61 protein-coding genes, 1 tRNA gene and 1 pseudogene (1 of these 63 running past the window's edge) are annotated in these 55,502 nt (G+C 63.1%); 42 read left to right on the top strand and 21 right to left on the bottom strand.

Annotated features, from left to right (window positions below):
• From V8324_RS10160 to V8324_RS10130, 7 genes are all read right to left on the bottom strand, one after another.
• On the bottom strand, positions 1–423 hold the beginning of the coding sequence (locus V8324_RS10160) for a Y-family DNA polymerase (protein WP_336419821.1). The gene continues 846 nt to the left of window position 1, outside the view; only the first 423 of its 1,269 coding nucleotides appear in the window; its start codon is at positions 421–423; its stop codon lies off the left edge, out of view.
• Positions 420–854: a LexA family protein gene (locus V8324_RS10155; RefSeq protein ID WP_336419820.1), complete on the bottom strand. Its 435-nt coding sequence runs from the start codon at positions 852–854 to the stop codon at positions 420–422. Before V8324_RS10155 ends, V8324_RS10160 begins: the two co-directional genes overlap by 4 nt.
• Before the next feature lie 88 nt (positions 855–942).
• Positions 943–1,635 carry an SOS response-associated peptidase gene (locus tag V8324_RS10150; RefSeq protein ID WP_336419819.1) on the bottom strand — a complete coding sequence of 231 codons (693 nt, stop codon included), beginning with the start codon at positions 1,633–1,635 and terminating at the stop codon, positions 943–945.
• Positions 1,636–1,926: 291 nt separating this feature from the next.
• On the bottom strand, positions 1,927–2,556 hold the full coding sequence (locus V8324_RS10145; protein ID WP_336419818.1) for a hypothetical protein: 630 nt from the start codon (positions 2,554–2,556) through the stop codon (positions 1,927–1,929).
• A gap of 1 nt (position 2,557) precedes the next feature.
• Positions 2,558–3,607 (bottom strand): hypothetical protein, encoded by a 1,050-nt coding sequence (locus V8324_RS10140; protein ID WP_336419817.1) that lies wholly within the window; start codon positions 3,605–3,607, stop codon positions 2,558–2,560.
• 16 nt (positions 3,608–3,623) lie between these two features.
• Positions 3,624–4,133 (bottom strand): hypothetical protein, encoded by a 510-nt coding sequence (locus V8324_RS10135; RefSeq protein ID WP_336419816.1) that lies wholly within the window; start codon positions 4,131–4,133, stop codon positions 3,624–3,626.
• 129 nt (positions 4,134–4,262) lie between these two features.
• A complete protein-coding gene (locus V8324_RS10130; protein ID WP_336419815.1) occupies positions 4,263–4,616 on the bottom strand; it encodes a hypothetical protein in 354 nt (117 codons plus the stop codon).
• A 999-nt stretch (positions 4,617–5,615) separates the two neighbouring features.
• Between V8324_RS10130 and V8324_RS10125 the strand changes: the two genes are divergently transcribed.
• The 4 genes from V8324_RS10125 to V8324_RS10110 are packed head-to-tail and all read left to right on the top strand — an operon-like array spanning position 5,616 to position 8,915.
• Positions 5,616–6,878: a site-specific DNA-methyltransferase gene (locus V8324_RS10125; protein ID WP_336419814.1), complete on the top strand. Its 1,263-nt coding sequence runs from the start codon at positions 5,616–5,618 to the stop codon at positions 6,876–6,878.
• Positions 6,875–8,245: a site-specific DNA-methyltransferase gene (locus V8324_RS10120; RefSeq protein WP_336419813.1), complete on the top strand. Its 1,371-nt coding sequence runs from the start codon at positions 6,875–6,877 to the stop codon at positions 8,243–8,245. The genes V8324_RS10125 and V8324_RS10120 overlap by 4 nt, the downstream gene beginning before the upstream one ends.
• A gap of 2 nt (positions 8,246–8,247) precedes the next feature.
• On the top strand, positions 8,248–8,694 hold the full coding sequence (locus V8324_RS10115; RefSeq protein ID WP_336419812.1) for a hypothetical protein: 447 nt from the start codon (positions 8,248–8,250) through the stop codon (positions 8,692–8,694).
• A gap of 5 nt (positions 8,695–8,699) precedes the next feature.
• Positions 8,700–8,915 (top strand): DUF7220 family protein, encoded by a 216-nt coding sequence (locus V8324_RS10110; protein ID WP_336419811.1) that lies wholly within the window; start codon positions 8,700–8,702, stop codon positions 8,913–8,915.
• A gap of 266 nt (positions 8,916–9,181) precedes the next feature.
• Here the strand turns inward: V8324_RS10110 and V8324_RS10105 are convergent, their stop codons facing one another.
• Positions 9,182–10,378, bottom strand: a complete 1,197-nt coding sequence (locus V8324_RS10105; protein ID WP_336419840.1) for an IS256 family transposase — start codon at positions 10,376–10,378, stop codon at positions 9,182–9,184.
• 381 nt (positions 10,379–10,759) lie between these two features.
• Between V8324_RS10105 and V8324_RS10100 the strand changes: the two genes are divergently transcribed.
• Positions 10,760–11,101: a hypothetical protein gene (locus V8324_RS10100; RefSeq protein ID WP_336419810.1), complete on the top strand. Its 342-nt coding sequence runs from the start codon at positions 10,760–10,762 to the stop codon at positions 11,099–11,101.
• 271 nt (positions 11,102–11,372) lie between these two features.
• Here the strand turns inward: V8324_RS10100 and V8324_RS10095 are convergent, their stop codons facing one another.
• From V8324_RS10095 to V8324_RS10080, 4 genes are all read right to left on the bottom strand, one after another.
• Positions 11,373–11,927, bottom strand: a complete 555-nt coding sequence (locus tag V8324_RS10095) for a DUF3489 domain-containing protein (RefSeq protein WP_336419809.1) — start codon at positions 11,925–11,927, stop codon at positions 11,373–11,375.
• A 103-nt stretch (positions 11,928–12,030) separates the two neighbouring features.
• The gene (locus V8324_RS10090; RefSeq protein ID WP_336419808.1) at positions 12,031–12,300 is read right to left on the bottom strand and encodes a hypothetical protein; all 270 of its coding nucleotides are present in this window, start codon (positions 12,298–12,300) and stop codon (positions 12,031–12,033) included.
• 113 nt (positions 12,301–12,413) lie between these two features.
• Positions 12,414–12,632 carry a hypothetical protein gene (locus V8324_RS10085; protein WP_336419807.1) on the bottom strand — a complete coding sequence of 73 codons (219 nt, stop codon included), beginning with the start codon at positions 12,630–12,632 and terminating at the stop codon, positions 12,414–12,416.
• Positions 12,629–12,823, bottom strand: coding sequence for a hypothetical protein (locus V8324_RS10080; RefSeq protein WP_336419806.1), 195 nt, complete (start codon positions 12,821–12,823; stop codon positions 12,629–12,631). The genes V8324_RS10085 and V8324_RS10080 overlap by 4 nt, the downstream gene beginning before the upstream one ends.
• Positions 12,824–12,946: 123 nt before the next feature.
• Between V8324_RS10080 and V8324_RS10075 the strand changes: the two genes are divergently transcribed.
• From V8324_RS10075 to V8324_RS09935, 29 genes are all read left to right on the top strand, one after another.
• Positions 12,947–13,501, top strand: coding sequence for a hypothetical protein (locus V8324_RS10075; protein WP_336419805.1), 555 nt, complete (start codon positions 12,947–12,949; stop codon positions 13,499–13,501).
• The gene (locus tag V8324_RS10070; protein WP_336419804.1) at positions 13,449–15,503 is read left to right on the top strand and encodes a phage terminase large subunit family protein; all 2,055 of its coding nucleotides are present in this window, start codon (positions 13,449–13,451) and stop codon (positions 15,501–15,503) included. Before V8324_RS10075 ends, V8324_RS10070 begins: the two co-directional genes overlap by 53 nt.
• 2 nt (positions 15,504–15,505) lie before the next feature.
• On the top strand, positions 15,506–15,715 hold the full coding sequence (locus V8324_RS10065) for a phage head-tail joining protein (RefSeq protein WP_336419803.1): 210 nt from the start codon (positions 15,506–15,508) through the stop codon (positions 15,713–15,715).
• A gap of 8 nt (positions 15,716–15,723) precedes the next feature.
• Positions 15,724–17,235 carry a phage portal protein gene (locus V8324_RS10060; RefSeq protein WP_336419839.1) on the top strand — a complete coding sequence of 504 codons (1,512 nt, stop codon included), beginning with the start codon at positions 15,724–15,726 and terminating at the stop codon, positions 17,233–17,235.
• Positions 17,235–18,758 carry a S49 family peptidase gene (locus V8324_RS10055; protein WP_336419802.1) on the top strand — a complete coding sequence of 508 codons (1,524 nt, stop codon included), beginning with the start codon at positions 17,235–17,237 and terminating at the stop codon, positions 18,756–18,758. Before V8324_RS10060 ends, V8324_RS10055 begins: the two co-directional genes overlap by 1 nt.
• A gap of 92 nt (positions 18,759–18,850) precedes the next feature.
• Positions 18,851–19,231, top strand: coding sequence for a head decoration protein (locus tag V8324_RS10050; protein ID WP_336419801.1), 381 nt, complete (start codon positions 18,851–18,853; stop codon positions 19,229–19,231).
• A 72-nt stretch (positions 19,232–19,303) separates the two neighbouring features.
• Positions 19,304–20,326, top strand: coding sequence for a major capsid protein (locus V8324_RS10045; RefSeq protein ID WP_336419800.1), 1,023 nt, complete (start codon positions 19,304–19,306; stop codon positions 20,324–20,326).
• Between the two features lie 11 nt (positions 20,327–20,337).
• Positions 20,338–20,649, top strand: coding sequence for a head-tail joining protein (locus tag V8324_RS10040; protein WP_336419799.1), 312 nt, complete (start codon positions 20,338–20,340; stop codon positions 20,647–20,649).
• A 5-nt stretch (positions 20,650–20,654) separates the two neighbouring features.
• Positions 20,655–21,287: a DUF6441 family protein gene (locus V8324_RS10035; protein ID WP_336419798.1), complete on the top strand. Its 633-nt coding sequence runs from the start codon at positions 20,655–20,657 to the stop codon at positions 21,285–21,287.
• A 129-nt stretch (positions 21,288–21,416) separates the two neighbouring features.
• Positions 21,417–22,010: a hypothetical protein gene (locus V8324_RS10030; protein ID WP_336419797.1), complete on the top strand. Its 594-nt coding sequence runs from the start codon at positions 21,417–21,419 to the stop codon at positions 22,008–22,010.
• Positions 22,011–22,088: 78 nt separating this feature from the next.
• Positions 22,089–22,514: an acyl-CoA transferase gene (locus tag V8324_RS10025; protein ID WP_336419796.1), complete on the top strand. Its 426-nt coding sequence runs from the start codon at positions 22,089–22,091 to the stop codon at positions 22,512–22,514.
• 66 nt (positions 22,515–22,580) lie between these two features.
• Entirely contained in the window at positions 22,581–23,852 is a 1,272-nt protein-coding gene (locus V8324_RS10020) for a phage tail tube protein (protein WP_336419795.1), read from the top strand.
• Entirely contained in the window at positions 23,852–24,301 is a 450-nt protein-coding gene (locus V8324_RS10015; protein ID WP_336419794.1) for a hypothetical protein, read from the top strand. Before V8324_RS10020 ends, V8324_RS10015 begins: the two co-directional genes overlap by 1 nt.
• Positions 24,302–24,312: 11 nt before the next feature.
• Entirely contained in the window at positions 24,313–24,519 is a 207-nt protein-coding gene (locus V8324_RS10010) for a DUF7697 family protein (RefSeq protein WP_336419793.1), read from the top strand.
• Positions 24,520–24,562: 43 nt separating this feature from the next.
• Positions 24,563–27,088, top strand: a complete 2,526-nt coding sequence (locus V8324_RS10005; RefSeq protein WP_336419792.1) for a phage tail tape measure C-terminal domain-containing protein — start codon at positions 24,563–24,565, stop codon at positions 27,086–27,088.
• 8 nt (positions 27,089–27,096) lie between these two features.
• Positions 27,097–27,699, top strand: a complete 603-nt coding sequence (locus V8324_RS10000; protein ID WP_336419791.1) for a DUF2460 domain-containing protein — start codon at positions 27,097–27,099, stop codon at positions 27,697–27,699.
• Positions 27,700–27,709: 10 nt separating this feature from the next.
• Entirely contained in the window at positions 27,710–28,573 is an 864-nt protein-coding gene (locus V8324_RS09995; RefSeq protein ID WP_336419790.1) for a DUF2163 domain-containing protein, read from the top strand.
• A gap of 19 nt (positions 28,574–28,592) precedes the next feature.
• Positions 28,593–29,024 carry a C40 family peptidase gene (locus V8324_RS09990; protein ID WP_336419789.1) on the top strand — a complete coding sequence of 144 codons (432 nt, stop codon included), beginning with the start codon at positions 28,593–28,595 and terminating at the stop codon, positions 29,022–29,024.
• A complete protein-coding gene (locus tag V8324_RS09985) occupies positions 29,024–32,524 on the top strand; it encodes a phage tail protein (RefSeq protein ID WP_336419788.1) in 3,501 nt (1,166 codons plus the stop codon). The genes V8324_RS09990 and V8324_RS09985 overlap by 1 nt, the downstream gene beginning before the upstream one ends.
• A complete protein-coding gene (locus tag V8324_RS09980; RefSeq protein WP_336419787.1) occupies positions 32,525–33,247 on the top strand; it encodes a hypothetical protein in 723 nt (240 codons plus the stop codon).
• Positions 33,247–33,438, top strand: coding sequence for a hypothetical protein (locus V8324_RS09975; RefSeq protein WP_336419786.1), 192 nt, complete (start codon positions 33,247–33,249; stop codon positions 33,436–33,438). Before V8324_RS09980 ends, V8324_RS09975 begins: the two co-directional genes overlap by 1 nt.
• Positions 33,435–34,418, top strand: a complete 984-nt coding sequence (locus V8324_RS09970) for a hypothetical protein (protein ID WP_336419785.1) — start codon at positions 33,435–33,437, stop codon at positions 34,416–34,418. The genes V8324_RS09975 and V8324_RS09970 overlap by 4 nt, the downstream gene beginning before the upstream one ends.
• Positions 34,415–34,960: a hypothetical protein gene (locus tag V8324_RS09965; RefSeq protein ID WP_336419784.1), complete on the top strand. Its 546-nt coding sequence runs from the start codon at positions 34,415–34,417 to the stop codon at positions 34,958–34,960. The genes V8324_RS09970 and V8324_RS09965 overlap by 4 nt, the downstream gene beginning before the upstream one ends.
• A gap of 86 nt (positions 34,961–35,046) precedes the next feature.
• A complete protein-coding gene (locus tag V8324_RS09960; protein ID WP_336419783.1) occupies positions 35,047–35,355 on the top strand; it encodes a hypothetical protein in 309 nt (102 codons plus the stop codon).
• A 179-nt stretch (positions 35,356–35,534) separates the two neighbouring features.
• Positions 35,535–36,215 (top strand): YcbK family protein, encoded by a 681-nt coding sequence (locus V8324_RS09955; protein ID WP_336419782.1) that lies wholly within the window; start codon positions 35,535–35,537, stop codon positions 36,213–36,215.
• Complete coding sequence (locus tag V8324_RS09950; RefSeq protein ID WP_336419781.1) at positions 36,215–36,472, top strand: hypothetical protein; 258 nt, start codon at positions 36,215–36,217, stop codon at positions 36,470–36,472. Before V8324_RS09955 ends, V8324_RS09950 begins: the two co-directional genes overlap by 1 nt.
• Positions 36,473–36,500: 28 nt before the next feature.
• Positions 36,501–36,635, top strand: coding sequence for a hypothetical protein (locus V8324_RS09945; protein ID WP_336419780.1), 135 nt, complete (start codon positions 36,501–36,503; stop codon positions 36,633–36,635).
• Positions 36,636–36,657: 22 nt separating this feature from the next.
• Positions 36,658–37,059: a hypothetical protein gene (locus V8324_RS09940; protein ID WP_336419779.1), complete on the top strand. Its 402-nt coding sequence runs from the start codon at positions 36,658–36,660 to the stop codon at positions 37,057–37,059.
• 148 nt (positions 37,060–37,207) lie between these two features.
• Positions 37,208–37,408, top strand: a complete 201-nt coding sequence (locus V8324_RS09935; RefSeq protein ID WP_336419778.1) for a hypothetical protein — start codon at positions 37,208–37,210, stop codon at positions 37,406–37,408.
• A gap of 54 nt (positions 37,409–37,462) precedes the next feature.
• Here V8324_RS09935 and V8324_RS09930 read toward each other — a convergent pair whose 3' ends face one another.
• The 3 genes from V8324_RS09930 to V8324_RS09920 all read right to left on the bottom strand — a co-directional run bounded on the left by V8324_RS09930 (position 37,463) and on the right by V8324_RS09920 (position 40,441).
• Positions 37,463–38,488 carry a DUF4236 domain-containing protein gene (locus tag V8324_RS09930; protein ID WP_336419777.1) on the bottom strand — a complete coding sequence of 342 codons (1,026 nt, stop codon included), beginning with the start codon at positions 38,486–38,488 and terminating at the stop codon, positions 37,463–37,465.
• A 3-nt stretch (positions 38,489–38,491) separates the two neighbouring features.
• Positions 38,492–38,752 (bottom strand): hypothetical protein, encoded by a 261-nt coding sequence (locus tag V8324_RS09925; protein ID WP_336419776.1) that lies wholly within the window; start codon positions 38,750–38,752, stop codon positions 38,492–38,494.
• Between the two features lie 270 nt (positions 38,753–39,022).
• The gene (locus V8324_RS09920; RefSeq protein WP_336419775.1) at positions 39,023–40,441 is read right to left on the bottom strand and encodes an exonuclease domain-containing protein; all 1,419 of its coding nucleotides are present in this window, start codon (positions 40,439–40,441) and stop codon (positions 39,023–39,025) included.
• 363 nt (positions 40,442–40,804) lie between these two features.
• Between V8324_RS09920 and recD2 the strand changes: the two genes are divergently transcribed.
• Positions 40,805–43,012: an SF1B family DNA helicase RecD2 gene (gene recD2 / locus V8324_RS09915; protein WP_336419774.1), complete on the top strand. Its 2,208-nt coding sequence runs from the start codon at positions 40,805–40,807 to the stop codon at positions 43,010–43,012.
• Between the two features lie 916 nt (positions 43,013–43,928).
• Here the strand turns inward: recD2 and V8324_RS09910 are convergent.
• Together V8324_RS09910 and ftrA are read right to left on the bottom strand one after the other, a co-directional pair.
• Positions 43,929–46,721, bottom strand: coding sequence for an Ig-like domain-containing protein (locus V8324_RS09910; protein ID WP_336419773.1), 2,793 nt, complete (start codon positions 46,719–46,721; stop codon positions 43,929–43,931).
• 345 nt (positions 46,722–47,066) lie between these two features.
• The gene (gene ftrA, locus V8324_RS09905; RefSeq protein WP_336419772.1) at positions 47,067–48,149 is read right to left on the bottom strand and encodes a transcriptional regulator FtrA; all 1,083 of its coding nucleotides are present in this window, start codon (positions 48,147–48,149) and stop codon (positions 47,067–47,069) included.
• Here ftrA and V8324_RS09900 point away from each other — a divergent pair.
• The 5 genes from V8324_RS09900 to V8324_RS22370 all read left to right on the top strand — a co-directional run bounded on the left by V8324_RS09900 (position 48,148) and on the right by V8324_RS22370 (position 52,095).
• Positions 48,148–48,543, top strand: a complete 396-nt coding sequence (locus V8324_RS09900; RefSeq protein WP_336419771.1) for a rhodanese-like domain-containing protein — start codon at positions 48,148–48,150, stop codon at positions 48,541–48,543. The two genes, ftrA and V8324_RS09900, sit on opposite strands and share 2 nt — an antisense overlap.
• A 239-nt stretch (positions 48,544–48,782) precedes the next feature.
• The gene (locus V8324_RS09895; RefSeq protein ID WP_336419770.1) at positions 48,783–49,682 is read left to right on the top strand and encodes a PhzF family phenazine biosynthesis protein; all 900 of its coding nucleotides are present in this window, start codon (positions 48,783–48,785) and stop codon (positions 49,680–49,682) included.
• 715 nt (positions 49,683–50,397) lie between these two features.
• On the top strand, positions 50,398–50,742 hold the full coding sequence (locus V8324_RS09890) for an SHOCT domain-containing protein (RefSeq protein WP_336419769.1): 345 nt from the start codon (positions 50,398–50,400) through the stop codon (positions 50,740–50,742).
• Positions 50,742–51,143, top strand: coding sequence for a Cu(I)-responsive transcriptional regulator (gene cueR / locus V8324_RS09885; RefSeq protein ID WP_336419768.1), 402 nt, complete (start codon positions 50,742–50,744; stop codon positions 51,141–51,143). Before V8324_RS09890 ends, cueR begins: the two co-directional genes overlap by 1 nt.
• Before the next feature lie 394 nt (positions 51,144–51,537).
• Positions 51,538–52,095, top strand: coding sequence for a c-type cytochrome (locus V8324_RS22370; RefSeq protein WP_442970510.1), 558 nt, complete (start codon positions 51,538–51,540; stop codon positions 52,093–52,095).
• Positions 52,096–52,119: 24 nt separating this feature from the next.
• Here the strand turns inward: V8324_RS22370 and V8324_RS09880 are convergent, their stop codons facing one another.
• Both V8324_RS09880 and V8324_RS09875 read right to left on the bottom strand, forming a co-directional pair.
• Positions 52,120–52,506, bottom strand: a complete 387-nt coding sequence (locus tag V8324_RS09880; RefSeq protein ID WP_336419767.1) for a DUF302 domain-containing protein — start codon at positions 52,504–52,506, stop codon at positions 52,120–52,122.
• Between the two features lie 69 nt (positions 52,507–52,575).
• The gene (locus V8324_RS09875) at positions 52,576–53,175 is read right to left on the bottom strand and encodes an EF-hand domain-containing protein (protein WP_336419766.1); all 600 of its coding nucleotides are present in this window, start codon (positions 53,173–53,175) and stop codon (positions 52,576–52,578) included.
• A 29-nt stretch (positions 53,176–53,204) separates the two neighbouring features.
• Here V8324_RS09875 and V8324_RS09870 point away from each other — a divergent pair, with 29 nt between their 5' ends.
• Both V8324_RS09870 and V8324_RS09865 read left to right on the top strand, forming a co-directional pair.
• On the top strand, positions 53,205–53,507 hold the full coding sequence (locus V8324_RS09870) for a hypothetical protein (protein ID WP_336419765.1): 303 nt from the start codon (positions 53,205–53,207) through the stop codon (positions 53,505–53,507).
• Positions 53,508–53,876: 369 nt separating this feature from the next.
• Complete coding sequence (locus V8324_RS09865; RefSeq protein WP_336419764.1) at positions 53,877–54,779, top strand: EamA family transporter; 903 nt, start codon at positions 53,877–53,879, stop codon at positions 54,777–54,779.
• A 152-nt stretch (positions 54,780–54,931) separates the two neighbouring features.
• Here the strand turns inward: V8324_RS09865 and V8324_RS09860 are convergent.
• Both V8324_RS09860 and V8324_RS09855 read right to left on the bottom strand, forming a co-directional pair.
• Positions 54,932–55,008: transfer RNA gene (locus tag V8324_RS09860), tRNA-Met, on the bottom strand.
• A 219-nt stretch (positions 55,009–55,227) separates the two neighbouring features.
• Positions 55,228–55,409: pseudogene (locus V8324_RS09855) on the bottom strand (IS3 family transposase); the annotation flags it as partial.
• Positions 55,410–55,502 lie beyond the last annotated feature (93 nt).

Below are 55,502 nucleotides of genomic sequence, written 5' to 3'. Positions count from 1 at the left end.
CGGCGCGATCCCAACCCGAACGGGCACACCGACGCGGCGCAGCACGTCGCGGCGCATGGCGCGGGCATGCGCCACCCGGTCCCTGAACCCGCCGAAATCGAGAAAACACTCGTCGATCGAGTAGATCTCGACGTTGGGCGTGTAGTCCTCATAGACCGCCACCACCCGCCGGCTGATATCGCCGTAGAGCGTATAGTTCGAGGAGAAGACCCGGATCCCGTGCGCCTCGACCTTGTCGCGGATCAGGTGCAGCGGCTCGCCCATCCTGATGCCGAGCGCTTTCGCCTCGTCGCTGCGCGCCACGGCGCAGCCGTCATTGTTCGACAGCACGATCACCGGCACGCCCTTCAGGCTGGGGTCAAAGATCCGCTCCGCGCTGACATAGAAGTTCGCGCTGTCGCTGATGGCGATCGGGTTTGTCACGCGAGATCGTAGCGCCGCACCACGCCGGCAATGACGCCCCAGATCTCGCTGTCCTCGGTCAGCTCGATATCGGGGAAGCTCTCGCGGCTGTTAGCCGTTGCGAGGTAGAACTTGCCGTCCCGCTTGCGCAGGATCTTCGCATTGACCGCGCCGTCGACGACCGCGAGGACGGCGCGCCCGAGGCGCCGCTTGCCGGCCCTGTCCACGGCGATGATGTCGCCGTCCCGAATGCCGACGTCCCAGAGACAGTCGCCCTCCACGCGCCACCAGAAGGTCGAGGACGGGTGGCGCACGACCCAGGCGATCGGATCGATCTCATCCTCGAGATCATCGCCGGCCGGCGACGGGAAGCCCGCACTGGCGCGCGGCAGGCGCAGCGGGACGGGCTGCCCTTCCGCGAGGACAGGGGCGTCTATCGGATAGACCGGCATCCGCGAATCCTTCGGTGTTCATGATGTGTTCTCGCATACATCAAGCACCGGGTCCCCGGCTGTCAAGCGGTGACCCGAAGGCCCGCGGTTATCCGGAAGCGCCCAGACCGCCCCGATCGGACTTGAGCCCCTCGCCGCTCTGGTGAATCACCATGCGCTCGGCCGGAAGTGATCGGATCAGCGCGAAAGCCTCATCGGGGGTGCCGGTCAGCCATTGCTCGTAATCTCGAGTATCAAGGATCGTCGGCGAGCGATCCGGATGCGTCTGCCGCGTCAGCGCGTTCGGCGTCGTCGTGATCATCGAGGAGTTGATCATCTCACGCTCTTCGCCGCCGCCGTAATTGCCCTTGTAGAGGCGCCAGATCCCCGCGAGGGCGAAGGGTGGTCGTTCCTCGTCGCCGACCATGCCGAACCAGACATAGGTGGCCGGGTTGCGCCCCTTGGGCTCGCAGTAGCTTGTGGCCGGGATCAAGCATCGCCGGTCCTCGAAGCTCTTCGTCCAGAACCGGGAGTTGCGCAGCTTGTCGTCCCGCGCGTTATTGATCGCCTTGGGCTGGATCGGATTGCCGGTCTTCTTCGAGACCTGGGGCATCACGAACCCCCAGTGCGCGTGCTCCAGCCAGCGGGAGCCGTCCGGATCGACCCCGACGATCGGCGACATGGTCTTCGGGAAAATGGCCGGCAAGGGCTCTGCGTTGCCCAGCCGGTCATTCGCGGGTTCCACCGCAAACAGGCTGCGCATGGCCTCGGGCGGCATGGTGTTGGAATAGAGATTGCACATGGCTGCGATGATAGCTCACCGATCAGCATGAAGCATTCTGAAAAATCACCTGAATTCAATGCGAGACCAGACGACGCGCTGGGCAAGCTCATCCGAGGGTGCTCGGCGAAACCGGCGCATGGCCCTTGTCATCGACGCCGAGCACCGATGCCGATGCGGTCAGCGGCCCGCTCAAGTAGCAAACCGGTCATCCGCTCTGCTGATGTCGAACGGCGGCACAGCGCAGTGAACTGCCGGTGCAAAGTTGCGAACATCCGGCCGCTACCGTGGCCGAGTTTTGCACCTTCGTTCTCAACCTCGGACCGCGATGATGTTTGCCATATCGGGTTCCGGGCTTTTCCAAGCCACTTCAAATAAATCAAACTTAATAGGGATGTTTAATCCCCCCCCAGGTCCGGGATCGTGACAAAAAATATTTTCCCCGGACAATGCTTCTACAATCAATATGTGACCCTCACGGCCTGGCTTTCCATCCAAAATACGTCGATTGACATTTACCATTAACAACCAATTCTCTTCGAGATACTTAAGAATATCTTGGCGTGCGGGTACCTTCTCAAGAAATTGCACAGACTGCAACTCAAGGCACTTGCGCACCGCCGTTTTTTCAGCTTCTAAATCGGTTTCTTGAATAATTGCAGCGACGGTATCGGGATCACCAACTTGTCTTCTTATAGCCTCTTCAGGATCACTCAAGAAGAGCTCGATATCAAAATTTTCTTGGTCAACGACTTGCAACCCAAACGAAGCTAGACCGAGTAGCATTCTGAATTGCCATGTCCCTCTGCCTTCAACATAACCAGTAATTTTGTCAGCCTTCTCACAACCAATATCTTTACCTGTCTTGGCATGTACAAACATTCGGAAAGCTGCTTGTACGCATCGCGTCTTGCCGCCGTATATATATTCTGTAATTTTCATTCTATAGCTCCTTCGTGTCTTCGAACCATGTGACAACAATACCGTCACCAGGCACGGACCATAAATCAAGCGGTATAACACACACACCATTGTGGAATTGTGTTTCTGCTCTCCATCGAGACGAGGCCATGAATCGATGGACTTTGACGGCATTTTGTTGTTTAGGCGCAAGAGCCTTAACGTCAATTTTTACCTGCCTCACGAGTGAAATCCGATCATTCATCCAATAGGCGAATGGACATCCTTTTGACTGTGAAATTCGGTAGTTGATAACGAAGCGAGCCAGTTGCTTATTTGGTATTTCTGAAATAGAGTTTACTTCTTCGAAAAGCTCGAAGTCATCGATAAGAGTCCCCGGCAGGCCAATTCTTCTAGCTATCTTTCGTTTCTGTTTTGCCGGTAATTTTTCCATATTTAAGAGTTCTACATCCTTTGAGTTCGAATCATAGAATTTTGGTATTCTTTTTATCGTCGCGGGAATGCCAAGATTTGGATCATTTGAATAGAATGCCTCGTTTACCTCACCTGTGGCCAGCAAACTTTCTATCAAACCTGTGCTACGGGAAACGGCAACTAGAAACCGGTTGTCGGGAGTTTCATAGGATAGTTCTACGTCGATCAAAAATGCATTTTTTGTTTCCTGTAAAGCAAGTGATACATCTAATGCTTTTAGCACATCGGATTCAATAAATAAGTTTTCGACCATTTGTGTAGCGGCTTCTTCACCATATAATTTGGCGAAACCTAACTGTGCAAGTGCCTTGCCTTCACTTGTAACGATAGCGCTTTTAAGAAGATTGTATGAGGTCGTCCCAATCTCATGTTTCGCAATATAATCATGTGAACTTTTGCAACCGTCTTTGAACTCGAAGAACAATCCAATAAGAAGCAATAAAATCAAACCCTGTGTGTTTTCTTGAAGAAAGCTCACTATCCGCCCTGACCATTGGATACCTCCAAGTATTCCATCAAGTAAATCAGACAAACCATCCCATTGGAGAACTGCAATAAATGCAATTAATATAATGAAAAAGATGTAAGATCGACGCATGAGTAGCTCACCGCCGCTACAACAAAAAATCTTCTGGCGGTGTAATGAACGAATAACATGTTGTGGCGATTGCACCGTGATGCGATTGGGCGGTGCGTGCATGGGCAATTGCGCGACCAGGCAGTGCGAGCGTTACACCAAACGTTACAGGAACTTGGATGGACAATCCGCGGTCTCCAAACACCTCCATCATAATTCGACAAAATCCGTCGAGAGGTTCATTCGGAATTTGGTTTAGCTCGTCGATATCGGCCTGCGATGCGCGACCGAAATTGGGGAACAAAAGTAATGGTGATAGCTTTTCAGAAAGGCCTGTGATCAGCGTAATATGCGCGCTAGCGGCATCGTGATGTAGAAAAGAATAATGATTTCTTTCGTAGTATAGATAAGCTGCACGCGTCGGCAATACATCGGAACCGCAATTTGCGAACAGTTTCGCGTGCTCTCTACCCAAGCCCCTGTGATAAGTGGTCAGTGCGGAACCTGGACCAGACACATAACATCTACCGCGGTTATTGACCGCCATGTCAAACTCTAATGAGCAAGTTTCACAACCAACAAGATCTGCTCGATCTCTTTGGTTAAATGACTCCTTTTGTAGAGCTCTGACGCTAGTGCTTTGTAACTCGAATTGACGATAAAGTACCACGGATTTTCACATAAGTTTTGAATATGAAACCCAAGCTGTTGCTGGCTGAGTCGCGGCTGCTGCTGATTGTCCGAATATTTTATCTACTGACGTAGTCCAGCAATAATCCGGCGGCGTGCCAAAATGTGTTTCGTATTTGTCCAGATCATTGCCATAAGGTGCGTCAATGTCGTTACCGGCCAACTTGATTAGGATTGCCAAGAGCGTCCCATCAATCGGCATCGCTTTGACGCCCTTAGACCAAAGCAATGATGCTCGTTCATATTCCACAATCGTTTCGTTTACCCACATTTCGAGGTTGTGCGAGACAGGCAAGCTAAATCGAAACTGCTGAATAAGTTGGTCGTTAAGCGGATTCATCAAGTGTCCCCTTCCGTTGTCGCCCGTCTTACCACGTCAACCGGCATTTCTCAAGCGGGCTGGCAGGTGGTCATGGCGATTTAATCCAAGCTGGAAAACTGTTGCACTGCGGTGATTTGGCTGACGAAATCAAGTTGGGTAGCCTGATCGGAGGTGACAGGCATGTTTTCGGTTCGAACACTATTGCGCGAGGTTCCTGATCTGTGGGGTCGGAAAGGACGGCAAAATCCCTTGAGGCGCTGCTGGGCCTGATACTCTTGTCGATGCTTAGCGGTCGGCAGGGGATGGCGGCGGTGTTTCGGCTCGCCCCAGCCGACGCTGCACCTGCAGTGAAGGATCACTTCATCCAGCAGTTTCCCAGTTCGCGACGCACGCGGTGAAGGTCAGCTTTCGAAGACTCGAGCCAAAGGGCCGTGAGTCCGCTTCGGGCTGACACTGGTCCTTCGCCACATCAAGCCCGAGCGGCCGCTTCGGTGACTAGCGCACCTCGGCCCTACGGGTCGCTTGCACCCCCCTCCCATGGTTCCTCCAGGGCGCTGATCGTATACGGGGGGGCTGAGCGCGCGATTTCGCTAGCGACTGGATTCCTCACCGGGGAATCCACCTGGAATCCACCCCGACCGGTCGACTCGGATTTCTGACTCGTTATCAGGCACTTGCTCGATCGCTGGTCTGGCCAGGTGGATTCCTCGAAGGAATCCAGAGAAGCCACCTGCTCGGAATCCACCCGAGCCTGAAGCCACCCGAGGAAGCCACCCCGAGATGCCCCTTGCAGGCCTATCACGGCGCTTTTCGCGGAAAGTGTTGATTCAAATGCAAAAAACCCTTTGACATTCCTAGCCCCCTTGACGTACCCCTTAATAATCGAAGAATTGCGCGCGGAGGATACTCCTCGCGGGCGTGTTGCTTTTTCCCGACATCGCAGATTTTGATGCTGTCGCCGACCGGTCTGGTCGCGCGTCTGTGTCTGTCCGCCTTTCACCACAGCAGAGAACACCCATGGATCTTGTCTTCGCGCCAAGCGAGATCGAGGCGTGGCCGATCGACCGGCTGCGCCCCTATGCCCGCAATGCCAAGATGCACGGCGACGACCAGGTGGCGAAGATCGCCGCCAGCATGGCGCAGTTCGGCTGGACCGTGCCCTGCATGGTGGCCGACGATGGCGAGCTGATCGCCGGGCATGGCCGGGTGCTGGCCGCCACCATGCTGGGGCTGACCGAGGTGCCGGTGATCCGGCTGAGCCATCTGGACGAGGCCGAGCGCCGGGCCTACCGGATCGCCGACAACAAGCTCACGGAACTCGGTGACTGGGACGAAGCCATGCTGCGCGACGAGATCGCCGGGCTGCTGGCCGACGACTTCGACCTCTCGCTGCTGGGGATCGGTGAGGCCGAGCTCGACGCCCTCCTGCAAGACCCCGAGGCGCAGGACGGCGACGGCCCGGTCGAAGGCGAGGATGACACTCCCGAAGCCCCGGCCACGCCGGTCTCCGTGTCGGGGGACCTCTGGCAGCTTGGGGATCACCGGCTGATCTGTGGCGACAGCACGTCGGCCGATGTGGTCGGGGCGCTGCTTGGTGACGTGAAGCCGCTGCTGATGGTCACAGACCCACCCTATGGCGTGGCCTATGACCCTGCGTGGCGTAACCAGGCGGGCGCCGCGAAGACCAAACGCACCGGCAAGGTGCTCAACGATGACCGTGCCGACTGGCGCGAGGCATGGGCGCTGTTTCCCGGCGATGTCGCCTATGTCTGGCACGGAGCCCTGCATGCGGCCGAGGTGGCGGAGTCGCTGACCGCCTCGGGTTTCGGCATCCGGTCGCAAATCATCTGGGCCAAGGATCGGCTGGTGCTCAGCCGCGGCGACTACCACTGGCAGCACGAGCCCTGCTGGTATGCCGTGCGAACCAAGGCCAGGGGCCACTGGGCCGGTGATCGCAAGCAGACGACCCTGTGGCAGATCCCAAGCAAGGATCAGGACAGCGAGACGGTGCACGGAACGCAAAAGCCCGTGGAGTGCATGCGCCGCCCAATCCGGAACAATTCCAACCCCGACCAGGCGGTCTATGAGCCCTTCATGGGATCCGGCACCACGCTGATCGCGGCCGAGACCACGGGCCGCGTCTGCTACGGCGCGGAGCTGAACCCGGCCTATGTCGATGTGGCAATCGAGCGTTGGCAATCCTTTACCGGCGAGGACGCGGTTCTGGCCGAGACCGGCGAGACATTCGCGGCGCTCAAAGCCAAGAGGCTGGGGGCATGACCGCGCCCCTTCTGCCGCGCCAGATCGCGCACTGGCCGCTGTCGAGGCTCAAACCTTACGCGCGTAATGCCAAGACGCACGACGCCGACCAGGTGGCGCGGATCACCGCCAGCATGGCCGAGTTCGGCTGGACGGTGCCCTGCCTTGTGGCCACGGACGGCGAGTTGATCGCAGGCCATGGCCGCGTCCTAGCCGCCGCACGGCTTGGGCTCACCGAGGCGCCGGTGATCGTGCTCGAGCATCTGACCGAGGCGCAGCGTCGAGCATACCGGATCGCCGACAACAAGCTCACCGAACTCGGCGGTTGGGACGACGCGCTGCTGCTGGAAGAACTGCGCGGGCTGATGGCCGAGGACTTCGATCTCGGGCTGATCGGGATCCCCGAGGACGAGCTGGACGCCCTGCTGCATGATGCAAATGACGGTGACCGCACGCCCATCGACGATGACACCGCGGATACGATCCCTGAACCCCCGGCAGAGCCGATCACGCGCCCGGGGGATATCTGGGCGCTGGGCGACCACCGGCTGATCTGCGGCGATGCCACCGAACCGGCGGTGGTGGCGCGGCTGATGCAGGACGAGGCGGCCACGCTGGTGTTCACCTCACCGCCCTACGCGCAGCAGCGCGACTATGGCGCAGCAAAGGAGCAGGTCGGCGATTGGGATGCGCTGATGCAGGGTGTTTTTGCCGCTGCCCCGGTCACGGAGGCCGCGCAGCTACTGGTCAATCTCGGCCTGGTCCACCGCGATGGCGAGTGGATCCCGTACTGGGAGGGCTGGGTCGCCTGGATGCGCACGCAAGGGTGGAGACGGTTCGGCTGGTATGTATGGGATCAGGGGCCCGGCCTTCCCGGTGACTGGAACGGGCGGCTCGCGCCCTCGCACGAGTTCATTTTCCACTTCAATCGCGCGCCGCGCAAACCGCACAAGACCGTACCCTCCAAGCACGCGGGCGAAACCCTCGGCGGCGGTGGCCTGCGCACCATGCAGGGTCAGGTCAGGCCCAAGACCGGCATCGGCAACGCGATCCAGAGCCATCGGATCCCGGACAGCGTCTTCCGCATCATGCGCCACAAGGGCGGGCTGGGGACGGCTGGATCGCATCCGGCGGTGTTCCCGGTGGTGCTGGTCGAGGCGGTGCTCACGGCCTTCACGGATCCCGGCGACCTGGTCTACGAGCCGTTCTGCGGCTCGGGCAGCCAGCTGGTCGCGGCCGAGCGCACCGGGCGGCGCTGCTACGCGGTAGAACTGGACCCGGCCTATTGCGATGTGGCCGTGCGGCGGTGGGAGATGGCAACCGGCAAAGTAGCACGGCGAGACGCGACCAGAGCGAAAACTGATGATCTGGAAACAACGGAGGAATGAACATGCACTGGAGAGTGGGCGATCTCGTACAGGCAATTCCGATCCCGCGCGATGATCTGAACCAGGCCATATCGCGCAACGGATTTCGCCCGGAGCATACACCGTCGCCGGGAAAGGAGCGCTTGTATGGCTGGCGCGACGTGGTGGCGATTGCCGCGTCACAGGAATTGCGCAACATCGGCTATGGGCCTTCGATCGCATTTCAACTGTTGCAGGAGCATCTGTCGCCATTCCTGCGCACCACGGTAGGCCATCCGCGCCACTGCATGGGACTCCTGTGGTTGATCGACAAGGTTGAGGACACGCCCGGCCAAAAGCACCGATGCAGGTTTCTTCAAGGTGCCGACGCTGCTCATCTCGTGATCGAGGCCAGCAAGAACGGGGGCATCGTCGTCAACGTGGGCCGGATCGCAGACCGTATCCTTGATGACCTGCCCGCGACGGGATGAACTGAATGACCCAGTCCCGCCGCATGTCGCTTGTCGAAGCTGCCACAAATGTCGTTGTGGGATATGCGCTCGCGGTCGCCACGCAGATCGTGGTGTTTCCGTTGTTCGGTCTGCAGGCGAGCCTCGGCGAGAACCTGGCGCTGGGCGGGGTATTCACCGGCATGTCGCTCCTGCGCGGTTACGCGCTGCGCAGGCTGTTCGATGCCGCGCAAAGACGATAGCATGCGTCAGCTGTGCGGGACCGTCCGGCCGTTCCCTGCACGTGCGAGATGGCCGTTGCGCTTCTGCCGGATGCCCGACGGAGAGATCGACAGACGAGCTGTCGCTAATGTCATGGGCTGATAAATCGAACCTTTCCAAACCCGACATCCTCGAAAGCAGACCGACCCGAAAGTGTCGCGGTTGGGGGTCTTCCTTGAGCCGGATGCTGGATAGTGCCCCGTGGCGTGGTGTAAGAACGCCGACCTTCGGAAAGGTCCAGATCTGATCAGGTCGCCACGGCGGGCAACCTGATGTTGGGATTGTCGTTCACGCGCGCGAGGGTTTCAAGACTCATGTATCGGCGCGCGACCGTCCATTCGTCATTGGTCTCGAGCATGATCGCCCCGACGAGCCGGATAATGGCGTCGTCGTTCGGGAAGATGCCCACGACGTCAGTGCGCCGCTTGATCTCGCGGTTCACCCTCTCCAGCGGGTTCGTCGACGCAATCTGGGTCCAATGCTCGCGTGGGAAGTCCATGTAGGCGAGGACGTCGTCGCGCGAGGCGTCCATGAAGGTGCCGAGCTTGTCCTGCTTTTCTCGCAGCGCGTCGGCGACGGTGTCCCACTGGGCTTCCGCGTCGGCCTTGCTTTCCTGGGCGAAGATCGTCTTGAGCATCGCCGCCACGGCCGTGCGCTGCTTGGCCGGAGCATGCGCCAGGGCGTTGCGCATCCAGTGAACCCGACAGCGCTGGTGGGTCGCGTTGAAGACCCGGCGTGCGGCCGCGCGCAGCCCCTTGTGGTCATCGGCGATCACAAGCTTCACGCCGCGCAGGCCGCGGTCGGCCAGGGAGCGCAGGAAGTCGGTCCAGAACGTCTCGGCCTCGGATGGACCGGTCGCGACACCCAGAACCTCGCGCTTGCCGTCCTCGTTGACTGCCACGGCCACTATCACGGCACGGCTTACGATCCGGCCACCATCGCGCGCCTTCACGTAGGTTGCATCGAGCCAGAGGTAGGGCCAGGCCCCCTCCAAGGGCCGCGACAGGAACGTGTTCACGCGCTCGTCGATCTCGGCGCAGAGCCGGCTAACCTGGCTCTTCGACATGCCGCCCGCGCCCATGGCCTTGACCAGATCGTCCACCGAGCGGGTGGAAATCCCCTGAACGTAGGCTTCCTGTATCACAGCCACGAGGGCCTTCTCGGCCGTGCGCCGCGGTTCGAGGAAACTGGGAAGGTAGCTGCCCTTGCGCAGCTTCGGGATCTCCAGCGGGATGCGACCCGCCCGGGTGTCCCAATCGCGGTCGCGGTATCCGTTTCGCTGAACTTCCCGCAGGGGCGAACGCGCACCCTTGGCCGCGCCGGTCTGCGTCTCCACCTCGGCTTCCATGATCCGGCTGGCCGCAAAGGCCAGCATTTCACGCACAAGATCGCCATCGGCCTGCTGTTCAACCAGTTCAAGCAGTGCCATTCTCTCATCGGTCATCGTCATCTCCGTCTTTGGTTTCGAGTTTTGCAACCCAAACCTTTGCCGAAGATCGACGGTGACCGCCAGCGTCACCACCGGCCGCGCGCTGCGCTACGCCGGGGGCTCCGCGCGCGGCCTCTTACACCAATCGTTGGGACACTGCCGGATGCTGACGTTTGGCCGGGTCCGTCGTTTCATCTACGCCCTCAGCAGGCTTGGAATCGTGCAATGCACGCCTCGCGCGCGTGGCCATCAGAAACGTCATTAACAGTCGTGTGCTCGCGTTTTTTTTATGATCCTCTTTGATCACGTCAGAGAGTAAAGTGCGTTATTGCTCAAGACTCCCGTCTTTGCAGGCAGCTCCTCCATGGGCGGGAGCTCACAGAAAAAGGATCAGCAATGAATATTCCCGAAGCTACCAAACCCGCAGTTTGGGGTGCCATAGGTGGCGCCATCGTCGCGATTGTGATCGGATTTGCCTGGGGAGGATGGGTGACTGGTGGAACAGCGTCCGAGATGCAATCCGCCAGTGCGGAATCAGCCGTCGTTCAGGCGTTCACACCCCTCTGCGTCGCCAAGGCCGAGCGAGAGCCGGAACAGATCGCCTTGTTAAAGGAAGAACGGAGCTATCAGCGTGACAACTTCGTGGTCGAGGCTGGCTGGGTCGACAATGTGAGCGAAAAGTATCAGTCGGAAGTGGCCGATTCGTGTGCCGATTTGATCGTAGAAGGCATGGAATAGCGCAGGCGAGTCCCGCCAAGGCACATCGTCACTCTTTCTCCATGTTGAGCATCCGGACGGCGTTTCAAGCCGATTTGGCAGCTTCATCGGCGGGGCCAGCACATGGATTGGCGGGGATACTCTGCCGCGAATTTCCACAATGGGCAGGCTTCGCTGCAGCATATCGGTAGACCGATGAAGGGCGGAAGTGGGCTCAAAGCCGTCATCTGAGTCTTTCAGTCGGACTTGGTAGTTCCGCAATATGCCTGACCGGCGGTAGCGTAGGATCCTGTCACGTGAGCCGATGCACCGTTCCCCGTCCTTGTTCCTTCGCTGAAGTGATCGCAAGACCCAGCTTCTTCTTGAGCCCGCCCGAGATCATGCCTCTCGCTGAATGCGGTGCCCATCCCGTCACCTCGACGATCTCACCAATGGACGCCCCCTCGGGCCGCTGAAGCAGCGCGATGATCTGGGCCTGTTTCGTGCCCGCCCGGACGGCGACGGGTTTCGGGGCATCGGGCGATTGGGGCGTCGGCGCGGGATCCGGCTTGGTCTTGCGTGGATTGGGCACTGTGCTGGCCACGACCGGCTCGATCCCGATCACTTCGAGCCCGGCCTCGGTGGCGACCAGCGTAGTACCATGACCATCGCCGGTCTCGCGCCAAAGTGGATCACCGAGGCGCAGATCCGCCTCGACCTCTTGGAGCCAGCCGCGCGAGATCATCGCAGCCACGGCTTTCTTCGCGGCGGCCCCGTGCAGCCCGTCGGGCAGCGGCATGGCCAGATTGCCGGGGCGCGTGGCCGCGCGATTGAGGACGATGGTCTGGGTATCGGTGAGTTTGAGCATGAGGACCTCCGGTTCTGACAGGGCGGCGCGGGATTGCGCGGCCTCCTACCGGGTGAAGCCCGCCGCGAAGGCAGGCCGCACCCTTCTCCGGGGATTGGAAAAGCTAGCGGGCGTATTCGCCCTCGCCGAAAGCGCTGTCTGTGATACGCTTGAGCAGGCCGTTATAGTGCTCGAGGGTTCCGACCATGGCCCAGCCCACCTCGTCGGGGTGGCAGTTGAAGTGATCGTCGCTGAGCGCCTGCAGGCGCGCGAGCCTCTCGTCGATCTCTGCCTTCTTGCCGATGAAGGCGTTCAAGGCTGCCTCCTTGTTGCGTCGGGCCTTCTCGGCGCGGAGCTGGTGGCGGGGCGTGGTTTGCGGGTTCAGGCTGGTCATGGTCTGGCTCCGTTGGGTGAGTTGCATCGCTTCCGTAGCATCATGATCGCTCTGGCGGGTCGGAAAGTGTAGGCAAATCAGGATTATAAGATTGCTTTCTGCCCCGATGCCGATCATATCAGCCGCATGCCGGCCAGCACGGTGCTGGCGGCGGCAAGCTGACTGGTAGGCAGTTCGATCTTGAGATGCGAGATCACGTCCGACGCCTCGGCGGTCATGCCGTTGTCGCGCAGTGCGGCCTCGATGGCGTCTGCGACAGCATTGGGGTTCTTGCTGTCAAACCGGGCGGGCAGCGTGTCGTGATCGATGCGGATGGTGGTGATGGCGGTCATGCGGTCTCTCCGTCCTGCTGTTCGAGCATTGCGAGGATGGCGCAGGCCATCCCGCCGAGGAATTCGCTGCGGCGAAAGACGATCTCGTCTATGTTGTTTGCCGTGGTGATCGCGGGATCGACCGCGAGGTCTTCCGCCATATGCGGCAGCAGGCGGGCAGCCTCGGTGTTGTAGCGTTGGGCGATGGTCATGGGCGTGTCTCCGGTCAGGCTGTGTTGTCCTGATCCGAGAATCGCTCCGATCCGGAACGTAATCAACTGAATTAGACGATCTTTATCGTTTATCTTCAATAGACTAACGGAGCGCATTGGGTCGTGGAAGGTCTCTCTGAGCGTGCCTATGCCGCCCGGTCCGGGCTGTCGCGCGGGGCCGTGCAGAAGGCGCGCAAGACCGGGCGGCTGGTGCTTTATCCGGATGGCTCGATCAATGCCGCGGCCTCGGATGCGCGGCGGGCAGAGATGACCGATCCGGATCAGCAGCACCGGTCCGCCGGTGGTGTCGGGAGTGGTGACACTGCCGGCACCGTCTCCGGCCCCGGCGACAGCGCCTCGTACCTGAAGGCCCGCACGGCGCTGACGGTCTACCAGGCACAGGAGCGCCAGCTCGCGATCCAGCGCAAGAAAGGCGCGCTGGTCGATCGCGCCCGCGCCGAGACGCTGGTGTTTCGCCTCGCGCGGCTGGAGCGCGATGTCTGGATTACCTGGCCCACGCGCGTGGCGGCGCTGATGGCCGCGCAATTGTCCGCCGACATGGAGACTGCATCCGGGACGCCCGTGACGATCGAGACGGCGATCCTGCAAAGGGTGCTGGAAACCCATGTCCGCGAACAACTCGACGCCCTGGCCGACCTCCGGGTCTCGCTTGAATGACGCAGATCATGACGAGGGACTGACCGACGACGACCTGACCGCGGATCTCGACCTCGGGTTCGACGGCGCCGAAGACATCCTGCACGCTTGGCGGCGCGGCGTGCGCCCCGACGCGGATCTCACAGTCTCGGCATGGGCGGATGCACATCGCTGGCTGTCCTCGCGTGCCTCGGCCGAGCCGGGACGGTATCGGACCGCCCGCACGCCGTACCTGCGCGCCATCATGGATGCGCTCTCGCCCGGCCATCCCGCACAGCGCATCTCGTTCATGAAAGCCGCACAGGTCGGGGCCACGGAAGCGGGCAATAACTGGATCGGGTTCGTGATCAACCACGCGCCGGGGCCGATGCTGGCGGTGCTGCCCACGGTGGAGATGGCCAAACGTACCTCACGCGGGCGGATCGACCCGCTGATTGCGGACAGCGCCGCGCTGAAGGAACGCGTGCAGCCCGCGCGCTCGCGCGACGCGGGCAACTCGATGCTGTCCAAGGAGTTCCCAGGCGGCATCCTCGTGCTGACCGGCGCCAACTCGGCAACGGGCCTGCGCTCGATGCCCGCGCGTTACATCTTTCTCGACGAGGTGGATGCCTATCCGGCCTCGGCCGACGAGGAAGGCGACCCGGTCACGCTGGCCGAGGCCCGGACCACGACCTTTGCGCATCGGCGCAAGGTATTCATGGTCTCGACGCCGACCATCCGGGGGCTTTCGCGCATCGAGCGCGAGTTCGAGTCCTCCGATCAGCGGCGCTACTTCGTGCCGTGCCCGCATTGTGGCCATATGCAATGGCTGCAGTTCGAGCGCCTGCGTTGGCAGAAGGATCAGCCGGACACCGCCGCGTACACCTGCGCGGGCTGCGAGACGCCCATTGCCGAGCATCACAAGACGGCGATGCTGGAAGCGGGCGAATGGCGTGCCACAGCGGACCCCGCGGATCCCAAGGCCATCGGGTTCCACCTCTCGGCGCTCTATTCGCCGATCGGCTGGAAAAGCTGGGCGCAGATCGCGCGCGACTGGCTGGCCGCCCAGGGCTCCGACGAGATGCTGCGCGCGGCGCGCAACACGCTGCTGGGCGAGACATGGGTCGAAAGCGGCGAAGCCCCGGACTGGCAGCGTCTGGCCGACCGGCGCGAGACCTTCCCGGCACAGATCCCCGCGGGCGGGCTGTTCCTGACCGCCGGGGCTGACGTGCAGAAGGACCGTATCGAGGTCGATGTCTGGGCCTGGGGGCGCGGCGGCACAAGCTGGCTGGTCGATCACATCGTCATCCCGGGTGGGCCGGATGACCCGGCCTGCTGGGAGGCGCTCACCGCGCTGCTGGGCCGGACATGGGTGCATGAGCACGGCGCGGTGATGACGCTGGCGAAGCTCGCGATCGATACCGGCTACGAGTCTGCGGCCGTTTATGCCTGGGCGCGTCAGCAGGGCACGGCACAGGTCGCGCCGGTGAAGGGCATGGAAGGCTTCAACCGCGCCACGCCCGTGTCGGGGCCGACCTTCGTGGATGCCACGGTCAACGGGCGCAAGCTCAAGCGCGGCGCCCGGCTCTGGACCGTGGCCACGGCCACCTTCAAGGCCGAGACCTACCGCCATTTGCGGCTGGAGACGCCGAGCGACGAGCAGCGCGCCAACGGCGTGCTCAACCCGCCCGGTACAGTCCATCTGCCGGACTGGGCCGACAGCGAATGGCTCAAGCAGCTGGTGGCCGAGCAACTGGTCACGATCCGCAACAAGCGCGGCTACGCGCGCCAGGAATGGCAAAAGCTGCGCGAGCGCAACGAGGCGCTCGATACCCGCATCTATGCCCGGGCCGCGGCCTGGATCCTCGGCGCAGACCGGTTTGACGCGCGGATGTGGCAGAGCCTCGAGCAACAGGCCGGGGTGGAGACCGCCGCCCCCGAGCCGGACGCGGCACCCGAGACACCCACCGAGCCTCAGGCGGGGCGCGTGACGACACCCCGGCGGCGCGGCTGGCGGGTGAGCACGCCAAAATACATGGAATGAGCATGACCCTCGACGATCTCAAACGCCACCACGGCGCACTGCTGGCCGCGCGCTACAGCGGCACGCGCAGCGTGAGCTATGACGGCAAGACCGTGACCTATGGCTCGGACGCGGAACTGGCGGCCGCGATCGCGGATATCGAGCGGCGGATCGCATCGCTGGAACGCACCGGCCGCCGCATCCTCCGCCCGTATGCCGCAAAGGACCTGTGATGACCGCGATGAACTGGCGGCAACGCCTCGGCGCCTTCATCGGCGGGTTCGACGCGGGCCAGCACCACCGTCGGCTGCGGGGATTTCGTGCCACCCGCGCGCATGTCAACGCGCTGATCGCGGCCTCGGGGCCCGACATCACCGCCCGGGCGCGCTGGCTGGTGCGCAACAATGGCTACGCGGTGAATGCGGTGGAAAGCTGGGCCGCCAATACCGCGGGCGACGGGATCAAGCCGATCTCGAAGATCGCGGATCCAGCCCGCAAGGAAGAGCTGCAGCGGCTGTGGCTGGCCTGGACCGACGAGGCCGATGCCGAGGGGCTGACCGACTTCTACGGGCTGCAGCGCCGGGCCGCGCGCGAGGTCTTCATCGCCGGCGAGGTGTTTTTTCGGATCCGGCCCCGGCGCCCGGAAGACGGGCTGCGCGTGCCGCTGCAGCTGCAGATGTTGCCGGCGGAAATGCTGCCACTGGAGCAGAGCGGGACGGCGGCCAATGGCAACGCGATCCGCCAGGGGATCGAGTTCGACCGGATCGGGCGGCGCGTGGCCTATCACTTCCTGCGCCGTCATCCTGGCGACAGCACGGAGCCTGGCCTCGCCGGCGAGATCACGCGGGTGCCGGCCGCCGAGGTGATCCACGTGATCGACCCGGTCGAAGGGGGTCAGCTGCGCGGGGTGTCGAAACTCGCGCCCGCGATCGTGAAGCTCTTCCTGCTCGATCAATACGACGACGCCGAGCTCGACCGCAAAAAGGTCGCGGCGATGTACGCGATGTTCGTGACCTCCCCCGCGCCGGAAAACCCGCTTGCACCGCCGGAGGACGAGTCGGATGCCGGCCTCGAGATCAGCCCCGGCCAGATCGTGCGGCTCGATCCGGGCGAGGATGTCACCGTGGGCCAGCCCGCCGACAGCGGGGCCACCTACGAGCCCTTCCAGTACCGCACGCTGCTGCAGATATCGGCGGCTCTGGGCATTCCATACCCATACCTTGCCAATGACATGGTGAAGGGCAACTTCTCCAACTCACGGCTGGCACTGATCGAGTTCCGCCGTCGTGTTTCGGCCTGGCAGCACTCGGTCATGGTCTACCAGCTGTGCCGTCCGCTCTATGCGCGCTGGATGGATGCGGCCGTCTTGTCGGGCGCGCTGACCTTGCCGGATTACGAGACCAACCGATCCCGGCTGCTCACCGCCGACTGGCTGCCGACCAAATGGGACTGGGTCGACCCTCTCAAGGACGCCAATGCCGAGATCGTCCAGATCGAGGCGGGGCTCAAATCCCGCACGCAGGCCATCGCCGAGCGCGGCTTTGACGCCGAACAGGTCGACCGCGAGATCGCCGCGGAACATGCCCGCGAGCGCGCACTGGGCCTCGACTTCCGCCGCCCCGGCTCGCCCGCGCAGGGCGCCGCGGACGTGCCGGTTCATGGGGATGATCGAGACGGGACCCCGTCCGACGACGCAGACGACGATGACGACACCGCGGAGACCCGCCCGCGCCCAGACGAGGACCAGCCCTGATGCTTCACGCCCGCATTGCCGCGCGCGCCTTCAACACGCCGCTGCTGGTCGAGCCATCCAAGGCCATGGCGTTCCTGTCGGGACTTGGCCCGCGGATTCTGGGGCGGCAGGTCGAACTTGCCGATCAAGACAGCACGGTCGACATGTCCGGCATCGCTACTCTCTCCGCCCAGGCCAGCCTCCTCACCGGTGGGCTTGCCGACCGCTATCGCCAGCATGGCGAGGCGCCATTTCCGGTCCTGGATGGGATCGCCGTGATCGCGATCTCCGGGGTGTTGATTCATCGCGGCGGCTGGATCGGGGAATCCTCCGGCCAGACCAGCTATGAGGGAATTGCCGCGCAGATCGAAGCGGCGGCCAGCGACCCGTCCGTGCGCGGCGTGGCGCTGGAGATCGACAGCTCCGGCGGCGAGGTGGCCGGGGTGTTCGATCTGGCCGACCGCATCCGCGCGCTCCGCCGCGACAAGCCGGTCTGGGCCTTCGTGGCCGAACACGCCTTCTCGGCGGGCTATGCGCTGGCCTCTCAAGCAAACCGCATCCTGCTGCCGCGCACCGGCGCGGTGGGCAGCATCGGAGTTGTCGTGATGCATGCCGATCTCAGCGGCCAGCTCGACCGGGACGGCGTGCGCGTGACGCTGATCCATGCGGGATCCCACAAGGTCGACGGCAACCCCTACGCACCGCTGCCGGACGCGGTCCGCGACGACATCCAGGGCGAGATCGATGTGCTGCGGTTTCTCTTCGCCGAGACCGTCGCCGCGGGTCGCGCCGGGCCCCTGAGCCAGGACGCCGCGCTCGCGACCGAGGCCGCGATCTATCGTGGGACCGATGCTGTCACGGCGGGGCTGGCCGACGAGATCAGCGATCTCGCGCGCGGCTTCGCCAGCTTTCGCGCGCATGTCGCACACACGCAAACCCGGCCGCGTTCGGCCACACGGGCAGCAATGCCATCCCGATCCAGCCCCCAAACCACCACCCGAAAGGAGACCGCCATGGCCCATGCGCCAGATAATGAGACCACGCAGCAAGACAGCGTCGACAATGTGCAGCAGGACGACGAGAGAAATGCTGCGCCTGATCGATCCGAAGATAGCGCGTCTCTCGAGGCAACCGGCACACCGCACACGCCTGATGCGGCGGCTGCGCCAGCCACACCAGCGCCCGGGGTCGCATCCGCATCTTCACCGGCATCTCCACAGGCATCAGCAATGGATCAAACGTCCTCGCAGCCCGGACCCGGCAATCTGGCTGAGCTTTCGGCGCAGCTGCGCCAGGAGGCGGTGGAAATCACCGAGATCGCCGCACAGGCGAGCCGCCTCGGGGTTGCCATCGACGCGGCGAAAGCGCTGCGCGAGGGCACCACGCCGGAGGCCCTGCGCAGTCTTGTCCTCAAGCGCGCCAGCGCCGCAACCGACGCCCGCGATATCGTCGCCGCCCCGCCGTCGCCGGTCCTGCCGCAGGCGCAGGAAAGCCCGATTGTGGCGGCCGCAAAACGCGCGGTCGCGACCAGCACGAAAGCCTGACCCGCAACCGAACCGTCCTGCGCCGCGCAACCGATCCCCGCCGCATCCCCGGTGGGGGATGTCTTTTGTTCCCCTGATACAGGATCGCCACCATGCCCGTTCTGACCCAACCACCCACCATGGGCGATGTCCTCAAATACGAGGTCAACCCCAACTACACCCGCGAGACCGTCATGCTGCTGCAGGGCATGCCGTACCCGGTCGGCTCAGTGCTGGGTAAAATCACCGTGAACGGCGAATACAAGCTGGCAACCTCAGGCGGAACTGACGGCGCGCAGACCGCCGGGGCCGTGCTGCTCTACGCGGTCGATGCCACGCCCGGCGATGCCGTCGGCGTCGTGCTCATGCGCGGCCCCGCGATCGTGTCGCGCGCGGCGCTGGCTTACGACGGCACCGTCGATGACGCGACCAAGATCACCACCAAGATCAGCCAGCTGGCGGCCCTCGGGATCATTGTGCGCGACACGGCCTGATTGCTTCAACCATGCCATTCCTTGACGGCCCGGCGCGGCACGCCTCCCTATATCCCTTCCCCGGAGATCTCCATGACCCTCACCCGTAACCCGTTCGACGCAGGCGGCTATTCGCTCGCCGAAATGACGCAGGCCATCAACATCCTGCCCAACCTCTATACCCGCCTCGGCCAGATCGGCCTTTATCGCTTCGAGGGCGTCACGCAACGCTCCATCGTGATCGAGCAGCGCGAGGGCGTCCTCAGCCTGCTGCCCTCGGTCCCGCTCGGCGCGCCCGCCACGGTCGGCAACCGCGAGCAGCGCTCCATGCGCAGCTTTGCCCTGCCGTGGATCCCGCATGACGATGTGATCCTGCCTTCGGATATTCAGGGCATGCCCGCGCTGGGCGTGTCGGACGCTGCGGACCCGCTGGTCGAGGTGATGAACCGCAAGCTCACGCTCATGCGCCGCAAGCATGCCCAGACCCGCGAATACATGGAGATGAACGCGCTGCGCGGCATCGTGAAGGACGGCGCGGGCACCACGCTCTACGACTACTTCACCGAGTTCGGGCTCACCCGGATCTCCGTCGACTTCGTGTTCGGCACGGCTGGCACCAATATCCAGGGCAAGGTCCGCGAGACCCTGCGCGGGATCGAGGACAACCTTCTGGGCGAGACCATGACCACCGCCCATGCGCTGGTCAGCTCGGAATTATTCGACAAGCTGATCGCGCATCCCAAGACCGAGGACGCCTACAAGTTCTACTCGGCCACCGGCGGCCAGCCGCTGCGCGACGACATGCGCCGCGCTTTCCCTTTCGCGGGGATGCTGTTCGAGGAATATAACGGCTCGGTCACCCTCTCGAATGGCAGCTCGGAACGACTGATCCCCGCGGGCGAGGGCATCGCGTTTCCGCTCGGCACGTTTGATACCTTCACCACCTATGGCGGTCCCGCGAACCTGCTGGAGACCGCCAACACCGTCGGCCTGCCGCTCTATGCCCGCCAGATGATCGACGCCAAGGGCCGCTGGATCGACCTGATGACGGAAAGCTCAATCCTGCCGGTCAACAAGCGCCCGCGGCTGGCGATCCGCCTGCACAGCTCGAACTGACGGGTAAGGCCATGTCGATCTTCGCCCTTGCCATGGACACACTCTTTGGCGATCCCAACATCGCCCGCGATGCTGTCTATATCTCGGACGCGGGTGCGCCCGTCCTGATCCGCGTGGTCACCCGCCGCGCGGACGACGTCTCCAGCTTCGGCGACGCGCGCATCTGGTCGGAGACCACGCGCATCGATCTGCGCGTGGCGGAGGTGGTTCAACCGCGTCCCGGCGACCGGATCGAGATGGATGGCGAGGCGTTTCTCATCCAGGGCGAGCCGGTGCGCGACCGCGAGCGGCTCGTCTGGACCATTGACCTGAGGCCTGCGTGATCCTCATGAAGTTCAAACTCGACATCACCCCCGACCTTGCCACCATGATGGCCGCCGAGATCAAGGCGGGCGAGAAGGCTGTCACGGCCGCCACGCGCGAGGCCGGGACCAGCCTCAAGACCGCATGGCGGAGCCAGATCACCGGTGCAGGGCTGGGGCTGCGGCTGGCGCGTACGATCCGCAGTGAGCAATATCCGAAGGGTCAGCCCAGCCTGAACGCCGCCGCGCTGGTCTGGTCGAAAGCGCCCGACATTATCAGCGCCCACGATACCGGCCCGCTGATCCGCTCGCGCAACGGCTTCTGGCTGACGATCCCGACAGCAGCCGCCGGCAAGTCCCGCCGCGGCGGCCGGATCGGCCCGGTCGAATGGGAGCGCCGCACAGGTCTGCGCCTGCGCTTTGTCTACCGCCGCTCCAGCCCGAGCCTGCTTGTCGCCGAGGGGCGGCTGAACAAGGGTGGCCGTGCGGTGGCCTCACGCTCGAAAACCGGCCGCGGCCTAACCACGGTGCCCATCTTCCTGCTGGTGCCGCAGGTCAAGCTCCCGAAACGGCTGGATCTCGACCGAGATACAGAGCGGGCGCATGGCGCGCTGCCGAGACTGATCGTGGTGAACTGGGTGGACGGGCGGCTTGGGTGACGGTTGGGTGCGTCAATGCACATCGGTCAAACCGTTAGAGCGGCGCAACCGATCTGCCTTGCTTTCAAACCGGTGGCCCAAAAGGTAACGTGCCGTTAGGATTGACGTTAAAACGCGCCGTGAAACACCATGCCCACGACCGTAAGATTGCAACAGGACAACGCCTTTTTGCTGAAAGCCCAGCAGCAGTTTCGGCGAGCAGCAGATGTGGTGACGGAGGCATGGTCGACTTTCCCTGAGGTGATGACGATCGCGGTCATCGGGTCGGTTGCCAAGCCCCTGTGGAAGGAAGTCCCGCGTTTCGCGCCATACCGGCGTCGTGGAATACCCCTTTGGCATGAATGCAAGGATCTGGACCTGGCTCTATGGCTCGATGACTTGACCAATCTTGGCGCGTTGAGGCGCGCAAAGGCAGCGGCGCTCCGAAGGGAGCATGAACAGCAGCCGGACTTTGGCGTTGCGGATCATCAGATCGACATCTTCCTGTTCGAGCCGGGAACAGATGCCTATCTTGGACGCCTTTGCAACTTCAACCGCTGTCCGAAAGGGCGGCCGGAATGCACAGTCCCGGGCTGTGGAACTGTGCCATTCATGCGCCAGTTTGCGGATTTCTCGGTGTGGCCCGATATCCTCTCGGGTGCGGACAACGCGACGCTATACACGCGAGATGGCGGCATCCAGCGTTCGGCCTTGACCCTGGCCGAGCCTCTCGACGCTCCGTAATCGTCGCAGCTCGCTACGGGCCAAGCTGCGATCTGCATGCCCATCCACTTTCAGTAACCAGATCTGAGAAGCCTTCCAATGCCCTCGACCCGCGAGACGATCCTTTCTGCGCTGACGGCGCAGCTGGCCGCGCGCGCCGGCGCCGAGGTGCGGCGCAATGCGACGCTACCCGAGCGGGTGCCGACAGGCGGGCTGGTGATCCTGCGCGACGGTGAGCCGGGCGCGCCGGACGTGACGCTGAGCCCGTGGCGGGCGTGGTATAGCCACCGCGTGGAGATCGAGGCGTTCATGCCGCCCGGCGCGCCGGAGGCGGCGCTCGACGCGCTGCTCACGCGCATCGGGGCCGCACTGGCGCAGGATGACAGCCTCGGCGGGCGCGTCGAGTTGATGACGCCCTCGGCGCCGGAGCTGCAGCCGGTGCCGGTGGAGGGCGGCGCGCCATTTCTGGCCGCCACCCTCGCGGTCACGCTGGACTACCAGGTCAGCGATCCGCTGACCGGCTGAGCGCGCCCGAGAGGCGCGCAGACACCAAAACCACAAGACACATTCCGAGATCACAGGAGGATGCCCATGGGCAAGCAACGCGCCTACGGCGCCGATGCCACACTCAAGGCCGTGCGCGAGACGCAATATGGCGGCGCAACTATTGGTCCCGTGCGCCGGCTCGATTTCAAGACGGCAGACCTGTCGGCGAGCATCCCGCTCGGCGATGACCCGCTGCTGGGACGCGGGCGCAACGCGCAGGCGCCCTATCGCGGGCTGGTCACCGATGAGGGCCAGCTCGAGATCCCGTTCGATCTGCAGGGCACAGGCTGGTGGATGACGGCGCTGTTCGGCGATCCCGAGACGACCCCGCAGGCGGCGACGGGGCTTTTGAGCTTTGCACAGATCCCCGTCCCGGGCGACACTTTCACGCTGAACGGGGTGACATGGGGCTTTGTTGCGGGCGTGGCGGCGGGAAACGAGACGGAGATCGGCGCCACGCTGGCGGACACGCTCACCACGCTGGCCGCTGACCTGAACGCGGCCACCGATCCGGCCATCGCCGCGGCCACCTATGCCGTGGAAGACGACACGGCGCTGGGGATCACGCACGCCACGCCCGGCCCGGAGGGCAATGCCTTCACGCTGGCCGCCTCGACGGCTGTGCGCTCGGCGCCAACGCTTACCGGCGGTGGGTATCGCCATGTCTGGCGCAGCGGGGCCGACACGCTGCCGTCCTTTCTCCTCGAGATCGGGCACCCCAAGCTCACGAGCCCGGTCTTCTTTCGCCATCCGGGCGCGGTGCTCGAGGAGCTGTCCTTCCAGATGGGCCAGGAAGGGCCGGCCAATGCCACCGTCTCGGTGGTCGCGCAAGGCGAGGAGACCGAAAATTCGACGCTGGAGGCCAACCCCACCGCCTTCGAGCTGCGCCGCTTCAGCCAGGGGCGCGGGCGCATCAGCCGCGCAGGGACCCCGCTCGCGGGTGTGACAGCCGGCTCGCTAACCTTCTCCAACGGGATCGAGCGGGTGCGCTCCATTCGTGAGGATGGCCGGATCGATGGCGCGGATCCCACGCTCGCGACCTGCGAGGGATCGCTGACCGTGCGCTTTGACGGCGAGACGCTGGTCGCCGAGGCCGCCAGCGGCGATCCGGTGGCGCTGGTCTACGGCTTCTCGATGGCCCCGGGTTACGCGCTGAGCTTCACCCTGCCGCAGGTCCACCTGCCCAAACCCAAATATGCGATCACCGGCCCCGCCGGGGTCGAGGCGAGTTTCGAGTGGCGAGCCGCCGCCGATGCGGCCGGCGTCATGCTCGAGGTCGCCCTGCTCAACGATGTTGAAACACATGGAGGGACCTGATGATCCGTCTCGACCTCAACCAAACCTCCGACTGGCTCGATCTCGGGCACGGCGTGCAACTGCGCGTGGCCCCGATCACCACCTCGCTGATGAACCGCGCCCGCGAGGAGCCGATCCTCGCGGACCTGCCCGAGGAGGCCAGCGCCAATGCGCGCGGCATCGCGCTGGCTAAGGCGCTGGCGCGCGTGGCGGTGGATGACTGGGCGGGGGTGCATGACGAGGCGGGCGCACCGGCCGAGCTTTCGCCCGAGGGGCTCGACGCGCTTCTGGAGATCGTGCCGATCTTCGAGGCGTTCCAGCTGCGCTACGTGGCCCCGGGCCTGCATCTGGAACAGGAAAAAAACGCCTCGGCGCCCTCGCAGACTGGCACTTCGGCGGGGGCGCCGAATACTGCGGCAACTGCGGCCAAATCTGCGAGGCCTGCCCGGCGCGGCAAAACGCGCCGCTGACGCGCGAGGGCATGCTGGCCTGGGATGTCGCGCGCGAGGCCACCGGCCAGTTGCGCGTCTCGGGCGGCGCGGTCGTCGGCTGGGACATGGGCGCAGTGCTGGCGATGGCCGACGCAAACGGGCTCGACCGCAGGGCGGCGGTGGAGCTTCTGCCGGTGATCGAGGCGACGATGGTGCGCGCGCTCAACGCGCAGATCCGGGCGCAGCGCCCGCAGTGACCATCCACACCCCGAACGCAAAGCAACAGGGATCGGAGGCCCAATGACCAGTGCTGTCAAACAGGTCACGGTGCGGCTGGCCGCCGAGGGCGGCCGGCAGGTCCGGGCCGAACTGAAAGGCATCGGCGAAGACGGGGCCACCGCCTTCCAGCGCCTGAGCTCGGAAATGGAGGCGGCCAATGCGCGCGCTGACCGGTTCTTTCGCCGGCTGCGGATTGCGGCCGCGGCGGGGGCGGCCGCCGCGGCCACCGCCGCCACGGCCATGATCCGCTCCGGGCTGCAGGCCGTCGATGCGCAAGCCAAGCTGGCGCAATCGCTGGGCACCACCGTCGAAAGCATCCAGACGCTGGAGCGCGCGGGCGAACTGGCGGGTATTTCGATGTCGGGCATCGAGCAGGCGACGAAGGATCTGACGCGCCGGCTCAGCCAGGCGGCGGCCGGGACCGGGCCGGCGGCCGATGCGCTCGACCGGCTGGGCCTGTCTGCCACCACACTGATAGCCCTGCCGCTGGACCGGCGTGTCGGCGCGATCAACGCGGCGATCGCGGAGTTCGTGCCGGTCGCCCAGCGCGCCGCTGTCGCGGGTCAGCTTTTCGGCGAGGAAGGCTCCATCGCGATGAGCCGGATCGACACCGCGACGCTGCGCCAAGCGACCGCGGACATGCGCGCTTTCGGGGTGGTGGTCTCCGAACAGGATGCCGCCCAGATCGAGCGGACCAATGATGCGATCTCACGGCTGGGGCTGATCTGGCGCGGGCTGGCCAACCAGCTGGCCGTCGCGGCCGCGCCCGCGCTCGAAGTCGTGGCAGAAGCCATGGCGGCGCTGGCCGCGCGGAGCGGGCCCGTGGGTCGTGCCATCGCATCCGTGCTGGACAATCTCGACCGGCTTGCCGCGACGCTGGCCGCGGTCGCGGGGCTCGTGGCCGGGCGCTTTGTTGCGGGGCTGATTGCTGCGGCCTTCAGCGTGCGGGGGCTTGCCACGGCGCTGGCGGTGTTGCGCGGCGCGCTCATCCGGCTGCCCTTTGTCGCGCTGGTGATCGGCGCACAGGAGCTGATCCTGCGCTTTGGCCGGCTGGTCGCGGCCGCGGGGAATTTCTCGGGCGCGCTCGATCTGCTGCGCGGCGTGGCCGCGGAGGTCTGGGACCGCATGGGCATTGGTGCGCAAGCGCTCGGCGCGACGGTGGCCGCGGCGTGGGCGGGGATCCGCGCCAGCGTTGTCGAGGGGGTGCAGGCCAGCCTCGACGCGGTATCGCGTGGCGCGTCGCTGATGATCAACACATTTCAAGGCGCCTTCGCGGCGGTGCGCGAGATCTGGTCAGATCTGCCGGCGGTGCTGGGGGATTTGGTGATCACCGCGGCGAATGCGGTGGTGCGGGGCGTGGAACGGTTGCTCAATGCGGTGATCGGGCGCGTGAACCGCTTCATCTCGGGTATCAATACCGCCCTTTCCGCCCTGCCATCCTGGGCCGTCGGTGATGGCGGGCTGCGTATCGGGGCCATTGAGGATGTGAGCTTTGCCGGAATCGAGAACCGCTTTGCAGGGGCGGCGGAAAAAGCTGGCGGTGCTGCGGCTGAGGCGTTCACGCAGGCGTTCGAGCGGGACTACCGGATCCCGGACCTTGGCCTGAGCGCGTATGCCGAAGACGCGCGCGCCACGCAAACGGCGCTGCGCGGCGTTGCGGATGAGCTGAGCGCGGCGGCAACGGGGCCGCTGGAGTCCGTGCAGGCGATCCGCGCGGTGTTGGCGCGGACCTCGGAGGAGGCCGAGGGCGCGGCCGATGCCGTCTCGGGCATTGGCGCAGCGTTTGACGCCATTGCAGGCGGTGAGGATGGCGCAGCAGGTGGTGCTGGTAGCGGCGGCGCAGCCGGGCGCGCGGCAACCGCGGCAAGCGACGCCGGCGCCGCCATCGATGCGGCTGGCGAGCGGGCCGCATCGGGATGGGACCAGGCACGCAAGGGGCTTGATGACTACGCTACCCGCGCGATGGAGACCGGCCGCCAGATCGGCGACGCGCTGGCCGGGGCCTTTCGCGGGGCCGAGGATGCACTTCTGGCGCTGGTCACGAAGGGCAAGGTGGATTTCCGGGATCTGGCCAATTCGATCCTCGAGGACATCACCCGCATCGCGCTGCGCTCGGCGGTGCTCGGCCCGCTCGCCAACTGGCTGGGCGGGGCGCTCGGCGGGATCGGCGGCGGTCTTGGCGGCAGCCTCACCGCGGCGGTGGCGCATTCCGGCGGCGTGATAGGTGTCTCGGCACTGCCGCAGCGCCAGGTGCCGACGCTCGCCTTCGCCGGTGCGCCCCGCATGCATGCCGGCGGCTTCGCCGGGCAGAGCGCGGGTTCCGGCATGGCCGGTCTGCGCCCAGACGAGGTGCCTGCGATCCTGCAACGCGGCGAGCGGGTGCTGTCGCGCCGCGAGGTATCCGAGGCGCAGCGCGGCGGCCGCGGCGGTGGTGTCACCGTCAACATGAGCATCACCACGCCGGATGCCGACAGCTTCCGGCGTTCGCAGGGCCAGATCGCCGCCGAGATGAGCCGCGCCATCGAGCGCGCGCGGCGCAACAGGTAGGAGAAAAGATGAGCGACTTTCACGATGTGCGGTTCCCGCCCGCGATCGCCTACGGGGCCTCGGGCGGGCCTCGGTTTATGACCGCGATCACCGCCACGCAGAGCGGGCGCGAGCAGCGCATTGCGCAATGGCAGCGCTCCCGCGGCGAATGGAACGTCTCGACCGGCATCCGATCGCGCGGCGATATCGAGGCCGTGCTCGCCTTCTTCTATGCCCGGCGCGGCCGCGCGCACGGCTTCCGGTTCAAGGACTGGACGGATTTCCGGGCGGCCGGGCAGCTGCTCGGGACCGGCGACGGCCAACAGACCGCCTTCCAGCTGGTGCGGCGCTACGACAGCGGCGGCGCGGTGCATGCGCGGCGCATCACGCGCCCGGTCGAAGGCACGGTCGTGATCTATCGCGACGGTGACATTGTCTCGTCCGGTGTGTCCGTCGATCACGCGATGGGCGTTGTCACCTTTTCGAACGCTCCTGACGAGGGCGTCGCGATCACCGCGGATTACGAGTTCGACGTGCCGGTGCGGTTCGACACCGATGCCGCCGATCTCACCGTGGAGACCTTCGAGATGCAGCAATGGGGGCGCATCACCGTGGTGGAGATCCGCGAATGAAGGCTGTGTCATGAAGACGGTATCCCCAGAGCTGGCCGCGCATCTCGAGGGCGATGTGCTCACGCTGGCCACGTGCTGGCGGCTGGCGCGCCGCGACGGCGTGGTGTTTCGCGCGACCGATCACGATGTCGATCTGGTGGTCGATGGCGAGATCTACCGCGCCCGCGCGGGCTATTCGCGCACCGCAGTGGCCTCGGAGGCGGGGCTCGCGGTCGGCAATGTCGATCTCGAGGGCGTGCTCGACGATGCCGGGCTCGAGGCGGACGCGTTGCGCGCCGGGCTCTATGACGGCGCCGAAGTGCGGATCTTTGTGGTCAACTGGCAGGACCCGTCGCAGGGCACGCTGCGCCTGCGCCGCGGCTGGCTGGGCGAGGTGATGCTGTCGAGCGAGGGCGAGTGGCGCACCGAGCTGCGCGGCCTCTCGCAGGTGCTCGCACAGCGGCTGATCGAGCCCTACACGCCAGACTGCCGCGCCGATCTCGGCGATGCGCGCTGCGGGGTGGACATCCGTGACCCGGCTTGGACGCGGCCGGGTACGGTGACCGCGCCGCTCGATGCGCTCTCGTTCACTGCGATGATCGATATCACCGAAACGCCCGATGACTGGTTCGCCGGCGGCGTGATCCGGTTCACCTCCGGGCCGAACAGGGGCCGGGCCATCGAGGTCCGCGGGTCGAGCCTCGCAACCGGGGATCTGGTCCTGTCCTTTCCGCCCCCCTTTCCGGTCGGCACAGGCGACGCGTTCGAGATCTGGCCCGGCTGCGACAAGCGGCTGACGACCTGTATCGACCGGTTCGACAATGTGCTCAATTTCCGGGGCGATCCCTTCGTGCCGGGGACTGACAAGCTGACGGAGACGCCCAATGCGCGGTAAGCCACTGCACGAAGAGCCAATGCACAGTGAGCCACTGCGTGCCGACAACGTGATCGCGGAGGCGCGCCGCTGGATCGGGGCGCGCTGGCGCCATCAGGGGCGCGGGCCGGCCGGCGTGGACTGCATCGGGCTGCTGATCGTCGTCGCCGATGGCTTGCGCGTGCCGCATCACGATGTGCAGGGCTATGACCGGCGCGCGACCAGCCACCGCCTTGTCGAGGAATTCGCCGTCGATCTCGCGCCCGTTCCGCTCCCGGAGGCGCGCCCCGGCGATATCCTGGTCTTTGCCGAGACCACATATCCGTGCCATGCGGGGTTTCTCACCGCGCGCCACGGCGTGCCGCATCTCCTGCACGCGCATGCGCTGCGGCGCTGCGTGCTGGAGGAACCACTGGTTGCCCCCTGGCCCGACCGCCGGCGCGCGGCCTGGCGCATGCCGGGGATGATCTGATGGCAGTGCTGGCCATCGCCGGCGCGGGCGCGCTCGGCAGCACGGCGCTCGGGCTCGGCTGGCAGGCCGGCTGGCTGATCGGTTCGACCGTCGGCTCGCTGCTGTTTGGCCCCGACCAGCCCGATATCGAGGGCCCGCGGCTGCGCGATCTGTCGGTGACCTCGTCGGCCTGGGGCGCGCCCATCCCGCTGATCTACGGCACGATGCGGGTCTCGGGCAACGTGATCTGGGCGCCCGGGATCCGGGAAGAGCGCCAGACGCGCAAGGTGGGCGGCAAGGGCGGCGGCGGTCAGCGCCAGACCACCTATGGCTATTACGCCTCCTTCGCGCTCGGCCTCGCCGAGGGCCCGGCCGGCGATCTCATCCGGATCTGGGCCGATGGCAAGCTCATCCATGACGCGCGCGGCACCAATCCGGACGTGTCGATCCCCGGGCTTGAGTTCCGGTTTTACGAGGGAGGCGAGGACCAGCTGCCCGATCCGCTGATCGAGGCCACTGAGGGCCACGGCCGGACGCCGGCCTTTCGCGGGCTGGCTTACCTGGTGTTCGAAGATCTGCCGCTGGAGAATTTCGGCAACCGCATCCCCAACATCACCGCCGAGGTGACGTTCAACGCTCAAGAGGCCTATCCGGCGCTCAAGAGCACCAACCTGCCGGGTGGGGCGCTCGACAGCGTGCTGACCGATTACGGCAGCACAGACTGGCAGCGCCAGCGCCAGCTCATGCTTTCACCGGACGGTCTGCGGCTCTTCGATCTGCGCACGCTGGAGGAACTGGCGCAGGGGCGGCCCGAGGATATGATTTCCGACGCGCTGGCCGAGGCGCTGAACCTCTACCGGGACAATTACAGGTTCGATCATTGCTTCATCGGCGGCGACGGGTATGCCTACACTCAGGTCGGCATCAGCAACACCAAACCGGTCGTCAAGATCGATCTCGACGCGATGGCGGTCGTGGACAGCTTCGGGCGCCGCAGCAACAGCCTGAGCAACAACGCTGGCGGGTACGCGGCGCTCACGACACTGGGCTGGATGCGCGCGCTCAGCCTGACCGGACCTGTCGATGTCCTGATCGCCTCGGGCCGGTTCGGCGGCGGTCATGGCTGCGTCCGGGCCGATACCATGGAGTTCCTCGCCAACCTTCCGCGCATGGGCCCCGGGCCGACCAATGTCGAGAATGTCGTTCAGGGTCTTGTGGGCGACGGCGTCGGCGAGGCGTGGATCCTGCGCACGTCGAATACCGGCACGGCCAGCACCATTCCCATCGAGCGGCTTCGCGTGCGTCCGGGCGCGCCCGGCCCGGTCGTCGAAAACGCCGGGCACTGGTCTCTGACCCCGGCCGACATCCACCCGGATGCGACGGGCTTCACCTACGAGCCGGCCGGGGCGGTCTACGACCCCGTGGATGACGCGCTCGTTTGGATCAGCGCGCTCGCGTTCCCGGATGCGCTCGCGGATCTCACCGGGCGGTATGCGGTCAAATGGCGTCCCGGTGACGGGGTGATCTGGGCGACGCGGCTGTCGCTCTTTGCCTTCTCCACAACCCGCAAGGAGAACATGGCCATCGCCAAATCCCGTACCGAGGGCCGGCGCATGGCGTGGCATCGCGAACCGCAGGTCAGCCAGGTCGATCTGCGCACCGGCGCGGAGATCCTGTTCACCGAAGGCTTCGCCGCGGGCAGCATCTTTGGCGGCGGTGAGGCCGCGGGGTATGATGCGCGTTCGGACACGCTCACGGGCTATGTGCAGACCGGATCGGCCGCCACCCGGCTGTTTCTCAACCGCACCGCCGGCGACGGCGTGACGCCCGGCGCGATCGTCGCCGATATCTGCGCCCGCGTCGGGCTGGGGCCGGCCGATATCGACGTGTCGCAGATCGGCGCGCCGCAATTGCAGGGCTACGCCATCGGCCGGCAGGGCTCGGCGCGGTCAGGCATAGAGCCGGTGGCGCAGGCCTTTGCCTTCGATGCCGTCGAATCCGATGACCGGATCCGCTTCATCCCGCGCGCGCGGTCCTCAGATGAGGCGCCACTTCTGTCATCAGACGATCTCGTGCCCACCCGCGACACCGGCCGAGTCGTCCAGCTCCAGCGCGTGCAGGAGACCGATCTGCCCGAGCGCATCACCGTGACCTATCAGGACACGAGTGGCGACTACAATCAGGGCGCGCAATCGGCCACACGAGTCTCCCAGCCCGTCGCCACCATGGGATCGCGCGACAAGCGCGACATGGAACTGCCCATGGCGCTCGAGGCCACCGAGGCCAAACGCATCGCCGAGCGCCACATGGCCTCGGCCTGGATCGAGCGCGACGCCGTCGAGTTCGCCCTGCGGCCGGGATTCCTGCGCCATGACCCCACCGACCTGCTGCGCGTGTCGGCGCCCGGCGGAAGCGAGGTCGCGGTCCGGCTCACGCAGGTCGAGATCGGCGCGGACTGGGAGCTGCGCGCAAAGGGCGTGCGGCATATCGGGTCGGCCTATGTCTCCGAGGCCATCGGCGCAACCGGCACCGGGGCCCAAACCTCGGGTGTGCTGGGCGATGTGCCCTCGAAATGGGTCGTGCCGCAGGTCCCGCTGCTGCGCGACCGTCATGATACCGGCGGTGTGGCGTCGCGGCAGTATCTCTTTGCGGCCCCGCGCGTCGCGGGGCCCTGGACCGGCCTGTCGCTCTTTCGCTCGCGCGACGGGGCGGACTGGGACATCCCGGCGCGCATCAGCGATCCGGCGCTGATCGGCACCCTGCGCGCGGCGCTCGGGCAGCCGCGGTCGGTCTGGACATGGGATACGACCAACGCGCTCGAGGTGCGCCTGCGCGATCCCGACGGCCAGCTCAGTGCGGTCTCCGATCTGCAGCTGCTCAATGGTCGCAATGCCGCGCTGGTGGTCGATGCCGATGGCGGGGGCGAACTGATCCAGTTCCGCGATGTCACGCCGCTCGGCAATGATAACTACCGGCTCTCGACGCTGCTGCGCGGGCGGCGCGGCACGGACGGACGGCTCGCGCATGCGGCCGGGGCGGTGATCGTGGTGCTCGAGGACGAGGGCGCGCTCTTCACCGAGCCGCTCGGACTGGTGGGACAGCCGCTGCGCTATCGCGGCGTCGGCCGGGGCGAGGCGTTTGAGGAGGCGGACACGGTCACGCAGATCCTGCGGGGCACCGATCTCAAGCCCTACGCCCCGGCGCATGTCGCGGGCGCGTGGACGGCCGCCGGCATCACCCTGTCCTGGCGGCGCCGCACCCGGATCGGCGGCGACTGGCGCGACGGCACCGGCACCGTGCCGCTCGCCGAGGCGGCGGAGGCCTATGAGGTGGATGTGCTGGGTGCCGACGGCGAAGTCGTACGGGTGCTGGAGAGCGCCACGCCGCAGGTGCTCTATCCGACCGCCGACGCGGAGGCCGACTTCGGCGCGGTGCCGGGCACGCTCACCCTGCGCGTCCATCAGATCAGCGCAGCGGTCGGGCGCGGCTTTCCGGCGACGGCCACAGTGCAGGAGACATGAATGAGCACGCCCAATCTCGCCATTGCCCATATCCAGGCATCGCAGGACCAGAAGGAGGTCACCGCCAACGCCGCCTTCGATGCGCTCGATCTCGCCATGACGGACTCAGGGATCCTCGATGTCGGCGCCGGCGGCATCATCCCTGTGCCGTCCGCGCAGGCGCTCGGTCTCGTGCGCCTCGTGCTGACAGGTGCGCCTGGCGCCGGCGTCACGGTCGCCTTCCCGGCAGTTAAGCGCCTTGTCATCGTGTGCAACGAGGCGGATGCCGTGGCCATCATCACGCGTGCCGGTGGTCCCGGCGAGACGACGGTCGAGCCGGGCGATCAGCGGATCCTCTATCTCTCCGGCGGTGGTGTTCAGCCCGCCGCGCGCGAGATCTACGATTTCGGCGCCGTGTCCATGGCCACACCCGGCCCGGGCGAGGTCATCGGAAAGGTGGTGATACCGCGCGATGTGCGTCTGCCGGCGGATCTTGCAGGCGCGGCCGGGCATGTCGACGTGCCGCCCGACGCCGCCTGGTCGGTGGATGTCACGGTCGACGGGCTCACCGTCGGCACCATCAATGTCTCCACCACTGGCCTGGTCACGTTCACGACCACCTCGCCGGATCCGGTGACGATCGACGCCGGATCGGTCGTGCGGTTCGTCGCATCCTCGTTTGCCGCCCCGGCCGAGGCATCTGTTGCAGGCCTGGCCGTCACCCTGCGCGGCGCGGTGATCTGATGCCGCTGCTCTTCACCGCCCTGTTCCTGTCCGGCGACGCGCCTGATGTGAACGTCCAGCAGTTCGCGGGGGCATGGATCGACGCCAATGATGCCGGCTCCCTGGCGCAATGGCGCGGGCAGCCCTCCGGCAATGTCACTGATGGCGACCTTGTCGGGGTGGCCGAAAACCAAAGGGAGACCCTGGAATGACCATTCTTGCCGCAACCAGCGAGTTCGACGGCTTCACCGAGCTGCCTGCGCTCTCGGCGCTCATCAGATACACCGACCTGACGGAAAGCGGCCCCAATTCGCGCGTGGGCAACGCGGTACTCTACCCGGCGCGCGCGCGTCTCGGCTTCACGCCGACCAATGGCGTCTGGCTGCACAGCCGCATTCTGCCGCGGGCCAGCAGCGGCGCGCATGACGGGCCGTCCTGGATCCTCGGGCTCGAGGATGCCGATGGAAACGTGATCTGCGGTCTCTGGAATCCGAGCTCCGGCTCGCAGGCCGAGGACACATTGTGGTTGCGCACGCATGCCGGCCTCGAGATCGCGGTGCCGGTGTTCGGGGCGGCGCAACTCGACATGTATGTGAAGATCGGCGATCCGGACGGGGTCTTTCTGGCCTATATCGACGGGATCCTGCAAGTCGTGCACGAGGGCGTTCTCAAGCCGGGGACGTCGGAGCTCGTCGCATCGCTGCGCGTTGAGGGCTGTTCGGACCGGACCAACGATTTCTACAATGTGCCATGGGCCGAGCTGATCATCGCGGATGGTCCGACGCTCGGATTCAGGCTGCACACGCTGCCTCTGGTTTCCGACGGGACCCCCGCGGAGTTCGCGGGGTCGGTCGCCAGCATCTCCGGCATCGCGTTTTCGGATGTCGCGGATGCCATGGTCGCAAGCGCGGTCGGGCAGGCACATGTGTTCAATCTCGCCGACATGCCCGCGTTGCCCGCCGACACCACCATCTTCGGGGTGTCGTTCGTCGCGGCCGCGTTCAAGAGCGGAGCCTCTCCGGTGCAGCGTTTCGACGGCCGGGCCGGTGCAGCGCTTCTGGGAGCCCCTGTCGATATCGCTGACGCGCTCGGCGCTGTCCGGTTCTTCTGGGATGTGAACCCGGCAACCGGGGCCGCCTGGACGGCGTTGGAGATTGACGCGACGCAGTTCGGGCTCGAGGCGCTCGCGTGACCAACGATGCCGGCATCCGGAAATCAACGGCGTTCGTGGTGGCGGGTCAGGAAACCGACAGCAGATCCGCCGTTCGAAAAGCCACGGCCCATGTCGTCGAGGGTCTGGAAACTGAGGACAAATCCGCCATTCGAAAGTCCGCGGCGTTCGTGGTCGCAGGTCTGGCAACAGACACGACGTCGGCCGTCCGGAAGGCGTCGGGCCATGCGCTTGTTCGGGACATCTCGGACCTCTCGGGCGACATGTTCGGCTTCAAGGATCGGCCGGTCTACCGCGCCGGCACGGTCATGCCTTTTCTGGACTTCGGTGAGGGAGCTGGGTTCAGCGTCAACATTCCGCAGGCGCAGGCCGGCATCTGGACGCTGATGATTTACCGGCCGGACGACACGTTCACCGAGGACGTGATCCCGCTCTCGGCCGGGATCAATGCGCTCGCGCTATCCGGCACCGCCAATCAGGTGATGCTCTTTCCCGGGGCGCTGGACAGCGCGACGCGCGACCACATCCACGCGGTCGCGCGCAACCGCGCCGGCATGGGATGACGGCGGTCTGATCCGGCCGGCCTGGTGTCGGTGGCCTCCACCAAAACCCGCAGGACCCATCATAAGCATCAGCACAGGGAGGCACCATGTCCGAGCGCCAGAGCTTCACCGATCAGATCATCCAGGCGTTCCGGGATCATGGCGTGGCGGCCGCGATCGGCGTCTGGTTCACCTTCATCGGCGGGTTGGCCGTCGCGGTCACGCGCAAGGCATTTACCAACGAGGCGCTGCTGCACAAGCTCGAACAGGAGCTCGACGCCGAGCGCCTGCGCATCGAGAAGCGCCGCGACGAGGACCGGCGCGTCGATCACGACCGGCTCGAGCGCATCGAGCGCGACATCCACGACATGCGCAACCTGATGTTCGCCGCCTTCCAGCGCGGGCGCGAAGACTGAGCACCGCGCGTCAGGCGCGTCCAGCGTAGCGCGCGCACGGCACACCCGGACGCCTGGCGCTTCGCGACGCGCTCTTTCCGGTCTCACGACGCGCATTTCCGAAATCCGCCCACCACGCCCTGCTGCCCGTCCGGGCCGCGGGGTTGATCCCGTTTTATCACACTCCGAAGGAGCCTCTCATGTCCGACCCAATTCGCAGTTTCCGCCATTTCCGCGAGGTGCCCGAGCATCTCTGGCGCTGGCCCGACTTCTCGCCCGCCGAGATCGCCTGCCGCGGCACCGGCCAGCTCAAGCTGCACCCCGAAGCGCTCGACACCTTGCAGGCGCTGCGCGATCGGCTGGGCAAGCCGCTGATCATCAACTCGGCCTATCGCAGCCCCGAGCACAACCGCGCCGTGGATGGGGCGACGCACTCGAAACACATGGAGGGCACAGCCTTCGATATCTCCATGGCCAACCATGATCCGGAGTCTTTCGAACGAGCCGCGCGCGAGGTGGGGTTTCTGGGCTTCGGGACGTACCCCCGCTCGAACTTCATGCATGTCGATCTTGGGCCGGCACGGCAGTGGGGCGTGCCGTTCCCGCCGCGCGCGACGCCGTTTGCGCCCGAGACACCGCCCGCACGCGAAGTGCTGGCCGAGAGCCGGACGCTCAAGGGCACCGGGACGGCCGGCGTGGCTACCGCGGGGGCTGCCGGGGTCGAGGTCACGCAGGAGGTGCTGGCCGAGACGCAGGGCGCGGTCCTGCCGCTGGTGCCGTATCTCGACACCCTGCGATGGGTGTTCATCGTACTGGCGCTCGGCGGGATCGGTATCGCCGTCTGGGCGCGGGTGGATGACTGGCGCAAGGGGCGGCGCTGATGTGGGGCAAACTGCTTGCCGGGATTCTGGCCCGGCCATGGGCGCGGCGGCTGGCGGCTCTCGCGCTCGCCGCGCTCACCATCGTCCTTTTTCTTCTCAACCTCCGACGCAGCGGCGAGCGCGCGGGCCGCGCCGCCGAGCGGTTGGACATGCTGGAGCGCAATGATGCCGTGCGACGACAGATGCTACTTGCTGCCGCCAACCGCCCTCGTGATCGCGATACTGTTCTTGAGCGGTTGCGCGGGGGTCGCTTCTGACACCCCGCCCAGCGCCTGCCCGCCGGTGGTGGCGTACAGCCGGGCCGAGCAGGTGCGCGTGGCGGAAGAGCTGGCGGCGCTGCTGGAGGATGCGGTGATCGTGGAGTGGCTTGCGGATTATGCGGTGCTGCGCGACCAGGCGCGGGCCTGCACAGGCCGATGAGCTGGAACCGCCGTTCGGAATTGTGGCGCGGGCGCCCGGTTGCGGCTATTGTCGGGCGATGAAAAGGGACGACGAAAAGCGCATCGCGGCGAAGCTGGCCAGGATCATGGCCATGCTCTGCGTGCGCAACACGCATCTTGAGACCATCCATGCCGGCAAGACACCGATGACAAGAACCGGCGATTATTCGGACGTGTTTGTCGTGGATGCCGATGGCCGGCGAATTCCCTGGACGGACGTTTCGCATATCGATGAGGACGAAATGCGCGACCTGATGCGCGACATCGTCAACCGCCTGTACACATTCCATCTCTGCGCTGACGATCCCAAGCTTCAGGCGCAGATCGAGCGCTGGATGGGTGTCTCGTCGAAATGGGACGAGCCGGAAATCGACCCGAGTATGATCAGCCGCGGCGCTGAATAACGCTGCAATGCATCGACCGCGACCGCTGTGGTTTCGCCACCGAAGGCGCGGGCCTGTCATCACCCGCAGCAAACCCACTGATATTCAACTGGACTATGCGCGCCCATCGCGCCTGTTGTCGTCCTGACTGACGCAAGGAACGCCCGCCATGAACCCCAAACACCCAGACATCACCGTCGAACTTTCTGGCCATGACGGCAATGCCTTTTCCGTTCTCGGCCGCTGCCGCAAGGCGGCGCAGGAAGTCGGCCTGCCTGAGAATGAGATCGCCGCCTTCTTGGCTGAGGCCACGGTAGGCGATTATGACCATCTCCTGCAGATCGCCATGCGCTGGTTCGATATTCGCTGAGGACCTTCCTTCGCACGGTCCTGTGAGGCATCTCAATACAGGTTTCAGCAGCGCTCATGCCCTCACCCCGAGCCTTTCAGCTACGTCCTCAAAGCCCGGATCGGCGGCATAGATGCGCTCGAACTGTCGCCGCGCGCGGGCGCGCTGGCCGGTCTCGTGATAAAGCACCGCGCGGTCATAGCGGATCTGGTGCAGCAGTGCCTTTGGGCGATCCTTGCGGCGGCGGTTGGCCAGCGTGAACACATCGATGGCCGCATTTGGAAGACCAAGCGCGCCCAGCGCCTTGCCGCGGTAGAGCAGGATCGCCGTGTCGAGTGGGGTTTCGTTTTCGACATGGGTGCTGGCGCGTACCACCCTGTCCATCAGTACCCGGTCATCGGGCATATCGAGCGCAAGCTCGGCGAAAGACAGAAGCACCACCGGGTCGATGGGATCGATCGTCATGAGTCGCTCTGTATGCGCGAGCGCATCGCTAGAGTGGCCCTCAAGCTGCGCGATCTCGACCAGCGCCAGCCGCGTGCCACGCTCGCGCGGGAAAACATGCGCAAAGATATCCTCGGTGATCGGCAGGCTGGCCTGCGCGGCGATCTCGTATTTTTCAAACAGCGCACCCAGATCGTCGAGGCGGTTCAGCGCATTCTGGAAATGCGCCTTGGCGCGGTCAAACTCCTCACGGCGCAGGCGGATCATCCCGGCCATCCATGCGGCGTCTGGCAGATCGCGCGCTTCCTCCAGCGCCGCCAATGCAGCACCCTGCTCGCCCTCATTGAGAGCGCGGATGCCGTCGATGAAGCGCCGCTCCTCCGCCGGGGTGATCAGCCGCTGAAAGAACCCGAGGGTCAGCCTGTCGCGTTGCGGCACCGCCGTCGCAGGCGCTGCCCCGCCCCGACTGGCCCGCTTGCGATCATGGACGGTATAGAAAAGGCCCGTCCCCGTCAGACCCGCCGTCGCCCGGTTGCCGTGCGGACTGATGGTGTATTTTGCGCCGCGCGGGCCGACTGACAGCGACGCCGTCGATTTCGACAGGTTCAGCGTCACCCCGGGGGCCAGGCGGATGCGGCGCCAGAAGCGGAAGGGCATGGCTCAGGTGCCGTGCGTATCGGCGTTGATCCGATCCAGCGTGTCCAGCGCATCTTCGAGCGTTTTCACCGCACCGAACGTCTCCGTCTCCGTCATGTTCGGGTTCGACCGGATCGCCTCCGTGCCCTGAACCAGCGCTTCCCGCACGGCCGCCCCGCGATCCGGCGCACTCAGCACGATCTGCCCCATCAGGATCTGGATCAGCATGCCCTGCGCCACCAGCTGGCCCGCGAACACCTGCGTGTCGTCGCTTTTCTTCGTCATCGCCTCATCCGCTGCTATTTATCAGAAGTCCGCACGCTCGTTCTGCAATGCCACCTATTTGTAGACCGGAAGCCGCGTCGGATAAAACCGGCAGCTTGTCACGCAGTCGCGCGAGGAGCGCCTCTATCACGCCCGGAGGTTGAAGCCCGAACCATTCGAGGGGCTACCGCACCGCAACCAGCCATAGGTCAGAAAACAGATGAAGAGACGTGAAGCCGGACTTTGAATGGGGAGGTGATTTCACCCGCTCACCTTCCTGAATCCGCCACTTCAATCCATGGGTGCTGTAGAAAACCGAGAGGCATACCCGTCAAGGAAATTCGCCAATTCGGCCACGCGCTCATCATCGAGCTCGCGCGACGCCTGAACCTCGTCCAGCGCGCGCTGGGCCTTGTCTATGGTCATCCATCCCGCCTCATGCGTATCGGGTGCGCACCAGCGCTCGCGCAACCATGCTTCAAACCGCGACCGATCTTCGGGCGAGAGCAGCTCAGGCGCGTGAAACGCCACCAGGCGGCGGCCAAGCTGGCGCAGGCGGGGATCCTCCAGGGCAGCCACGATCTCCTGCCGGCGCCGCCAGTCCACTCGCTGAAATTCGGCAAGCAGGGCCTTGTCGGCATGGCTGTAAAACCCGCCGAAGATCTGCTTCTCCACCGGGGGCGTCGGTGCCGCAGGGTCCTCGGGGAACCGCGCGGCCAGCGCCTGTGCCACGCGCGCGCGGAAGTCGGGCGCGGATGCTATGACCTCCGCGCGCTGAGCCTGCACGGCGGTTGGTGCCGGCACCGACAGCAGCGCGGGTGATTTGTTCACAGCGAGGCTGCGGATGATCTTTGGCGAGGCGTCCGCCGCGGCGAAGATTGTTGCGTCATCGGCGGTCAGGTAATCGGCGGGATCTGCCGCATCCAGGTCGAAGAAGGCGGCCTGATTGGGGTTGCCAGCCGAATAGCCACAAAAACAGCCGATCGTTGCACGGGGCACTCCGCCGCCAAAGCGCTCGACCAGCGCCAAGGGCTGGAATGCCTCAAGGCAGGTCTGCACATGCCTCTTGTCGCGATTGCCCAGCAGCTCGGTCCACACTGCCGGGGCGCGCTGGGCGATCAGTCGCGCAACATGGATGGTCGCCTCGACATCGCCGAGCGCGTCATGCGCATTGTGAGCGGTAAAGCCATTCAGCGGCGCGATCATGTCGAGCTTGAAGCGCACACGACCGGACGCGTCGACGGGCCATTCGAACAGGTCCGGTTGGCGGTGCCAGACGGCATAGAGCGCCATCAGCATATCAAAGCGCGTATTCCCGTTGAATTGGGTGGCGAAAACATCGGGCTGCAGGTTCTGATAAAAGGCCTGGCGGAGCATTTCCTCATCGAAACGAATGCTGTTGAACCCGGTCCAGACAGCCGGCGACCAGCGGTCGATCAGGGCGCCGATATCCTGCGTGAACTCGAACAGTCTCGGCAGGGCCGGGTCGAGCAGCTGTCCCGGGCGGACGCCGGTCACGGCCAGCGCCCACGGCGACGGGATGATATGGGGGGCAATCCGGCAGCGCAGATCGACCCGCTCGATCTCCCTGAATGCGTCATCCGTCAGGATGGCCGCGAATTGCAGGGGCTGATCGAAGGCGGGCGAGGTGCCGGTGGTCTCGAGATCGTAGAATGCAAATGCCATACGGCAGCATAGCTCACGCCGCATACGTCGTCAGCAGCCATGGCCGGCAATACTTGCCCCTTCCACGTCGAAGGGGGAAGGCTCAGGTTTCCTTTCGCGACTCGACCAACCTCCATCAACATGAGAAAAGATGCATGGCGCGCGCCGCCATTCCTCTTGTCCCGACACGGATGTGATGTTGCTGCGACCTGTCATGATCCTCTGCATGCTCTTTGTCCCGCTGCCGGTGACCGCGCAGACGATCACGTGCGTCGCCAGGGCGACCGATAGCGACACGCGCGCGATCCGGGGGACACACTGCCGACAGCGTGGCGTGGATGCTGCTGAAAGCCACCAGTTCTCCATACAGGCTCTTGGTGGGCATTCGCGGGGCGGAAAGCGCGGCCCATGAAACCACAGTCCGACAGCACGACCGAGGTTCTGGCGGGTCTGGTGGAGCGGGTCACCTTCCACAACGCGGAGAACGGCTTCTGTGTGCTGAGGGTGAAGGCCCGGGGGCATAGGGATCTGGTGACCACGATCGGCCACGCGGCCATGATCTCGGCCGGAGAATGGGTCACGGCCTCGGGCGTCTGGCTCAATGATCGCAACCACGGGCTGCAGTTCAAGGCGCACTTCCTGAAGACCTCGGCGCCCTCGACAGTTGACGGCATCGAGAAATACCTGGGCTCGGGCATGATCCGCGGCATCGGGCCGGTCTATGCGAAGCGGCTGGTGACGATGTTCGGCAAGCACGTCTTCGACATCATCGAGGCTACGCCCGAGCGCCTGCGCGATGTCGAGGGGATCGGCCCGAAGAGGGCTGACAAGATCACTTCGGGCTGGGCCGATCAGAAGGTCATCCGCGAAATCATGGTATTCCTGCACGAACACGGTGTCGGCACGGCGCGCGCGGTGCGCATCTTCAAGACCTACGGCACCGATGCCGTTCAGGTGATGAGCGAAAACCCTTACCGGTTGGCAAAGGACATCCGCGGTATCGGGTTCCGAACAGCCGACTTGATCGCGGAGAAGCTCGGCATCGAGAAAACCGCCATGATCCGGGTGCGCGCGGGGATCTCCTTCGCCCTGACAGAGGCGATGGGCAATGGCCATTGCGGCCTGCCCCGGGCAGAGTTGATCGGGCTTGCAGAAAAGCTTCTCGAGGTGCCCGCGGCGCTGATCGAGAGCGCCTTGCAGGAGGAGCTGGCCGAGGAGACGGTCACGGCGGACCGGGTGGCCGATGAAGACTGCGTTTTCCTGACCGGGCTCTATCTGGCCGAGCGGGGCATCGCTGAGCATCTGCAGAGGGTGCGCTCCGGCCCTCTGCCCTGGCCCGAGATCGATGCCGACAAGGCGTTACCCTGGATCGAGCAGAAGACGGATCTGACGCTTGCCCCCAGCCAAGTCGAGGCCCTCCGGCTGGCGCTGAAGTCGAAGATCATTGTGATCACCGGCGGTCCCGGTGTGGGCAAGACGACGATCGTCAATTCCATCCTGCGCATCCTTGCGGCCAAGCATGTGAAACTCCTGCTCTGCGCACCCACCGGCCGGGCGGCCAAGCGGATGTTCGAAGCCACGGGTATGGAGGCGAAGACCATCCACCGGCTGCTCGAGTTCGACCCGAAAGCGTTCGGCTTCAAGCGCAATGACGACAATCCGCTCGACTGCGATCTGCTGGTCGTTGACGAAAGCTCAATGGTCGACGTGCTGTTGATGCAATCGCTGATGAAGGCCGTGCCCAACGCGGCGGCACTGCTGATCGTCGGCGACATCGATCAGTTGCCCTCGGTCGGTCCGGGTCAGGTCCTGGCCGACGTGATCGGCTCTGGCGCCGTGCCTGTGATTCAGCTCACCGAGGTCTTTCGGCAGGCGGCGCAGAGCAAGATCATCACCACGGCGCATGCCATCAATGCCGGTCGTATACCGGATCTTGCGCCGCCTGATGGCGAGGCGGATTTCTACTTCGTGCCAGCCACTGACCCGGAACAGGCCGTGCCTCGGATCGTGGAGCTCGTCTCCAAACGCATCCCGCGCCGCTTCGGCTTTGATCCCATCAAGGACATCCAGGTTCTATGTCCGATGAACCGTGGTGGCGTCGGGGCACGCTCGCTCAACATCGAGCTTCAGGCCGCGTTGAATCCTGCGGGAGAGAAGAAGGTCGAACGGTTCGGCTGGACCTTCGCGCCCGGGGACAAGGTCATGCAGATCGAGAACGACTACGACAAGGACATCTATAACGGCGACATCGGCATGATAGACGATGTCGATCTCGACGAGGGCGAGGTGGCTGTGGATTTCGACGGGCGGACAGTGACCTTCGTATTCGGCGAACTCGATACCCTCGTGCCGGCCTATGCCGCCACGATTCACAAGAGCCAAGGCTCGGAATACCCTGCCGTGGTCATCCCCGTCATGACCCAGCATTACGCCATGCTGCAGCGCAACCTGATCTATACCGGCGTCACACGCGGCAAGAAACTGGTCGTTCTTGTCGGCCAGAAGAAGGCGGTCGCGATCGCCGTGAAGAATGTCTCGGGGCGGCGGCGCTGGTCAAAGCTTGATGAGTGGCTCGTGGGGCATGATGCCGGCGACAAGAGGCTTGAGGCGCGCTGAAAACGCCTATCGAAGCCCCGGAGAGGGAGTAGCCGCCGACCATTCGGCATCAGTTCCGCTGGATGGAGCGACAGGGGGTCGTTCGCCATGCCGGTCTCGAGCGGCAGTAATGCGCAGGGAGCGACCTTTGCAAACTTAGCTGTTTGATGGGTTCTGGCGGCGTTTCATGCTGCTATGCCGCCGCGCAGAAGCTGACGTTCGCTGCCGTCGCATCATCTAAGCACGGCCAACCGGCAGCAGTGCGGACAGACCTGCCGTTCGCGCCGTGATCAAAAGTGGTAAGCTGCGCGGAGCGGACTTGGCTGGGTCGCGGGAGCGGGGTCGTGTGGGGACCTTGCCACCCTCTGTGACTCTCAGATAGATGGCAGCTTCCAAAGTGCGGGCCACAAACCTTCCAGAACCTTGGCGGTTCTGCCCGAGGGGTCTGGCTAGGCTAAGTAATTGATCTGACGCGATGCTCACCCCACAGTCACAAGGGGGCAATTTTTATCGCGCAGGACAGCACAGTTGACCCGGCATCACCCCAACCTACGTGATCTTAGGTATGGTTGTGAGCGAGTTCGTCAAACGTTGCCGCCGATAAAAGCCAGCTCCCCTGCCAATCCCTGGTCCGACCAAACCCAAGCCACGCCCGAAGCGAAAGAAACGTCCGGAGCCCAAGCCGTTCAGCAAACACAAACCAGATGAACTGAGCTATTGGCACCGCAGACCTGCTGTACGGGCCCTGTATGCGGTGATCACAACCAGCACACACCCCTGTGTAGCGGGCAACGCGCGTTGACGCTGTGCGCGCGGTTTTGGAGCGTTCTTCAACACAACTTCAAGAAAAACGCTGTTTGGAAATCAGTTAACAGTCTGAGCGAGGGGTATGCCACAAATTGTCCGGTTCATTTACAGATCATCTGACTGCTGGCATTTATAGCATGAATGTGTCAGGTTCATCGAAGAATTGAACAAGATTGTTTTCAACCATGCGCGTCCATTCAGTTTCATTGACGCCGTCAAGAACGATCGCATCACCACTACCGAGATGGATCGTAGTTTTTGCTCCAAAAAGTCCAAAAACGAATCCATCGTGTTCGACGTTGTCCTCAAGAATTTCCGAAGTGTATCCAACCAAATAGAGGTAATCTGCGTCAGATCCGGACGTGTCAAAATTCTGAATCGTATCGATTCCGTCGCCCTTTCGGAATAAAATAGCATCGGAAGATTGTCCCACTCCACTTCTAGTGATCGGCAAAAAGATCATATCGTCACCCTCTAGGGCTGCTATTAGTTCCGGCGCTCCGGAAAGTGATCCCGACCCAAATACCGTAGCCGCCACTATTTTGTCTTCGCCAGATGTGCCCAGGACAATGTCGGAGGTTAGAGTGGAAAAGTCTGTTGGATAGAGGATTGTTTTTCCGTTCGCGATTTCGAAGTGATCTGCAGTATACTCAAGAGAAAGTAGAATATCTAGATCATTGTCCCGATCGCTCGCCACGGCAATTTCGACACCAGAACTACGCTCGAATTCTAAAAGAAATTCTGTTGCCTTCAAATAGCTTTCAGGCTTATGAAGATCTTTTCCAAGTGAAGCAGAATCTCCAAAATAACCATCTGCGATGATGGTGTTAAGAACGATGTCGGTCCCGGCCGTCTTAGTAAAATAATTCGCTGTCTGAATTGCGTCCTTGTCAAAGATGACATTGGTCAAGTTAGGAATTTCCTCGCGGGATAAGCCTGCGGTGTACCCGGGGGGCGCGAAGGCATAAGCGTCGATCTCAAGACCTAAACCGACCAGCTCAGCCATGCCTGCGTCCTTTACCTCTCCGTAATAATCAACCAAGAAGTTCTGAACCATCGCGGCGCCGAGGCTGTGGCCGGTCAGGTGAATTTTATCAATTTCTGGGTTCGCTGAGAGAAAGTCAGGTAGGGCAGCGACAAGGTCGTCAAATAGCCCCCAGTGAGACCGGAGGGCAAACCAATCACGGACGTCCGGCGAATCGTAGTCACTGTATGCGATATCTGAAGCTACGTCGGCTACCTTCTCTATTGTTTTCAAAACCTTGAACGATGCAGTATCGGAGCGAAGATCAAGGACGTTATCATACGTTCTAACCATCTTACTAACGCCATTGAAGACTTTGGATGCTGCTACGCCCTGGATCTCGTCTTTCCCTCCATCAACATTGTCGTTCGTACCACGAAACGAGATAATCAGTGCGTCATCCGTCCGCGTAACAAGCGCTGCCCCCTGTCCTTGCGGCTGAAACTCTGTTGGTGCACTTAGGTAAAGTCCGACATCTGTGAGCAAGCCATTTCCAAACTCTTCAACTTCTTGATCCGATAGTCTGCGTAAAGAAGTTTCCTGTCTGTTATCTTCGCCCAAGCCCAAGCCCAAGAGCGCCAGTTGTTCACCATGGTAATCCTGCACGCCATTGCTGGGTCCTTCGAGAGAGCTGACTACTTTTTCACCTGTTTTATCCTCGCTATCGACCTGATAGAGAGCATAAGCGGCAGCGGCAAGCTGCATACCCGTGTGAACGTTGAATTCGAACTGATCAAACTCGACACCTTCCTGCACTGTAATCGTTGCAGTCTGCGGAAATGAAAATAGCCCATCATCATCTTGCGCTCGATAAGTGAAACTAGTTTCACCTTCGAACCCGTCTGCTGGAGTGAACACGAAGGAGCCATCTGCTGCGAGTTCGAGGGTTCCATCTGTTGCAGGAACGTCGGTCTCTAGGATTGCGCCGACGATAAGTCCATCATCAGTATCGTTTGCCAAGACGCCTTCTTGCACCGCCACGACAATCCGTGTTTCAAAAGCAGCTTCATAGCTGTCAGCCGAAACCGACGGTGCATTAGTGACTACGCGCGTCGGAGGGTTTGTGATTAAGGCCGCAAAAAATATATTGTCGTCATTAGAAGGGTTGTTCGTAGTAACTTCAACTGAAGTGTCGCCAATGTTTACAAATTGCGTGAGGTCATAAAGTTCATCATCGAAGGTCGCCTGAACATTAGGCCCGCCATTAGGATCCGGATTCCCTGGATCATCGTCAAGACCGCCAATTGTTATCAGTCCCCCGTTCTGATTCACGCCATCATCCTGACCTCCCGCAGATGTCGTTAGAAGTTCCCCATTCACAGTGATCACCGAACTCTGCGATGAAGGTTGTGAGCCATAGCCGATTCCCAGAGATAGTTGCGCTCGAAACTCTTCGGCGTCGGGATCGGTGATGGCTTCGTCGAATTCAATTGAAAAGCTGTCACCATTCGTATCACTGAAGCCGTCTAGTATGGCAACAGTGCCGACATCTAGTTCGGGGTTCTCATAAATTACTACTAGAGCAAAGCCATCAATTGACGTACCGGATAGCTGGCTCGCTTCAAAAACAAATCGTTCGCTATCGCCGTCACCGACTACTTGTCCGACTAGGTCAGTCACATCAGTTCGATAGGCTGTAAGTGCAAATCCGCTCGAATCTACTACATTCTCTCCCAGGCTAACAAAATTATCAACGACCGCCGAACTATCGGTGCCGCTGAGCGTTACGGAAATGTCCTGTTCCGTTGTGTAGGTCGTGGCATACAGAAAGGCTTGGAGTATTGTAGAACCTTCGGGAACTAGGACTTCTATTGTACCGCCGTCGGTAGCTGATCCGCTTGTGGCATCGCTTGAGATACCTACGTTGCCGCTATATGAAACGTTTGGCTGAAGTGCCATGTCTATCCCCCTCCCAAATTCCCTTAAGTACGAAGCGAAACAATTAATGCTCGTTCGCAAATGTTATTTCCGAAATTCCAACTTCCGCTAGCAGAGCCTGGCCACAAGAAAATCGTTTCACTTGGACGGCCTTTTGTAGCTTTCAATACACTTGTCAAAAAATCAACCCCCTTTAAGCTGACATTCACCAAGTGGCCTGCCGAATAACGGCAAGATCGCAGTTTCGCGCCAAGGTCTGTGGGTCCGCTTCGGGCTGGTTGCCGTCATCTGACAGTTTGCTTCAACAAACGGGCTTTCGTATAGCGTGCGGCGAAGACCGGGTGAGAGCCCGCAACGATCATTTGCTTATAGCGGCGCCTGTGTAGGCAGGAATTGCTGCCGGAAGGCGGACGGCGGCAGTCCTGTCCGCCTGCGGAAGTGGTGACGCAATGCGTGCGCGGAGCCGAACCCAACGGCCGTCGAGATCGCATCGATGCCGAGCTGGCCTCCACACAACAGTGCCTTCGCAGCCTCGACACGCTCCGTCATCAGCCAGACGCCGGGTGTCATGCCGGTAGCATTCTTGAAGCGGCGTAAGAACGTCCGCAGGCTCATGGCGCAGTCTCGCGCCATCCGTTCGAGCGGCCAATCCTCAGCGAGTGTCTCACGCATGTGGTCGAGAAGCGGTGCAATCTGGCCTCCCTGATGGACGGGCACGGGCCGTTCGAGGAACTGGGCCTGTCCGCCGGTGCGGTGAGCTGGCACGACTAGTCGGCGGGCCACGGAGTTGGCGGCTTCCGCGCCAAAATCCTGCTTAACGATCTCGATCAAAAGGTCGATGCCAGCCGCGCTTCCTGCTGATGTAAAGATCCTGTTGTGGCTGCGGTAAAGGGATGCGGCGTCGACTTTGACCTTTGGAAAGCGGTTCTGCAACGCGCTGGCATAACGCCAGTGGGTCGCGGCCGTTGCACCATCCAGCAGGCCGGTGGCTGCTAAAACGAAGGCGCCAGAGCAGATCGACGCCAACCTTGCGCCTCGGGCATGCGCGGCGCGAAGTCGGTCCAACAACGCCTCAGGCACTTCCGCAGCTGCGTCCTTCCACCCCGGCACAATGATAATGTCGGCTTCGTCCAGCAGGTCCGGCCCATGGTCGGGCGTCAGGGTGAAACCGCCGTGCGCGCGCAGAGGTCCCGGGTCGATCGCGCAGCTGGCGAAGCGATACCAAGCCGGTCCCATCTCGGGCCGGTCCAGCCCGAACACCTCAGCCACGATGCCAAACTCGAACGTGCAAAGGCCGTCATAAAGAAGAGCGGAAACCAGTGGCCCCTTGGTTGGCGGGAGAGTAGATACGTTTGGCATGATCTTTCCGGACATTGTCATTCCTGCCAATTGCCACGAAAGTCGTCGCCTGGCCATATTCTTTCGACGATTGAGAAAGGATATGCTCATGCCCTCTTCCGTGACTGCAATGCCCGCCGCCTCCAGTGATGACGCAAGGCAGCATTTCGCCGCTGAGTTCACGTTCGAGACCGATTGCTGGGACGTGCATGACGCTCTGTCCAAGGACCCTGACTTTGTCCTTCTGGATGTTCGCAGCTCTTCGCTCTACGCCGCTGGCCACATCCCGGGAGCCGTCCTTTTGCCGCATGGCAAGATAACGGGATCGAAGATGAATGCTTGGCCGGAGGACACGCTGTTCGTCACCTATTGCGCCGGACCTCACTGCAACGGGGCTGCGCGCGGGGCGCTGCGGCTGGCGGAACTGGGCCGTCCGGTGAAAATCATGGTCGGCGGGATCACCGGCTGGCTTGACGAAGGCTTCGATATGGTGACTAGGGAATGATCCTCCGGCGACGTGGCCAGACGACGGCCCACAGCTTCTGCCGACGATCCAGCTCCTACCAGCAGAACGGCGCGGAGAAGCTGGGGAAGGAACGGTTCCGCCTTCCCAACATTCGATAAGCTGGCAGAGAGTATCGCCACGAGTGAAATGCTTACAAACCTAGCAAACCAGTTACATACATCGGAAGCCGTTTCAGTGGCGATGGCTCTGTCCCCAAGGTCTCGAAAAGGAACTTTGCAGTGCTCGAATTGACTACCTACGATGTCTTCACCGAAACTCCGTTCTTGGGAAACCCTCTTGCGATCGTGCCGCAGGCAGAAGGCCTTACGACGTCGCAGATGCAGGCGATAGCGCGTGAGCTCAATCTTTCCGAGACGATCTTTGTCATGAGGCCCGACAATCCAGCGAACAAAGCGAAGGTGCGCATCTTTTTTCCGAAAGCGGAGATACCTTTCGCCGGTCACCCGACCATAGGCTGTGCGATCCATCTTTCGGGATTGGTCGGAACGTCGAGCGATGCCAAGGTCGAAATGACCCTTGAAGAGAACGCCGGTCCCGTTCCTGTTATCGTACGAATGACCAGTGGCAGATTGTCGGCGGAATTCACCGCCCCGCTTCTACCGGCGCGAAGCTGCGAAGTAGACGATATTGAGCTGACTGCGCGAGCCCTCGGGCTCGAACCCGGCGATATCGGCAACCCGATCGTGAAAGCACCCGAAGTCTGGCAGGCCGGGCCGTCCTATCTTCTGGTTCCTGTTGCAACGCGTGCCGCACTCGGGCGGGCTAGGCCGGCAGGAGCTGATTGGGACAAACTGAACGAACACGCGGGCACGATCAGCGCGTGGCTGTTCGTGGCTGAGGCAGAGCATCAGTTCGGTGCAAGGATGTTCTCGCCCGCCGGCGGGACGCCAGAGGATCCGGCAACCGGATCAGCCGTCGTGAACTTTGTCGGTCTTCTCGCGCGTCATGGCTACTACAATGCGCGCCCGGACCCACGCATCCAAGTCACGCAGGGCGTTGAAATGGGGCGCCGTTCAGAAATCCAGGCGAGTGCCGTGATGCATGACGATGAGCTCACCGAGGTCCGGATTGTCGGCTCTGCTGTCCAGATTTCCACCGGTCGGATAAGAATACCCTGAAGCCAACGACCGTTCTTGTGAATTGCGTTCGCATTTCTCACACGCAACGAGAGCATAGTTTCTGTCACGACTTGCCGAGATCGCGTCAGTGAAGTCGCGAACCATCCGGCTCTTGCGACGGTCCGCTTCGTCCCGCAACCTACCAGTTTGCGGCACACGCGGCCAAGGTCAGCTTTCGCACTCTTGCGCCGGTCGCGATGCTTCCGCTTCGGGCTGTCTGTCGTCATCTGATAGTTTCTGTCAGGAAGGCTGAGCGGGCCGGGCTGTCCGAGCGGCAGCTACGCGCAGATGACGGACGGTGCAAACTTGCAAACTGTGATCTCCGTTAGTGACATGCCCAGACCACAGCCGCCGCTGGCCAATGTGTCCGATGCCGCGCCGCCGCTTCACCAGACCGGCCATTCGTGCATCGTGCAGCACTTTCGAGGGGCGATTGGCAACATTGCGGACTTTCCTGCCGTTCCGTTGACGCCTTTACACTCGCTCGGGCGCAATCGCCCGCTTAGCTGTCCAGACGAAGTCGGCCAGTGCACGCCGCATTAAAGGGGCTCGAATACATCGAGCAATCCCCGCGTTCGGGAACCTTCTAGAGTTCCGCCTTGCGCTAGGCTACATAAAGCCTCCAGCCACTGGAAGATCAACCGGTGAATCGCACCTTGACCTTCCAATGGCTGGAGGCCCTAATCATGAATGACGAAACATAGGAGGAATTGGCATGCGACTGAGACGACACGCCCTGATGATCCCGTCAGCGATCAGCCTCGTCCTGTGGCCGGCTGTCATGGTTCAGGCCGCGCCCGGCGACGGTCGATACTTCGACCACCACGGGATGATGGGAGGAGGTGGCTGGTTCTACGGACCGATCATGATGCTTTTGTTCTTCGCGCTGCTCGTTGGAGCGGTTGTTCTGGTCGTTCGCCTGCTCGGTTCGGATGCCACCCGGCCCGGAGAGAAACAGGATGATCGCGCACATGGGCTCCTGCGTGAGCGGTTCGCCAAGGGCGAAATCACGAAAGAGGAATTTGAGACGTCGAGGAAGATTCTGGACGGAGAGTCTTAATGAACATCGGCGAAGTGTCGGATTCCAGCGGTCTTCGATCCAAGACGATCCGCTATTATGAGGACATCGGCCTCGTTCGGCCCGCGCGGGGTGAGAACTGCTATCGCGACTTCTCGGAGCGCGACGCCCACAAGCTGGCCTTTCTTGCACGGGCGCGGTCGCTCGGCTTCTCGATTGAGGAGTGCCGCGCCCTGCTGTCGCCCTACGACGATCGCGACCGAGCGAGCGCGGACGTCAAGCAGTTGGCCACCGAGCATCTCACGCGCATCGCCCGCAAGATCGAAGAGCTCGAGGCGATGCGTGGCACAGTGCAGACTCTCGTCGCCCGGTGTCACGGCGACGACCGCCCGGACTTTCCCATCCTCGACGACCTCGCCGGCGAGGCACCTGCGACGGCCTGACGTTTCGCGACCTCGCATTTCCCGCATCGGCCATCGTGGTCGCCGCCCGCCCCATCCGGATGGTCGTTTCCCCTCGGGGTGGCGACCCGGACGACAATGCCCGTCTTGAACGGGTGCCTCCGTGGAACTTGCGCAGCCGTCTCACGTTCCAAGCGGGGTGATCCGCGTTGGAAAGCCTCTCAAGGAGGCAGCCGCGGAGATCATGGTCGTCGCCATATGCAGCGTGGCGCCGCGAGCCGCATCGTAAAACCGTGACTGCTCAGATATTTCTGCCCACCTTCCTCGTAAGTATCGTTCATTGCCACAAGCTGCAAAAAAGAGCACCATCAAGACAAGTGATTATGCATTGGGAGATTTCAATTCAGACAGGAGAGGTTTGTCTAAGGGAGGCGAAATGTATCGAACTCTGAAAAGGATTGCTTTGCTGGCAATGCTGGCCGCCGGTTCAGTGACAATCGCCGGCTGCGACCAGGAACGAGCGCGTCACTCTCCCGACCGGTGGGGACCGGGCCATATGGGATCTGGACCGATGGGACATCATGGCTGGCAATGGCAAGAAATGCATGTTGGCCAACGCCAGCGCGCCATACGCCACTGGACCTACATGAACGAAGGTGTCCCGAGCGCTTACCAAGGTGCACGAAACCCACTAAGGCCGAAGGCGGGCACTCTCAGATCGGGATCAACCCTCTACCGACAGAACTGTTCGTCCTGCCACGGGCGGAGTGGCTTGGGCGACGGCGAGGTTGCGCGCAGCCTCGCGCCATCGCCGGCCATCTTGAACTCTTTAGTGCAGTCGCCCATGGCGGCTGACGAGTATCTGTTATGGGCAATCTCCGAGGGAGGAGCCGACTTCGGCACGGACATGCCGGCCTTCAGACATACCCTGTCACGGTCTCAGATCTGGGAGATCATAACTTACATGCGGGCAGGTTTCCCGGATGGCCGGTAGATTCGGGATTTGCGCGCGACTGCGTCAGATTTCTTTGACTACCTGCGCAAGCATTTCTCGCACATCGCGCGCCACGTCTTTGAGGTCGTCGTTGTCGATCGCCTCCATCGAGGCAACGGGATCGATCGCGCTGATGCACACGCCATCCGAGACTTCGCGCAGGATCACGTTGCATGGCAGCATCGCCCCAACCTTCGGCTCGATCTTCATGGCCTCATGGGCCATCTCGGGATTGCAGGCGCCCAGAATACGATAACCATCTATATTGACTCCGAGCTTCTTCTGAAGAGTGCTCTGGACGTCAATTTCCGTCAGCACGCCGAACCCGTGGTCTGACAACGCTGTTCTGGTCCGCATCTCGACATCGTCTAGAACGGCTCCGGTGATTGTCCGGTTGATCGTGTAGCTCATGGTATTTCTCCAAAAAACAGCGGACCGCCTCTTGGCGGCCCGCAATCGGATTTTCAGGTGACCGGTTTGTCAGTTGTCGTTCATCATCCGGTCGTTGCCCATACCACGCTGCTGACCATCCTGCATGTGATTGTCACGCCGGCGTTGTTGCATTTGCTGAAAACGCTCCATCCGGTCAGCTGGTGCGGTCATCTCGTCACCAGTGATCTGGCCATCACCGTCTTCGTCCAAAGCCTGGAAATGGTCCACGACCATGTTGCGGATCATCGCGGCATGGAAAGCTTCGAATTCCTCGAGGTTCATGGTGCCGTCGCCATCGCTGTCGAACTCTTGCAGGCGGGCGGTAAGACCTTCGCGCATTTCGTCCGGCGACACTTTTCCATCGTTGTCATCATCGAAGCTACCGAGCATGCTTCCCATCATGCCTGGACCACCCATCATGCCGGAGCCACCCATCATGCTTGAGCCACGCATCATACCGGAGCCACCCCTCATACCAGAGCCATGCATGGAGCCCTGTCCATCGACCTCACCCTTGCCCATGCCGTGCATCGGCGTCATGGCCATCGATCCTTGTCTTCCAGTTTCATGGGATGTCGCAGACCCGGCTGCAAAGCTAATAGCCAAAAACGTGGTCAGGACCAGCGCCGGTTTGGTGAACTGTTTCATAACAACTCCTTCTTCACTGCGTTCATTGATTGGCTGCCGATGCTTGGCAGACGATCGCCATCCACGCATTGATCCGGATCAATGACTTTGTAACCAGGTTTCGTAAGATAATTGAAATCGCCATCCTTTGGTCACGCCAGATTGGCGCCAATTGCCGCCGAACGCGTTCGGGCAAGTCAGAGGGGCCGAAAATCCACGCCATAGACTTCGAACGAGCAAATGCCCGGCCGCCAGTCCAGGGGCAGAAACTCCGATTGCGCATGAAGGTCATGCAAACCACGAAATCCACCAACCCAAGCAAAAATCCGACCGTGGTGAATTATGGCGCGTGAATGTTTCACAGTGGCCGGATTAATTTTGGCGGGTGAACGTGCGCTTCCATTGATGGTAGCAAGCACTTCCGCACTTGCAGAGAAAGTGCGGAATCCGCCCTTCGGCGCACGATGAACGTTGGAGGGGGTTTCTCTACGAACGTCGAGTTTGGGCTGACTGCCGCCGGTTGCAATGATCCCAAAGGCGGTTTGGGGCCGATAATATCATGCTGTGGTTCAGAAGTTCGCCGCCGTCCTGCCCACTGGTGGAAGTGCCGGACAGAACTGCAGTCGGCTGTACAGGACCCGTGTTTGTGGTCTTCGTCGCCCTTGGGACCTGCGAGCAACGGTCTCGCTGGCCAAGCCGTTCATTCCGCGGCATGAGAGAGCATGGAGCCATGGATCATCCTGTCGATCGCTGCGGCGGCGTTTCAGACCTTGCGGTTCATGCTGCAAAAGCATCTCAGCATGGGCGCGCTCAGTGCGGGCGGCGCGACGCTCGCGCGGTTTGTCTACTCAATGCCCTTCATCATGGTGCTCACGCTGGTCTATCTGGCCGTGAAAGGTGTGGCAGTGCCGGGTCATGCCCCGATCTTCTGGGTCTATGCCGTGATCGGCGGGCTATCGCAGATCCTGGCAACATGGTGCGTCGTGGCGCTGTTCGCAGAGCGCAATTTTGCTGTCGGAATAACCCTGAAAAAAACCGAGGTCGTCCAGACTGCGCTCGTGGGGCTGTTGATCCTCGGCGACCGGATTTCGGCGGTCGGGATGGGCGCGATCCTGCTGGGATTCCTGGGCGTGCTCGTCCTGTCCGAGACGCCCGGCTTGGAGGGGCGGGGATGGCGGCATCTGCGTGGCCGTACCGTGCGGCTTGGGTTGGGCTCGGGGGCATTCTTCGCTCTCTCGGCAGTCGGCTATCGCGGTGCAACCCTCGCGATCGAGAGCGCCGACCCGCTGTTGCGCGCAGGCCTGTCCCTGGCGATCGTGACCGTGATGCAGACCCTCGCGCTGTCGCTGTGGCTAATGTGGCACGATCCGGGGCAGGTTGGACGGGTGATCGCGGCGCGGCGTACCGCCGTCTGGATCGGTCTGACCGGCATGGCCGGAAGCCTTTGCTGGTTCACCGCCTTCACGCTGGAGAATGCGGCGATGGTCTTTGCTGTCGGTCAGGTGGAGGTGATCTTCTCGCTCTTCGCCTCGGTGTTGTTTTTCGGCGAGCGGATCAGCGTGCGGGAAGGCTGGGGCATCGCGCTGATCATAGTGTCCGTGATGGGTGTCATGGCCGTCCGCTGACGCCAGAGGGATTTCGTTGAGGCTACACACACGGAATCCCTCGCTTTTCAGGGGGGACTCGCAAAACGTTGAGGTGGCGTTGAGGTAAAACGCGCATGCTCTTACACAAGTGAACCACTCGGGTTTTAAGTATCTGATATATTTTGGAAAATTGGTTGCGGGAGTTGGATTTGAACCAACGACCTTCAGGTTATGAGCCTGACGAGCTACCGGACTGCTCCATCCCGCGATCATGCGTGCGGCGTACTCTTGTCACGTGCGATGTGCAAGGGGTGAATTTGGAATTTTTGTGACAGATATTTGTGACAGATTGTCAGTGGTCTGAAATCAACTGAGAAGCCGCTTGAGCATGGCAGAACGCAGCCGATTCCGCTCTCCATATTGTCTCCGGGATTGACACGCAGTTATGTCGACGATTGATCCCACCCCGAAAAAGTTGACGGGGTGAGGCCACCATGCGCTCCATGTCGGCCGGTGATCTATAGCCTATCGCGGAATGCAGGCGGCGTGCATTGTAGAATCCCTCCAGGAGGCGAATAGATCCCGGCGCGCTTCGTCCCGTGTGGCGTAGACGCGGTGATGAACCCGCTCGACCTTGAGCGTGTGGAAGAAGTTCTCCATCGGTGCGTTGATGCTCCTATGTTTGTCAAGCGGCGGGTGCCCGGGCCGCTGGGGCGCACAGGGCGCGGTATATTTCGCGCACGATGTACCGCTTGATGCAGC

Source organism: Roseovarius sp. D22-M7 (genome assembly GCF_037083785.1).
GTDB lineage: Bacteria > Pseudomonadota > Alphaproteobacteria > Rhodobacterales > Rhodobacteraceae > Roseovarius.
Note: the sequence above shows the minus strand (reverse complement) of the source record. Positions and strands in the feature narration are given on the sequence as shown.

Excerpts from the sequence above, each read along its gene's own strand:
- V8324_RS10155 (WP_336419820.1), bottom strand. The coding sequence starts at position 854 with ATGCCGGTCTATCCGATAGACGCCCCTGTCCTCGCGGAAGGGCAGCCC.
- V8324_RS10150 (WP_336419819.1), bottom strand. The coding sequence starts at position 1,635 with ATGTGCAATCTCTATTCCAACACCATGCCGCCCGAGGCCATGCGCAGC.
- V8324_RS10145 (WP_336419818.1), bottom strand. The coding sequence starts at position 2,556 with ATGAAAATTACAGAATATATATACGGCGGCAAGACGCGATGCGTACAA.
- V8324_RS10140 (WP_336419817.1), bottom strand. The coding sequence starts at position 3,607 with ATGCGTCGATCTTACATCTTTTTCATTATATTAATTGCATTTATTGCA.
- V8324_RS10135 (WP_336419816.1), bottom strand. The coding sequence starts at position 4,133 with ATGGCGGTCAATAACCGCGGTAGATGTTATGTGTCTGGTCCAGGTTCC.
- V8324_RS10130 (WP_336419815.1), bottom strand. The coding sequence starts at position 4,616 with ATGAATCCGCTTAACGACCAACTTATTCAGCAGTTTCGATTTAGCTTG.
- V8324_RS10125 (WP_336419814.1), top strand. The coding sequence starts at position 5,616 with ATGGATCTTGTCTTCGCGCCAAGCGAGATCGAGGCGTGGCCGATCGAC.
- V8324_RS10120 (WP_336419813.1), top strand. The coding sequence starts at position 6,875 with ATGACCGCGCCCCTTCTGCCGCGCCAGATCGCGCACTGGCCGCTGTCG.
- V8324_RS10115 (WP_336419812.1), top strand. The coding sequence starts at position 8,248 with ATGCACTGGAGAGTGGGCGATCTCGTACAGGCAATTCCGATCCCGCGC.
- V8324_RS10110 (WP_336419811.1), top strand. The coding sequence starts at position 8,700 with ATGACCCAGTCCCGCCGCATGTCGCTTGTCGAAGCTGCCACAAATGTC.
- V8324_RS10105 (WP_336419840.1), bottom strand. The coding sequence starts at position 10,378 with ATGACCGATGAGAGAATGGCACTGCTTGAACTGGTTGAACAGCAGGCC.
- V8324_RS10100 (WP_336419810.1), top strand. The coding sequence starts at position 10,760 with ATGAATATTCCCGAAGCTACCAAACCCGCAGTTTGGGGTGCCATAGGT.
- V8324_RS10095 (WP_336419809.1), bottom strand. The coding sequence starts at position 11,927 with ATGCTCAAACTCACCGATACCCAGACCATCGTCCTCAATCGCGCGGCC.
- V8324_RS10090 (WP_336419808.1), bottom strand. The coding sequence starts at position 12,300 with ATGACCAGCCTGAACCCGCAAACCACGCCCCGCCACCAGCTCCGCGCC.
- V8324_RS10085 (WP_336419807.1), bottom strand. The coding sequence starts at position 12,632 with ATGACCGCCATCACCACCATCCGCATCGATCACGACACGCTGCCCGCC.
- V8324_RS10080 (WP_336419806.1), bottom strand. The coding sequence starts at position 12,823 with ATGACCATCGCCCAACGCTACAACACCGAGGCTGCCCGCCTGCTGCCG.
- V8324_RS10070 (WP_336419804.1), top strand. The coding sequence starts at position 13,449 with ATGTCCGCGAACAACTCGACGCCCTGGCCGACCTCCGGGTCTCGCTTG.
- V8324_RS10065 (WP_336419803.1), top strand. The coding sequence starts at position 15,506 with ATGACCCTCGACGATCTCAAACGCCACCACGGCGCACTGCTGGCCGCG.
- V8324_RS10060 (WP_336419839.1), top strand. The coding sequence starts at position 15,724 with ATGAACTGGCGGCAACGCCTCGGCGCCTTCATCGGCGGGTTCGACGCG.
- V8324_RS10055 (WP_336419802.1), top strand. The coding sequence starts at position 17,235 with ATGCTTCACGCCCGCATTGCCGCGCGCGCCTTCAACACGCCGCTGCTG.
- V8324_RS10050 (WP_336419801.1), top strand. The coding sequence starts at position 18,851 with ATGCCCGTTCTGACCCAACCACCCACCATGGGCGATGTCCTCAAATAC.
- V8324_RS10045 (WP_336419800.1), top strand. The coding sequence starts at position 19,304 with ATGACCCTCACCCGTAACCCGTTCGACGCAGGCGGCTATTCGCTCGCC.
- V8324_RS10040 (WP_336419799.1), top strand. The coding sequence starts at position 20,338 with ATGTCGATCTTCGCCCTTGCCATGGACACACTCTTTGGCGATCCCAAC.
- V8324_RS10035 (WP_336419798.1), top strand. The coding sequence starts at position 20,655 with ATGAAGTTCAAACTCGACATCACCCCCGACCTTGCCACCATGATGGCC.
- V8324_RS10030 (WP_336419797.1), top strand. The coding sequence starts at position 21,417 with ATGCCCACGACCGTAAGATTGCAACAGGACAACGCCTTTTTGCTGAAA.
- V8324_RS10025 (WP_336419796.1), top strand. The coding sequence starts at position 22,089 with ATGCCCTCGACCCGCGAGACGATCCTTTCTGCGCTGACGGCGCAGCTG.
- V8324_RS10020 (WP_336419795.1), top strand. The coding sequence starts at position 22,581 with ATGGGCAAGCAACGCGCCTACGGCGCCGATGCCACACTCAAGGCCGTG.
- V8324_RS10015 (WP_336419794.1), top strand. The coding sequence starts at position 23,852 with ATGATCCGTCTCGACCTCAACCAAACCTCCGACTGGCTCGATCTCGGG.
- V8324_RS10010 (WP_336419793.1), top strand. The coding sequence starts at position 24,313 with ATGCTGGCCTGGGATGTCGCGCGCGAGGCCACCGGCCAGTTGCGCGTC.
- V8324_RS10005 (WP_336419792.1), top strand. The coding sequence starts at position 24,563 with ATGACCAGTGCTGTCAAACAGGTCACGGTGCGGCTGGCCGCCGAGGGC.
- V8324_RS10000 (WP_336419791.1), top strand. The coding sequence starts at position 27,097 with ATGAGCGACTTTCACGATGTGCGGTTCCCGCCCGCGATCGCCTACGGG.
- V8324_RS09995 (WP_336419790.1), top strand. The coding sequence starts at position 27,710 with ATGAAGACGGTATCCCCAGAGCTGGCCGCGCATCTCGAGGGCGATGTG.
- V8324_RS09990 (WP_336419789.1), top strand. The coding sequence starts at position 28,593 with ATGCACAGTGAGCCACTGCGTGCCGACAACGTGATCGCGGAGGCGCGC.
- V8324_RS09985 (WP_336419788.1), top strand. The coding sequence starts at position 29,024 with ATGGCAGTGCTGGCCATCGCCGGCGCGGGCGCGCTCGGCAGCACGGCG.
- V8324_RS09980 (WP_336419787.1), top strand. The coding sequence starts at position 32,525 with ATGAGCACGCCCAATCTCGCCATTGCCCATATCCAGGCATCGCAGGAC.
- V8324_RS09975 (WP_336419786.1), top strand. The coding sequence starts at position 33,247 with ATGCCGCTGCTCTTCACCGCCCTGTTCCTGTCCGGCGACGCGCCTGAT.
- V8324_RS09970 (WP_336419785.1), top strand. The coding sequence starts at position 33,435 with ATGACCATTCTTGCCGCAACCAGCGAGTTCGACGGCTTCACCGAGCTG.
- V8324_RS09960 (WP_336419783.1), top strand. The coding sequence starts at position 35,047 with ATGTCCGAGCGCCAGAGCTTCACCGATCAGATCATCCAGGCGTTCCGG.
- V8324_RS09955 (WP_336419782.1), top strand. The coding sequence starts at position 35,535 with ATGTCCGACCCAATTCGCAGTTTCCGCCATTTCCGCGAGGTGCCCGAG.
- V8324_RS09950 (WP_336419781.1), top strand. The coding sequence starts at position 36,215 with ATGTGGGGCAAACTGCTTGCCGGGATTCTGGCCCGGCCATGGGCGCGG.
- V8324_RS09935 (WP_336419778.1), top strand. The coding sequence starts at position 37,208 with ATGAACCCCAAACACCCAGACATCACCGTCGAACTTTCTGGCCATGAC.
- V8324_RS09930 (WP_336419777.1), bottom strand. The coding sequence starts at position 38,488 with ATGCCCTTCCGCTTCTGGCGCCGCATCCGCCTGGCCCCCGGGGTGACG.
- V8324_RS09925 (WP_336419776.1), bottom strand. The coding sequence starts at position 38,752 with ATGACGAAGAAAAGCGACGACACGCAGGTGTTCGCGGGCCAGCTGGTG.
- V8324_RS09920 (WP_336419775.1), bottom strand. The coding sequence starts at position 40,441 with ATGCGGCGTGAGCTATGCTGCCGTATGGCATTTGCATTCTACGATCTC.
- recD2 (WP_336419774.1), top strand. The coding sequence starts at position 40,805 with ATGAAACCACAGTCCGACAGCACGACCGAGGTTCTGGCGGGTCTGGTG.
- V8324_RS09910 (WP_336419773.1), bottom strand. The coding sequence starts at position 46,721 with ATGGCACTTCAGCCAAACGTTTCATATAGCGGCAACGTAGGTATCTCA.
- V8324_RS09900 (WP_336419771.1), top strand. The coding sequence starts at position 48,148 with ATGCCCTCTTCCGTGACTGCAATGCCCGCCGCCTCCAGTGATGACGCA.
- ftrA (WP_336419772.1), bottom strand. The coding sequence starts at position 48,149 with ATGAGCATATCCTTTCTCAATCGTCGAAAGAATATGGCCAGGCGACGA.
- V8324_RS09890 (WP_336419769.1), top strand. The coding sequence starts at position 50,398 with ATGCGACTGAGACGACACGCCCTGATGATCCCGTCAGCGATCAGCCTC.
- cueR (WP_336419768.1), top strand. The coding sequence starts at position 50,742 with ATGAACATCGGCGAAGTGTCGGATTCCAGCGGTCTTCGATCCAAGACG.
- V8324_RS22370 (WP_442970510.1), top strand. The coding sequence starts at position 51,538 with ATGTATCGAACTCTGAAAAGGATTGCTTTGCTGGCAATGCTGGCCGCC.
- V8324_RS09880 (WP_336419767.1), bottom strand. The coding sequence starts at position 52,506 with ATGAGCTACACGATCAACCGGACAATCACCGGAGCCGTTCTAGACGAT.
- V8324_RS09875 (WP_336419766.1), bottom strand. The coding sequence starts at position 53,175 with ATGAAACAGTTCACCAAACCGGCGCTGGTCCTGACCACGTTTTTGGCT.
- V8324_RS09865 (WP_336419764.1), top strand. The coding sequence starts at position 53,877 with ATGGAGCCATGGATCATCCTGTCGATCGCTGCGGCGGCGTTTCAGACC.